The sequence below is a fragment of the Tardiphaga sp. genome, from assembly GCF_041424195.1.
Taxonomy (GTDB): Bacteria; Pseudomonadota; Alphaproteobacteria; order Rhizobiales; family Xanthobacteraceae; genus Tardiphaga.
Genome location: NZ_JBGMOE010000034.1, coordinates 1 through 56455, shown reverse-complemented (window position 1 = coordinate 56455; position 56455 = coordinate 1). Strand labels below are relative to the sequence as shown.

The window sequence follows — 56455 nt, the reverse complement described above, 5'->3', positions numbered from 1 at the left end:
GTCTGACCTGCCGATTCAAGGCCGAAAACGCCGCCCGAAAGCGATGCAAATTCGTCACAGACAAGGGATTTGCCAGAATGTCGCATCCCAAGGCAATTTTAGGCCAGATGAACGAATCAGACACAACATACTGATAATAAATAATAATTCATGAACTTGGAGGCTGGATCCGGTGCTCCAGTCGCGCCGGATCACGTCTTATCACTGCCTTGTGATCGCCTATTTGGAACGTAAAGGCCCAATACTACGTTTCTTGAGCGTGATCAGTTGAACCTGCCGATGCGAGCCCGACACCAACGGACGTAGGCAGCGTAAGACGGCAGGGAGCGTTTCCATGAACCACTCGATTTACAGCGCGGATCGCATGACCCACCTCAAGGTGGTGATCGTTGCTCTCGTCGCCGGTATTTTCGTTGCAGGCTTTGGAATCTCGGCCCGTATGAATGCTGACGAAGGCTACAGCCAGACCGCGAGCGCTCGTGTCGTCAAAGCGGGCCAGCCTGTCGCTGTAACCAATTCGAACGCCAGCATGGTGCGCTAAGGAATTTAGAAATTCGCGTGGCGATGTCCCCCAAGGTCGTCAGGTGAATGTATAGAAGCTCTACTTCCCCCCGAGTGAGCTTCTGAATGGAAAACGCCCGCTCCCCACGGGCGTTTTTCTTTTGTCTGTACTTTGGAAATGTCGCGGCACTTCCGCATGACGAATGAACGGAGGGATCACCGCGGCACCGGCGGCACGGTCTCGATCAGCTTGCCGGTAAACACGATCGGGCCCGTGGCGCTGCCGGTCGGCGAACCGCCTTCCGGCTCGACGGTCACGGCATAGGTGGCCTGATTGACGACATCGGGATCATAGGCCGCGAGCGCAGCGCGCGACGTGAACTCGTTGCTGCCAATCACGCCGAGCGAACGCGGGCGCTGCAGTTTGTCGGACACGATCCAGAGCTCGTAGCTCTTGCCGGCCTGCGGTTCGGCGCCAACCTTGCGTACTGTAAAGTTTTTTGTCGCCGCATCGACAGTGAGGATGAATGCCGGCGACGCAGCGTCGGTCTGCAGCAAAGCCACATACTGAGCCTGCGCGGCAGTTGCAGTCTGCGCGGTCGTTGGCGCGGGCGCCTGCACCACCTGCTGCGTTGCCTTCGGGCGCAAGCTCGCCGGCAGCAATTCGGGGCGATAGGCCTGCACGGCAATCAGCGCAACGAGCATGGCGGCAATCGCAGTCATGCCGGTGGCGATACTGCGCCAGCGCTTCGCCTGTTGCGAGAAGTCGATCACGTTCGAACCATCGAGTGTCGGACGATCAACTGCCGGACTATCGATGACGGATGGTTCAGCGGCAGCTGCAACGGCAGGCTGCGCTGCTTCCGGATGCACGATCGCGTCCTGCGTGCCGGCTAAACCGATTGCCGTGCGGATTTTCTCCCAGACCTCGGGACGCGGTTCGACCAAGCCGACCATCTGATTCAAAACGCCGAGCTTGCGCTCCCACGCCTCGACCACCGCGGCAAAATCCTTGTCGACGGACATCATGGTCTCGACCTGCACGCGCTCCTCGGCACTGAGCGTGCCAAGCGCATATTCTGCGGCAAGCGCGATATGGTCTTCGCTATAGGCCATCATGTCAGTCCCAGACACTCCCGGATGTCCATCATACTGCGGCGCAGCCACGTCTTCACTGTATTGACCGGCGCTTCGAACTTCGTCGCGAGTTGCTCGCGGCTCCAGCCGTTGTAGTAAGCAAGCAGAACCAGTTTCTGCCGGTCCGGCTCAAGCCGGCCCACGCACTCCAGCAGGCGCTTCAATTCCTCGGTCATTTCCCGACGCGCGAGCGGATCAGGTGTATCGGCTGCCACTTCCATTGCAGCCGGCTCTTCCTCGATGGACGTTTCGCTTCTCTTGCGAACCACATCGATGGCCCTGTTGCGAGCAATCGACACCATCCACGTGATCGGCGACGCGACACCGGGATTGAACTGCCCGGCGCTGTTCCAGATCCTGACATAGGCCTCCTGGATGACTTCTTCCGCGAGATCCTGTCTGCGCAAGATACGGAGCACGACTCCAAAGAGTTTCGCGCGCGTCGCTGCATAGAGTCGCTCGAAGGCGACTTCATCCCCTTTGGCAACTGCGGCAAGAAGCCAGACCAGTTCAGCCGGCGTCAGCATTACGTCTCCCCAACCTCAATATACCTTTAGCCTTACGGAGGTGCCGCCCGGCGGTATTCACTGTCGTAACATAGATCACGTTTGACGAGCCATGACCCTGTTTATGCTGTGGACAGACCACAAACAGCAAACCCGGACCTCGCGGCCCGGGCTTGATGACTTCAATCTTGGAAATCTTGGAGGCTTGTGGCTCGCCGCTGTTGCGGATCAGGCCACTGCACCGATGCGGGCACGCATCAGGCCAATGCTGTCGAGGTCGGCCTGTTCGCGTGCGTTCTCTTCGTCGCGCGCGCGGGCCTGGTCGCGCTCGTCGAGCAGTTCGACCTTCTTGAGTTCCTCGAATGCTTCGGAGAGCAGCGCCTTCGCGTCTTCGAGCTGCACGCGCAGCTCATCGGCGGAACGCGTCAGGTTCTCGCGACGCTGGATCGCAGCCTTCGCGTAGGTCGGGTAGGCAAAGTGGGTGGGATCCTGAATACCGGCGCGATCCTGCTCGGTCTGGATCTCACGCTCGAGATCGACCGACATGCGCTGGAAATCCGCGATCATGCCTTCGATCTGATTGACCCGTCGGCGCTTCTCATCGACCTGGAACTTCTTCAGGCGGATCAGGGTGTCACGTGACTTCATCGACTCATACTCCCCAGAAGTCCCAGTCTCAACACGGGACACAACCGGCTGGCCGCAAGGGGCTGGCCGGTCGAAATTCTTCTCTGAGGGGCATGATGGCCTGACAAAGTTAGCGTTCCGTTTCCAAACTACCAACGATTTGTTGCAGTTGCTGATAACCTTGGGCCAGCCCGCAGACTTCGTCCTTACGCTGCCGCAGGAATGCCTCAAGCGGCTCATGCAGCCGGATCGCCTCGTCCACTTCAGGACTGGACCCTGCGCGATAGGCCCCTAAGCGGATCAGCTCCTCCATATCGGAGTAGGTCGCCATGATCTGCCGGGCGCGCGTAATGGTCGGCAGATAGGCGGGATCGCACGACCGCGGCATGGTTCGCGACACCGACTTCAGGATATTGATAGCCGGATAGCGGCCGCGCTCGGCGATACCGCGCTGCATCACGATATGGCCATCGAGAATGCCGCGCACGGCGTCAGCAACGGGTTCGTTGTGATCGTCGCCGTCGACCAGCACCGTGAAAATGCCGGTGATCGAGCCTTCGTCGGTGCCCGGCCCTGCCCGCTCCAGCAGTTTCGGCAGTTCGGTGAACACCGTCGGTGTGTAGCCTTTTGCTGTGGGGGGTTCGCCGACGGACAGGCCGATCTCGCGCTGCGCCATGGCGAAACGCGTGACAGAGTCCATCATGCACATGACGTCCTTGCCCTCGTCGCGGAAGAATTCCGAGATCGACAGCGTCAGATAGGCCGCCTGACGCCGCATCAGCGCCGGCTCGTCCGAAGTCGCGACGACGACCACAGCGCGGGCCAGACCTTCTTCGCCGAGATCCTCCTGAAGGAATTCCTGCACTTCGCGGCCGCGCTCGCCGATCAGCCCGATCACAGAGACGTCGGCGTCGACGTTGCGCGCCAGCATCGACAGCAAGACCGACTTGCCGACGCCCGAGCCCGCAAAGATGCCCATGCGCTGGCCGCGGCAGCAGGTCAGAAAGGTATTGAGCGAGCGCACCCCGAGATCGAGCGGCGCGCCGACGCGTTTGCGGGAATGCGCCGGCGGCGGAGACGCGCGATATGGCATCGGTGCCGGCCCCTGCAACAACGGCCCCTTGCCGTCGATCGGTTCGCCCATGGCGTTCACGACGCGGCCGAGCCAGGCGATCGAGGGTCGCACCTGACTGGCAGCATTGGCGATCACAGCGCGGCAGCCGCGGCGTACACCTTCCAGTCCGGCGAAGGGCATCACCACGGCGTTGTCGCCACTGAAACCGATCACCTCGGCGGGGATGGAGCGGCTGGTACCGGTCTCGATGGTGATGCGGGCGCCGACCGACATCGCGTGGATCGGCCCGGCCACCTCGACCATTAACCCTCGAACACCGACCACCCGGCCGTAGATGTTGACGCCGTCGAGGTCGGTAATCTGTTCTGCAAGGGCTTTCATTGCAAAACCCTTAAGTTTCGCTTCATTGCCGGCCCGGCCTTAACCCCGTGTTTACCCGCATCGTTAATCATTACGTCACTGTCTTGGATGACTGAGAGCATTCGCGCCATCAGAATGAAGGGGCGAGTCGATGGAGTCGGTTAAGTCCGGCTCTTAATGTGGAGCTTGAGCGGGTACGGTTACAAAAAGAGTCTTTGCTGCAACATCTTATGGCGATTCGACAAAAATTGCACGATTAGAGCTTGCGCTGAAGAATCAGGTTTTGTTAACCATATCCAGTCAGGATCCGAATCAGTTGTTCGTAGGCGTTTTTTGGTGCCGCAAGTATGGCGGCCGACCTGACGCCCGGAGCGGCGACTAAAGGGGACTGGCATGCGCGTTTTGCTAATTGAAGATGATAGCGCCGTTGCGCAGTCGATTGAGCTGATGCTCAAATCCGAGAGCTTCAACGTCTATACGACGGATCTCGGTGAAGAGGGCGTCGATCTCGGCAAGCTCTACGACTACGATATCATCCTGCTCGATCTCAATCTGCCGGACATGTCCGGCTACGATGTGCTCAAGCAGCTGCGGGTGTCCAAGATCAAGACACCAATTCTCATTCTCTCGGGCCTCGCCGGCATCGAGGACAAGGTCAAGGGTCTCGGCGTCGGCGCCGACGACTACATGACCAAGCCTTTCCACAAGGACGAACTGGTTGCCCGCATTCATGCGATCGTGCGCCGTTCCAAGGGCCATGCCCAGTCGGTCATCCAGACCGGCGACCTGGTGGTCAATCTCGATACCAAGACGGTGGAAGTCGGCGGTCAGCGCGTCCATCTGACGGGCAAGGAATACCAGATGCTGGAGCTGCTTTCGCTCCGCAAGGGCACGACCCTCACCAAGGAAATGTTCCTCAACCACCTCTATGGCGGTATGGACGAGCCCGAACTGAAGATCATCGACGTATTCATCTGCAAGCTGCGCAAGAAGCTGGCGAATGCTTCCGAAGGCCGCAACTTCATCGAGACCGTCTGGGGCCGTGGCTACGTCCTGCGCGAGCCGCACGAAGAAGAAATCCGCATCCCGGCCTGAGTTCAAGCCGGCCTGATCTCTCCCCGAAAAGTTCTCAGCAAAGCCCCGCCGAAAGGCGGGGTTTTTGTTTGCGTGGATGAACTCTCCCATTGCTCGCCGAGACGAATACAATAAGCGGTATCGAGCGATGTCGCTTGAAGCGCATTCGGGGGCGGAATGGTTCTGCAATCTCTGGTCGGGCTGCCGGCCTTTCTCGTTTACTTCTGCACCGGCATCGTCGCCGTGATGCTCTATCTGTTCGTCTATCTGCGCGTGACCGCACATGACGAATTCGCACTGATCCGCAAGGATTGCGCGCCGGCAGCGATCGCGCTCGGGCTGAGCCTGCTCGGCTTCGTGCTGCCGGTGGCCAGCGCCATCGTCCACTCCGCCAATGTCATCGACTGCCTGATCTGGGCGATGGTCGCGCTGATCGTGCAGATCGCCGTCTATTTCATCTTGCGCATTCCGGTGCCGCAATTGTCGGATCGCATCGCCAATAGCGAGATCGCGCCGGCCCTATGGCTCGGCCTCGCCTCACTTGCCGCTGGCGTGCTCAACGCCGCCTCGATGGTGTATTCGCCATGACAAGCGAGCCGGCGAAGGACTTTGGCAAGCGCCGGCCGGTGCAGCCGATGCATGAGGAAGCTCCCTCGCGCAAACGCTCCAACCATGTGGCGCTCCTGCTCATGGGTACCATGGCCCTGGGCGGCGGCGCCTATGCGCTGATGCCGAGCGAACATTGCGACCCGAACCGCGCCGCCATCGCGGGGCAGCAGCAGGAGTGTCAGCAGCGCAGTTCGTCGTCATCCACCGGCGGCCATGGCTATTCAGGGGGCAGCAGCAGTTCATCTTCCGAACGCAGCAGCTTTGCCAGCAATACGTCCTCGTCAAGCAGCCCTGACGGAAGCTCGTCATCCAGCAGCAGCCATGTCACCCGCAGCGGTTTCGGCTCGTTCGCATCGCATTTTTCCGGCGGCGGCTAGTTTCTCATGCAACGCATCGCATGTTCCGAGCGCGATGATTGGCAGGCCACCGCGGCCGCGACGGGCTTTACGTTTCACACCGAGGCCGGCGACCGCTATTGGGACGAACGCGCCTATTATGCCTTCACGCTGGACGAGATCGAACAGCAGATCGAGGGACCGACAGCCGAGCTCAACGACATGTGCCGCGAGCTGGTGAGCCGCGCGGTCAAGGATGAACGCACCTTGCGGCTGCTGAAGATCCCGCAGACTTACTGGACGCTCATCGCCGCAAGCTGGCAGCGCAGCGATCCCAGTCTCTACGGCCGCTTCGATTTGCAGTTCGACGGCAAAGGCCCGGCCAAGCTGCTCGAATACAATGCGGACACGCCGACCTCACTGTTCGAAGCTGCTGTGTTTCAATGGACCTGGCTCGAACAGGCGATCCAACGCCAGATCATCCCGAAACGCGCGGATCAGTACAATTCGCTGCATGAGCGACTGATCGAAGCCTGGCGCAAGATCGGTGCCGGCAAGGCGCTGCATCTCGCAGCCACCATGGACAATGCCGAGGACCGCGGCACAGTGCAGTATCTCGCCGATGTCGCACAACAAGGCGGCCTCACGCCGACGCTGATCGATATCAGGGAGATCGGCTATACGGACGCCAGGTATTTCGTCGACCTCAAGGACCGGCCGATCGAGCTGATGTTCAAGCTCTATCCCTGGGAGTGGATGTTTCGCGAGGAATTCGGTGGCCGCCTGAAAGGCGCCTCGACGCGCTGGATCGAACCGCCGTGGAAAGCCATTCTGTCCAACAAGGGTATCCTGCCGCTGCTCTGGGCGATGTTTCCGAACCACCCGAATTTGCTTCCGGCCTATTTCGACGATGATGCTGCAGCCGCCGGGCTCGGCACATCCTATGTGCGCAAGCCGCTCTATTCGCGCGAAGGCGCCAATGTCACGCTGGTGAGCGGTGGCAGCGCCATCGAAGCCCAGCCTGGTCCCTATGGCGAGGAAGGCTTCATCCGGCAGATGCTCATGCCGCTGCCGAACTTTGCGGGTCAGTATCCGGTGCTGGGCAGCTGGCTGGTCGATGAGGTGCCGTGCGGACTCTCGATCCGCGAGGATGAGAATCCGATCACCGGCAACATGTCACGGTTCGTTCCGCACGCGATCCTGTGACGGCGCTCAGCGCGCCGACGCAGCGGCGGCCTTGAGACCCACCGGCGTCATGCCAGGCACGATCGACGGTGCGGCACGCAGCATGTTCGGACGGTACAGGCCGCGCTTGTCGGCATGCGGCTTGAACGCGTCGGTCAGCCCGACGACAGTCTCGGCAGCGCCCAGCGCCAGGAAGCCATCGGGCTCCATGCACTTGGCAAGGCGGCCAAAGATCTGCGTCTTCATGTCCTGATCGAAATAGATCAACACGTTGCGGCAGAAGATGATGTCGAACTTGCCCAGGCTGGAGAAGTCCAGCAGCAGGTTCAGCGGGCGATACTGGATCATCGAGCGGATGTCCGGGTTGATCTGCCACATCTCGCCGGTCTGCTTGAAGTATTTCACCAGAAGCTGAATCGGCAGACCGCGCTGCACTTCGAACTGGGTGTAGATGCCCGACTTCGATTTCTCGAGCACCTGCTGCGAGATGTCGGTACCGATGATCTCGATTCTCCATCCGGCGAGCTGGGCGCTCATTTCCTTGATGGTCATCGCGATCGAATATGGCTCCTGCCCCGTGGACGCAGCTGCACACCATATCCGCAGGCTCTTGCGGGCGGCCCGTGCCTGGATCATCTCCGGGAGCACGACATCGCGCAGATGGTCGAATGGAACCTTGTCGCGGAAGAAGAAGGTTTCGTTGGTGGTCATCGCCTCGACCACGTCGGACGCGAGCGCGGACGAGCCGTTCTTGATCTTCTGGACCAGTTCTTCGATGCCCGAGAGGCTGGCCTTGCGTGCGAGCGGCATCAGCCGGCTTTCGACCAGATACTGCTTGTCAGCAGACAGGTCGAGACCCGAACGCTCCTTCAGAAACTTGCGCAGGAAATCGTAGTCTGCCGGTGTCATGACCGATCTCCCGAGAAAAGACGAACCACTTTCGAACCGATTTGATTGAGCGGCAGGATGGCGGAGCAGATGCCCGCATTGGCGGCAGCACCGGGCATACCCCATACCACGCTCGATGCTTCGTCCTGCGCGATGACATTGCCGCCAGCCGCGACGATATCCTTGCCGCCGCGCATGCCGTCCGACCCCATGCCTGTCAGCACGACGGCGAGGATGGCGCCCTGCCAGACGTCGATGGCGGATGTGAACAGCGGATCGACAGCAGGCTTGCAGAAATTCACCGGCGGTCCGTCATCAAGCGCAATGGCGATGTGCGCGCCGTGCTTGACGGCGCGCATATGCTTGCCGCCCGGCGCGAGGTAGATCTGGCCGGCCTTGACGAGCTCGCCATCGATACCTTCGCGAGCCGGACGCTTGCTGGCCCGCGCGAGATGTTCGGCGAGAATGGTCGTGAAGGTCGGCGGCATGTGCTGCGTGATCAGCACTGGCACCTTGTCAATCACAGCACCGATTTCGGCAACCAGCGTCATCAGGGCCTGGGGACCACCCGTGGACGAACCGATCAGCAGCGCGCGCGGCGTCACGGCGCTGAAAGGACGCTTCACGAGCTGCGCCTGCGCAGCGACTGATGTGGCGGACCGGAATGACGGCGCAGCCTCGCGCACCGCGGCAACCGGAACGATCGACGGGGTCGTCGCCGACTTCAGGCGGCGCACCTTGGCGCCGAGATGACGGATCTTCTGCAGCAGATCGTGCTTGAAGACGTCGGCTGCGGACATCTCCCGCGTGCTCTCCGGCTTAGGAATGTAGTCTGCGGCGCCGAGTGACATCGCCTTGAAGCTGATCTCCGCGTTGCGGCGGGTCAGCGTCGACGCCATGATGATAATGAGATTACGCTTCTTCGCCAGCAATTGCGGCAGCGCCGAAATGCCATCAAGTTCCGGCATTTCGATATCGAGAATGGCAATATCGGGATTGATGCGCTCGATCTGGTTGACGGCATCGAGACCAGTGCGGAGCGAAGCTGCGACGGTCATGTCGGGCTCAGCCTCGATCCAGCGCGAGATCAGGCCGCGAATAACGACGGAGTCGTCCACCACCATGACTCGCAGCGGCTCATACCGCGAATCGACAACAGGGGGACTGATCACATCAACACTCATGAACTCACCGGACGCAACACAACGCGACAAATGCACTGAAGAAACAAATGCACAAACAAAACAAAAAAGGCTGGGCGCCGGAAATCAGAGACGGAATTCCGGCGCAGAAATCAGATCAGGCCGACTTCCTGAAACTTCGCCGACACGATTTCCTTGTCGAACGGTTTCATGATGTATTCGTTCGCGCCGGCGTGCAAAGCGCGCGCGATATGGGCCACGTCGTTCTCCGTCGTGCAGAACACGACCTTCGGAACGTCGCCGCCAGGCATGCGGCGCAGGTTACGCAGGAACTCGTAACCATCCATCACCGGCATGTTCCAATCGAGCAGAACTGCGTCCGGCAGGTTCTGCTTGCAGATATCGAGCGCTTTCTCGCCGTCCTCAGCTTCAGTGATCTCGAAATCGAGACCTTCGAGAATCCGACGGGCGACCTTACGGATGACACTGGAGTCATCGACAACCAGACATGTCTTCATGTGAGCCTCATTTCCACCGCGGACAAAATGATCCAAATGCCGGTCTTAGGCAGCTAGCTTGTCAGGCGAGATTTCAAGAATACGATCGACGTCGAGCACGACCATCAGCTGACCATCGAGACGATGGACACCATCGGCCATCTTGGTCATGCGCGGATCCAGATTGACCGGATTCACTTCACGGCTCTCATCGGCGAGCTTGAGGACTTCACCGATCGAATCGATCAGCAAGCCGTAGGATTCACCGCGGAGATCGACGCCTACCGCCATCGGCGGCTTGCCGTCCTCGTTCTTCGGCAGGCCAAGACGCGAACGCATGTCGATCGCAGTGACGATGCGCCCACGCAGATTGAGCACGCCGGCGACATCGCTGGAGGCCAGCGGCACGCGGGTCAGGCGTTCCGGCATGAACACGTCCTGCACGCGCGAGATCGGCATGCCGAACAGCTGTCCACCGATCATGGTGGTCACGTATTCGGTGATCGCGCCGTCAGCGCTCGGAGCCTTGGTGGTGGTGGTGGTGGTGGTCGTGGTGCTGGTCATTGCGATTTCCCTCACGCAGCCTGGCGAACGTCAGCGGTCTGTTCTTTCAGCGCGGCGATCAGGCCGGGGCGATCGAACTTGGCGACATAGTCGTGGAAGCCTGCGAGGCGACCGCGCTCGATGGCCGCCGGGGAGATCATCGCCGAAAGCGCGATAATCGGCGTGTGGCTCAGCCTTTGATCCGCCCGGACGGTTTCGGCGAATTCGAAGCCGTTCATGTCGGGCATTTCGATGTCGGTGAGGATCACGTCGACCTCCTGACCTGAACGCAGGAAGGTCAAACCTTCCTGCGCGTTGGTGGCGACGCGCACCTTGTAACCGGCAGCCTTGAGCACGGGCGAGAGCATGTTGCGGAAGAACGCAGAGTCGTCCACCAGCAGCACCGATTGGGCGGTTGAGGACACGCGCATTTCCTTGCGCGAGAACCAGTCGGCGAACGCCATCGGCAGGAAGTGGCCGACGTCGATCACTTCGGTGGCCAACCCCTTGATGACCGCGGAGCCGAGGATACCTTCGCGACCGCTTGCGACTTCGATGTGCAGGCGCTCTTCGACGATATCGACGATCTCGTCGACGACCAGACCCATCGAGCGGCCGTCGTCTGCGAAAACGAGGATCGGCTGGGTGCCCGACGTACGGACGGTCACGCCTTCCATCTGCACCAGCGGCATCAGCTGATCGCGGTACTGGACCATGTAGCGGCCATTCGACAGTTCGACCTTGTCAACGGTCACTTCTTCGAGACGCGTGACCAGACCGAGCGGCACCGCCTTGGGCTGTGCGGAACCAGCGCGGAACACCAGCAGCGAGGTCAGCTGTTCTGCATTCATCGCGCGCATCGCGGCGTTCTCGTCGGCGATCTCGTGGGCGTTGGATGCCAGGGCACCAAGCTCCTGTGCGATGCCGTTCGGATCGACGATCATGATCACCGCGCCATCGCCCAGGATGGTGTTGCCCGAGAACATGCCGATGTGACGCAGCTTCGTGGACATCGGCTTGACGACGATTTCTTCCGTGTGGAAGACGCCATCGACGACGATACCGAAGGTCTGGTTGCCCACCTGGGTCACGACGATGAAGCCGTTCTCCGGATCGGCCGAGCTGCCGTCATCGATCTGCAGCAGCTTCTTCAGATGCATCAGCGGCAGCAGCTTGTTGCGCAGACGGAGCACCGGGGTGTCCTTGATGCGCTCGATGCGATGTTCGGAATTGGCGCGCGCACGTACCAGTTCAACGACCGCAAGCTGCGGGATGGCGAAGCGATCGCCACCGGCTTCGACGATCAGCGCCGACACGATGGCCAGCGTGAGCGGGATCTTGATGGTGACGCTGGAGCCCTCGCCGGCGACCGACTTGATGTCGATGGTGCCGCCGATCTGATCGATGTTGGTGCGCACCACGTCCATGCCGACGCCGCGGCCGGAGACGCTGGTGACGGCAGCCGCAGTCGAGAAGCCCGGTGCGAAGATGAACTTGTGGATCTGGGCTTCCGACATCTTCTCGATATCGGCTTCGGTGGCCAGACCGTTCGAGATCGCCTTCGCCTTGATCCGCTCGGTGTTGAGACCGCGACCATTGTCGGCGATGCAGATCAGGATGTGGCCGCCTTCGTGATAGGCGGACAGACGGATGGTGCCCTGCTCCGGCTTGCCTTCCTGAGCGCGCTCAGCCGGCGTTTCGAGGCCGTGATCCGCCGAGTTGCGCACCATGTGGGTGAGCGGATCCTTGATAAGGTCGAGCACCTGGCGATCGAGTTCGGTATCGGCGCCGTGCATCTCGAGTTCGATCTGCTTGCCGAGTTCGCCGGCCAGATCGCGCACGATACGCGGCAGCTTCTGCCAGGCATTGCCGATCGGCTGCATGCGGGTCTTCATGACGCCATCCTGCAGTTCGGCGGTCACGGTGGACAGGCGCTGCAGGGGTACCTTGAATTCGGTGTCTTCGTGGCGACGGCTGATTTCCAGCAACTGGTTGCGGGTCAGCACCAGTTCCGAGACCATGGTCATCAGATGTTCGAGCGTGTCGACATTCACGCGGATCGACTGGTTTGCGACCTTGTCGGCTTCTGGCTGTTCGACCTCGACAGCGGTCTTCTTGGCGGCGGGCTTCGGGGCAGCAGCCTTGGGAGCAGCAGCCGTGGGAGCAGCAGGCTTCTCGGCAACCGGAGCCGGCGGCGCGACAGGCGCAGCAGCCACTACAGGCAATACAACTTCGATGGCGGTTTCCTGGAAGGCACGCTCAAGCTCTTCGAGCGAGACTTCGCCGGGACGCAGCTCACGCTCCAGGGTCGGAACGACCAGCGGGGCCGGCTCCGCAGCGACAGGCGCGGCCGGTACGATCGGAGGAGCAGATTCCGTCATCGATTCCATGCCCTTTTCGACCATGTGATGCAGTTCGCCGATCAGATCTTCATCGACGCCTTCAGGCTCCACTTCCGTGGCTTCGAGCTGACTGAGAATTTCCTTGATGCGATCGATCGTCGTGAGGATCAGCGTAACCGCCTCTCCGGTAACCGGCATTCCATCGCGGAATTTGCCCATCAACGTCTCGGCGGCATGGGCCAGGGCTTCGAGACGGGGCAGGCCGAGAAATCCGCACGTGCCCTTGATGGTGTGTACCAGGCGAAAAATATTATCGAGAATTTTCGCGTTATTCGGGTCCTGCTCAAAGCGGACCAGCTGATTGTCAACCGTATCCAGGCTCTCGTTGGTTTCCGTCAAAAACTCGCGGAGAAGATCATCCATGAAAATAGGCCTTCACACTCGAGGCGCGCGACTTTCGCTACACCTTTCGAAGTCTGGCTACTTTCACTGCAAAGCGTTTAATATTAGTTGAGCATTCCCAAAAACAATGAACCCGGCGATTAGCTATACGCATGCGGGGTTGCGGACCCGCCGGGCGGCGGATCCGTAAAGAGTTCATTAAGAGTTGAATGAGTTCGCGATCAGGCCGCGGTGACGACGATGGCGTCGCCTTCGGGCACCAGGGTCACCTTGAGGCCACAAGCCTGTGCCAGCAGACGCGTGTAATACGGCTGCACGGCATGGGCATCGATGCTGCCAACTTGTTCGGAGGCCAGCATGTCAACGATGGCCTGCGGCAGACGCGCGTTGAGGCCTGCAGCGGTGACCTTGAAGCCCTGCGGCTCGCCCTCGCCGATCCCATCGACCTTGAGCACGCCGCCGCGCGGAATCGTCTGCTGTGCGATCACCAGCATATTGAGCAGCAGTTTGACCCTGTTCTTCGGCAGCAGCAGCCGCGGCAGATTCCATTCGATCCTGGTCTTGGCGTCTTCGAGGTGACCGCGCGACATGGTCTGCGCGTCGCCCAGATCGATCTGCGCGCCGGCCGAACCGGCGGCACCAAAGGCGAGCCGGCAGAACTGCAGGCGGGCGGACGCAGTCTTGGCGCTCTTGCGGATCAGATCGAGTGCAAACTCTTTGTCGTCCGGCTTGGGATTGTCATCGAGCACTTCGAGGCCGTTGACGATCGCGCCGACCGGGCTGATCAGGTCGTGGCACACCCGCGAGCAGAGCAATGCCGCGAGTTCGAGGGCATCGGGCGCCAGACTCAAAGTAACCTCGCCGGGAGTGGGGTTGTCAGACATGAAATGCGCTCCTGGGCCACACAGAATGAACGGCGAATCAAGCATTTGCTTTACGGTTAGATACACCGCAGACGGTGGCGCGACCACACCAAGGCTGGCAAAGTCTGCCGGCGCAATGCCCCAAGCGTAGAAATGAACCGGGATGAGATGCAGAGGATGAAGGCTTCTCGATGACGAATGATTCGCTTCCTCGCATGGATGTCGCGCACGCGGCCACTTTGATCGAGCCGTTGACCGAACTGGCCGTTCAGGCCGGTGCCGCCATCCTCAGGGTCAACCGCAAGGTCATGAATGTGGACGGCAAGGCTGACGGCTCGCCGGTGACCGAAGCGGACCTCGCTGCCGACCACGTGATCGGCGAAGGACTGGCGCGGCTGTTTCCGGGCATCCCGTCGCTGTCCGAAGAGCGCCTGCACCTCGCCACGCCGCCCTATGCCGGCACCCTGTTCCTGATCGACCCGCTCGACGGCACCAAGGAATTTGTCGCCGGCCGCCAGGAATTCACCGTCAACATCGCCCTGATCGTCGATGGCGCCCCCTTGCTGGGCATCGTGGGCGCGCCCGCCCTGGGGCTGATCTGGCGCGGGCTGGTCGGCCGCGGCGCCGAACGCGTTGAACTCGCGCCGGACCTGTCCGTCCGCAAGGTCACGCCGATCCGGACGCGACAGGCGCCCGCCTCAGGCGCGCCATGGACAGCCGCCGTAAGTCGCTCCCACGGCGACGACCGTACCGAAGCCTTCATCGCCAGCCGACCCGGCGCGGTGAGACAGGAGTTCGGCTCGGCCCTGAAATTCTGCCGCGTCGCCGAAGGCCAGGCCGACATCTATCCGCGACTGGCGCCGACCTGCGAATGGGATGTGGCCGCCGGCCATGCCGTGGTTGAGGCTGCAGGCGGCAAGGTGACGGACACATTTGGCAAGGCGCTTCGCTTCGGCGGCAACCGGGAAGACTTCATCGTGCCGGAATTCATCGCCTGGGGCGATCGCGCGGCGACCGCGCGCAACTGAGGCATTGCGCTACCTCGCCAGGATGTCCTGCACGCCCGGCCAGCGCTTGTGCGCTTCAGGCAGGTATTTGGCGGGCGCCGCGGCGAAGGCCTCGCGGGTCTCCTCCCGGCCGAACAGATAGAGGCGTTCGCCCGCGACGAGCCACAGACGCGGATTGCCGGCAAAAGCGACGCCGCGGGCGACGTCGACGGGATCGTAGCCGCCGAATTGCGGGCCGTAGATGTCCGGATGCGCAGCGAAGGACGCGCGGTTGCCTTCGTTGCGGAAGCGCCAGACGGTGCCCTCCCCCGACAGTTCGAAATCCGGCTGCCCCAGCGTCGGCCGGCCTTCGGTGAAATAGGCCACCGGATCGAAGCCGCCGATCGCGAGACCCGTATACCGGTCAGTGACAATGCGCTCGCTGGTCGCAGCCATTGATCCCGAGGGGACAACCGCGACCGCCAGCAGCAGAATCAAGGCAATTCCACGGCTCCAGCCTGACAATTCCCGCCGTTGTGCCGTCATAGTTCATACCGATAGTATAGGGAGTCGGGGACAATGACTGCAGAGTTAGACCGTGCTTCTCAGCATCCGGTTAAATTCGCGGTCGCAAATTTGAAATACCAGGGGTTCTTTTCATGACCTTCGCATCACGCCTGGCAGCGCTGGCGCTAGCCACGTTCACGCTCGCCTTCTCGCCGGCCTCTGCGCAGCAAGGGCCGCGCGTCCAGCAGGGCGCACCTGACACCTATCGGTCCGAAGAACTCATGACGGCCGGGCATCGCTTCTTCGGCAACGTCTCGCGCGGCCTCGCCTCGGTGATCGAGAAGGCCGTCAGCCAGTGGGGCCTGCCGAACGGCTATATTCTCGGCGAGGAAGGCAGCGGCGCGATTGTGGCAGGCCTGCGTTACGGCGAAGGCACGCTCTATACGAAGAATGCCGGCGATCTGCGCGTCTACTGGCAGGGTCCTTCGGTCGGCTTCGACTGGGGCGGCGACGGCGCCCGTACCATGACGCTGGTCTATAACCTGCCGGCGACCCAGGCGATCTATCAGCGCTTCGCCGGCATCGACGGCTCCGCCTATATCATCGGCGGCTTCGGCATGACGGCGCTGACCGCCAACAATATCGTGCTGGTCCCGATCCGCTCGGGTCTCGGCCTGCGGCTCGGTGCCAATATCGGCTATCTCAAATATACCCCCACCGCGACCTGGAACCCGTTCTAGACCCGGCGCTCCGGCAGTCCTCGATCAAGCGCTTCTGAGCGGCCGAATAAAGGTTAACGCGGCGTTACGCTGTCTTTGCCCGGCCCGCCATGGCATGGTAACCGCTGCATTTTAATGCGTGGGAGCATTCGTCATGGTTGAGCCGATCATGTATCTGGCGATCGGTTTTCTGGTCTCGATGCTGTGTGGCCTGATGATCATGCCACTGGTGCATAACCGCGCCGTCCGCCTCACCACCCGCCGTCTCGAAGCCGCCACGCCGCTGTCGATGGCGGAAATCCAGGCCGACAAGGACCAGCTGCGCGCGGAATTCGCCATGGCGGCACGTCGGCTGGAAATGAGCGTCGACCAGCTCAAGAACAAGACCACCAGCCAGCTCGCCGAACTCGGCAAGAAGTCCGACGCCATCAACCGCATGAAGCTCGAACTCGGCGAAAAGAACGCGACGATCTTCGCGCTGGAAGCCCGCGAAGCCGCCGTGAAGGAAAAACTCGGCGTCACCGAAGCCGAGTTCACCGCCAAGGCGGCATCGCTGCGCGCCGCCGAACAGGCCTTGAGCGACAAGCAGGCCGAACTCGCCAGGCTCACTCACGAACTCTCCGACCGCTCCATGGTGGCCGACAGCCGACAGGTCGAGCTCATCGCCGTGCGGGCGCAGGTCGAGGAATTGAAGGGCCGCGTCGGCGATGCCGAACAGGAATTCGCCACCACCCAGCACCGGCTGGAGCTGCAGCGCGGTGAATCCGACACCGCGACGCGCGAACTGACCGAAGCCCGCGCCCGGGTCGAGAATCTCAGCCAGCGCGTGACGGATCTCGATCAGCAGCTTACCATCCAGGTCCGCGAAGCCGAACAGCTCGGCGCCCGCGTCACCGACCTCGAGAGCCAGCTCTCGACCCAGACCAAGATCCTGGCAGAGCGCGATTTCGAGAACAGCCAGTTGCGTCAGGCCAATGAGGCCGCCGAACAGATCGCACGCGATCTGCGGGTCGAACTCGCCGCCATGAACGGGGCCAAGGGATCGCCCATTATCGAAAAACTGCGCGCCGAAAAGGCCGCCCTGGAGACCGAGCTCGCCGCTGCCCGCGAGGAGCGCGCCAGGCTGCAGCGCGACCTCAACGGCGTCCACCAGCAGGCCGAAAGCGCATGGGCCACCGAGCGCATGGAAAATGCCCTGCTGCGCGAGCGCATCAACGACATCGCCGCCGAAGTCGCCAAGATGGCGATGACGCTGGAAGGGCCGAATTCGCCGATCGAGGCGATCCTGGCCGCCGAACCGGCGCCCGCCAGCCAGCCGCGCCCGGCCAATGACGCAGGTTTTGCCCCCAACAGCACCCTCGCCGACCGGATCCGGGCGCTGCAGTCCCACGCATCCCGCGCCTCGCAGCCCGGCTAGTACCGCCCCGGGGAACCCGGATCGGTCCAACCGGCCGGATGGGAGACTTATTGTGCGGACTTGCGGCAGGGTTCGCTTGACACCCCCGCCCCCTATTCCCTAAATCGCGCCACTGACGTCAGTCCCGCCGGGCCCTCTCGCCCGGCGTTTTGGTCTTGACGGCATCCCGGGCGCATAGCTCAGCGGGAGAGCGTTCCCTTCACACGGGAGAGGTCCAAGGTTCGATCCCTTGTGCGCCCACCACCTACTACTGATTTTCCTTCACGATTGTCCTCGGCAACTGCCGGCAGAGCGATACGCAAACATCACGCATCCACAACGACCGCTTCGCACCAATCACGTGCCCTTCTTCATCGTATGTCGCGCAGCCCGGCGGGATCATTCATCGCATCGCAACAGAGCGAGCTGAAAAATACAGACTCAAGAAAGACAGCGCCACTATTGGCAAAGGCCGGGCTTTGCGCCACGAGCGGCCGTCCCTCCCGGGCCGGCTTGGGCCCAAAGCAGCCATTGAGACTGGCTTTAGTCATTTCCCACTGTTGTGAACGCGGCTAAAATGGTGAGGGATAGCTGTGTTCCGCCGAACTAGAACAGGTCCCAACAGCATCAAGAGGAGTGGCCGTGAAGGGCTCGGTATCTGATGAATCCTTCCCGTTCGGCGGCGGTGAAAATGGCGCTCTTATTCGTGCGCTCGATTGGCCCAACGCGGGCTTGGGACCAATCTCCGAGTGGCCCGAAAGCTTGAAGACCACGGTTAGCGTACTGCTGCGCTCCCCGGTTCCCATTGTGCTGCTGTGGGGACCGGACGGCATCATGATCTACAATGACGCCTATTCTATTTTTGCCGGAGGACGCCATCCCCTCCTGTTCGGGTCAAAGGTGCGCGAAGGTTGGCCCGAGGTGGCCGACTTCAACGACAACGTGATGAAGGTCGGCTTGAGCGGCGGTACGCTCTCGTACCGCAATAAGGAACTCACCCTTCATCGTTCAGCAGTCCCTGAGCAGGTCTGGATGAACCTCGATTACAGTCCGGTGTTGGGCGACGATGGTCGTCCAGAAGGCGTTCTCGCCATTGTCGTAGAAACAACGCAACAGGTTTTGGCAGAGCGAGCTTTAGCCATCACCGAGGAGCGACTGCGGCAAGCTCTGAACGCTTCCGGGATGGTGGGTACGTTCGCTTGGCATGTACGGTCCGACACTTTCTATTCCGACGCTCGATTTGCTGAAATGTTCTCGGTCGATCCTGCCAAAGGAGATAAGGGTGCCCCGTTGTCGGAGTATCTGGCTGGCATTCATCCCGAGGATGTTCAGCGGATCGCCGATGCTGTGAATCATACCGTCCTCACCCAGGAAAAGTATGTTCAGGAATACCGCCTTCTTCAGAAAGACGGGAGTATCCGCTGGGTCGAGATGCGCGGCGAGTGCCTGTGTGGCGATAATGGCAAGCCGGATCGCTTCGTTGGCGTGGTAATCGACATAACCAATCAGAAGAACGCACAGGAGCGTCAACGGTTGCTCGCTCGCGAAGCGGATCACCGAGTAAAGAACATTTTCGCCAATTTCCACTCCATGATCAGTCTGAGTGCCCGGAGTGCCGGAAGCCCAAAGGAGATGGCTCAAGCCCTTCGTGGCCGACTGGACGCGCTGTTGCGGGCCAAGGATCTTGTCCGTCCGGGTATCATGGGTACCGAGCACGAGAGCGAACAGACAACGATGGACACGCTGGTGCGCACGGTGCTGCAGCCCTATGAAGATGGCTCACCTGACCGCATCGTCATAAGCGGACCCAATGTGCCGGTGGGAGCAAAGGCCGTGACGGGCCTTGCTTTAGTGCTGCACGAGACGGCGACGAATGCGGTCAAATACGGGGCCCTGTCTCGGCCGGATGGTTCGATCCATGTCACATGGGACGCGAACGGTGACTACTTCAGTCTGAACTGGGACGAAACTGGCGGGCCCGAAATCAATATAAAACCGCAGACTCGCGGCTTTGGTAGCACTCTCATCGACCGCAGTGTGACCGGCGAACTGGGAGGCCGGATCGAGCATGACTGGCTGAGAAACGGTCTTAGGCTAAAGCTGAGCATTCCGCTGCAACGCCTTTTAGCTTGAACGTGCATAGCCGATCGCCGCCTGATCGAAGGTCCGCTGACAAAGGCCTCGCGCACCGCCCGCGCCCTGCACGATCCCGGGGCCTTCACATGTAGTCGTTCACGGACCCGGCCGCTCTGCTGCAATCAGGAGCTTACGCAACAGGCGCGTGAGTGTTTGACGCTCGCTGGCTGTCAACACTCCATCGACCGAACGGGATAGATTGAAGTGCCGAGCGATAGCTTTGTCGACCGCGTTCCTGCCCTTGGCCGACAGGGTGATCCTTGCGCCGCGGCCATCGTCAGGATCCTGGCGCCTGATGATGAAACCGTCCTGCTCGGCGCGCCGCAACCGCGCGGTGAGGCCTCCCGACGATAGAAGACATTCCGCATAGAGGTCGGTCGGTCGAACGCCGATGCTGCTGTCGGCCTCGCGACGGTAAATCGTCAGGAGCAGATCGAACAGTTCCCAGTTGAAGCCCTGCTCCTCGAGCGCCGGCTCGATGGCGCTGCGCATATGCACGGACAGCCGGACAATCCGCCCGACAACATCAAGGTGGCCGGCGTCGAGGTCGGGCCGCCTCCGGCCCCAGCCCGCAATGATCTCATCAATCGAATCGGTGGTCATGCCGACCAGCATATAGGCACGGGGCACCGAATAGATGCAAATCCATCTATCTTTCTGAAAAGATATTTTATCTTGACTCAAAGATAGTTTGACCTCACGCTCCATGACGGGGCGGCCGGATGCCACCTCGCGAGAAGGTCACAGTGCGACCAACGTCCGCCATCGAGGAAACGACCATGACAGCCAAGCCGGCCTTTGCGACATCGCCATCCAATCCGCACGTCAAGGAAATCCAGACGATGCCGGAGCGGAAGCCCGATATGCCCTATGCGCCCGCGATCCGCATCGAAGTGCCCTGCGGCATGCTGTTCATCTCCGGGGCGACGCCCTCGCCGCTCTATCACAAGCATCCGCACGTCCTCGAAGAGCACGACCACCCCAATTCGATCGAGGACCAGACCCACCGTGCCATGCAGACGATCCAGTCGATCCTGGACCACGAAGGGCTCGCCTGGACCGACATCGTCAAGGTGACGAAGTACCTGACCGACATCCGGGACCAGGACGGTATGGTGAAGGTGATGAAGGAATATTTCGGCGACTGGACGCCGGCCAGCACCACCATCTGCATCAACCAGCTCTCGACCCAGGGCGCCCGTGTCGAGCTCGACATGATCGCCGCCATTCCCGTGCAGAAATAGACCGGATGCGACCTCCCGCCGGCCCCGGGTCATCGGGCCGAACGAGGCCGACAATGATGCACGGCACTGAAATTCAGAATGAGCAAGGAGGCGGCTCGCTGCACGCCTCAACAGGATTTGCGCCGCTAGCGACCGGAAGCGAAGCCGATGCGCCGCTGCTGCGTCTGGTCGGTATCGATAAGTCCTTTCCCGGTGTGCATGCGCTCAAGAACGTATCGCTCGACGTCTATGCCGGCGAGGTCCATGTCATCCTCGGCCAGAATGGCGCGGGAAAGTCGACGCTGATCAAGACGCTGTACGGCGCCTATGCGGCCGATCGGGGTCACATCGAGATCGAGGGCCGCCGGGTCTCAGTCGCCCGCCCGGCCGATGCCAGCGCGCTTGGCATCGCCGTCATCTTCCAGGAATTCTCGCTGGTCCCGTATCTCGACATCGCCCAGAACATCTTTCTCGGTCGCGAAGCCGCATTCAGCCGTTTCGGCCTCGTCGATTCGGCGGCCATGCATGCGGCCGCGCGCATCATCCTCGACGATCTCGGGCTTGACTACGACACTCGCTCATATGCCGCGGACCTCGGCGTAGCCCAGCAGCAGATGGTGGAGATCGCCAAGGCGCTCTCGCAGAACGCGCGGGTGCTCGTGATGGACGAGCCGACGGCCGCTATCTCCGAGCGTGAATCAGATCGCCTGTTTCAAACCATCGCGCGACTGACGGAAAAGCGCGTCGCCATCGTCTACATCTCCCATCGCATGAAGGAGGTGCAGATGCTCGGCGATCGCATCACCATCCTGCGCGACGGCGCCGTCGTGACCAGCGTGCTGCGCGATCAGAAAAGCCAGGCCGAGATGGTGGGCGCGATGATCGGGAGGGCATCGGGATCGCAGCTTGCACGGACGCCGCGCGCGCCCGGCGAGCCTATCCTGTTCACCAGGGATGTGAGCACGGCCAAACTGTCGGACATCTCCATCGAAATTCTCGCCGGCGAGGTGGTGGGGCTTGCCGGTCTGGTCGGTTCCGGTCGAACCGAAGTGGTTCGCGCCTTGTTCGGCGCGGATCCCATCGCCAGCGGCGAGATCTCTCTGTCGGGATCGCGCGCGCCGGCCACACCGGACAGGCGGGTGCGGGCGGGCATGGCCCTGCTCCCGGAAGATCGCAAGCGGGAGGGATTGGCGCTGCCACTCGATGTCCGCGACAATGCCACGGTCGCTTCGCTGTGGCGCAGCTTCGCCTCCGGCTGGTTCTCGCCAGCCAAGGCAGAGCGGGACACACGCGGGCTGATCGCACAGCTCGGCATTGCCGCGCATGGTACGCGCCAGAGCGTCCACACCCTCAGTGGCGGCAACCAGCAGAAGGTCGTGCTGGCCAAATGGCTGGCCGCGGGAGCCAAGCTGTTCCTGCTGGATGAGCCGACGCGCGGCGTCGATGTCGGCGCCAAGGCCGAGATCTATCGCCTGATCGATCAACTGGTGGAAGGCGGGGCCGGTGTCGTCGTCATCAGTTCGGAGCTGCCGGAGCTCGTCCAGCTCTGCGACCGCGCCTATGTCATGCGCGACCACCGCATCGTCGGGCATCTTGCCGGCGACCAGTTGACCGAACGGGCCATCCTCGAACTGGCGGTGCATCAATGAGCGCCTCGGTCCCACTGCAGCGAAAGTCCGGCATAGCCCAGTTGCTTGGCGCCATCCCCGGCGCCGGCCTCCTGCTAATCCTGATGCTGGCACTGTTCACGCTCGTCAATCCGAGATTCGTGTCCCAGACCAATCTCGTCAATGTCGGCTTGCAAACCTCGCTGCTGCTGATGATCGCGTTGCCGATGACGCTCATCATTCTGACCGAGGGTCTCGACCTGTCGGCCGGAGCCCTGCTCGGGCTGAGCGGCGTCATCGTCGCCGAGGCGCTTCTCGCCGGATGGGGCGTGTTTGCCGCCTGTGCGGCAGCTTTCGCAGTCAGCGCCGTTTTCGGCGCCCTGAATGGCATTCTGATCGCCTATCTCGCGCTGCCCGCTTTCGTCGTCACGCTCGGCACGATGGGGCTGATGCAAGGGATTGCGCTGGTGCTCACCAATGGCGACCCGGTCGGCGGTTTCACGCCGGCCATTGAAACCTTCTATCGCTCGCAGCTCTGGTTCGTCCCGCTGCCGATCGTGATCGCGGTCGCCCTTTATGCCGCGCTGTGGCTGCTGCTGTACCGGACGCGGCTGGGCAACTATGTGATCGCCATCGGCGGCAACAAGGACGCGCTGCGTCTCGCCGGCATTCGCGCCAATCTCGTCCACCTCGCGGTCTATGTGCTCGGCAGCGCGATCATCGGTCTCTCGGCGGTGCTGTTGATCGGACGCACCAATTCGGCGCATCCGACCGTCGGCATTGGCATGGAGTTCGAGGCGATAGCCGCGGTGGTGCTCGGCGGCACATCCTTCGAGAAAGGACAAGGCTGGCTGTTCGGCGCCGTGCTCGGCGCGCTCGCCATCACCGTGCTGCGCAACGGCCTCAACATCCTCTCCATCGACTCGTCGCTGCAGGTCGTGTGCATCGGCCTCCTGCTCATTCTCGCGCTGCTGATCGACCAGGCGCGCAAGCAATTCGTGAGGCGCGCGGCATGACGGTCCCGGCAACGCTCGATATCCGCCCGTCGTCCCTCTCCCCCGACGCTGCGGCCCTGCTCGGCCGGCTCGTGCTGATCGTTCTGATTGCCGGCGCATTGACGGCGGTCGATCCGGGATTCGCTTCGGTGAGCAATCTCCTGAACATGCTGCGGCAGGCGAGCCTGCTGTTTCTCGTCGCGTCCGGTCTCACACTCGTCATCATCGGCGGCGGCCTCGATCTGTCGGTCGGCGCCAATCTGACGCTGTCGGCCTGTCTCGCGGCAGCCGCGATCAAGACCACCGGCAATCCGTGGTATGGCGTCGCCGTTGCCATCGGTGCCGGCACGCTGATCGGTTTCGCCAACGGGCTGATGATCAACCGCCTGCGGCTGCCGCCCTTCCTTGCGACATTCGGCATGCTGTGGGTGGCACAGGGCATCGCCTACTGGTTCATGGCCGGGCAGACCATCTACGGAATGCCCATGTCGTTTCGCTATTTCGGCACCGGCTTCTTCCTCGGCGTTCCGCTGCCGATCTGGATCACGCTTGTGGTCTGTCTCGCCTGCAGCACCCTCCTGCACCGCACGACCTTCGGCCGTGAGGCGTATTTCATGGGCGCCAACCAGACTGCCGCGCTGCTGTCCGGCGTACCGGTCGAGCGTCGCCGGCTGCTGCTCTACGTGCTCAGCGGCCTGACGGCCGGCATCGCGGCGCTGGTCTACCTGGCGCGCCTGAATGCCGCGGAGCCCGGAATCGGCGAACCCTTACTCCTCCCCGCCATCGCGGCCGTGCTTGTGGGCGGCACGTCGCTGTTCGGTGGCAGCGGCAACATTGTCGGTACCGTGCTCGGCGCCATCCTGCTCACCATCATCGTCAACGGTCTTAATCTGCTGAATGTCGCCGCGACCTGGCATCCCTTCGTCAACGGTGCGGTTGTCCTCATCGCCATTCTCGCGGACCTCGCTTTGAGCAGACGCCGACCAGGGAGCTCATAGACCCGGCATCACCCGTTCTCCACACGTCTCGTCATTCACAACCAGAGGGGCCATCATGCGAACCACCAGATCTATCCGATGCGTTCTTGCCGCTGTCATTTGCGGCACCCTGTCTTCTTCGGCCGCGCGCGCCGATGGCGAAACGATTGCGGCCTTCACGAAGAACCAGGTGGACCCGCATTTCGAGGGGGTGCGCGCCGGCGTCGCGCAGATGGCCGAGAAGATGCGCGCGACGGTCAAGTATTATACGCCGACCAAGCCGAACAACATCACCGAGGGCATGTCGCAGCTCGAAGATGTCGGCGTGACCAAGCCCAATCTGATGCTGTTCATGCCGATCGACGCCAAGGCGCAACTGCCGACGATCAAGCGGCTGATCGAATCCGGCCTCCCGATCATCAACTATAACGACCGCGGCGGCGACGCCCCTTACCTCTCCTTTGTCGGCCAGGACGATTACAAGCTCGGCTACGACATCGCCAAGACCCTGTTCGACCACCTCGGCGGCAAGGGCAATGTGGTGATCCTCGAAGGCGTCAAGGGCTCGACCACGGGCGACGAACGCAAGCGCGGCTTCGACGCCGCCGCCAAGGACTATCCGAACATCAAAATACTGGCCTCGCAGCCCACCAACTTCCAGCGCCTGCTCGGCATGCAGACGATGGAAAACCTGATCCAGCAGTTCAGCACCATCGACGGCGTGATCGCCGCTGCCGACGCGTCCGCGCTCGGCGCTATCGAGGCGCTCAATGCCGCCGGCCGCAAGAACGTGGCTGTGGTCTCGATCAACGGCGTGCCGGAGGCAGTTGAAGCCGTGAAGGCGGGTAGCCTGCTGGCGATCGCGGAGTTTGACGGCTTCAAGATCGGCTGCGTCGCCACCGCGGTGGGCCTCAACGCCATTCGCGGCCAGAGCGCGCCGAAGCAGGTCACGATTCCGGGTGCGATTATCACCAAGGCGAACTACGCGCCCTGGCTCGTCCCCTACAAGAACCGCACCTGCCCGACCCCCGACGCCTATATCGCGAAGTAACACCAACAGGCCTGCAGACGCGTCGCGTGCTGCAGGCCTGCCTTCCTACTTGGCCGCCCCGTCGGTCGACATCGCGACGAGCTTGCCATAACGCTCCGCATCGTTGCGCAGCTCCGTTTCAAAAGCTTCCGGTGTCGAGCTCGCGATATCGACGCCCTGTCCGGCGAATTGCTTGATCAGGGCCGGATCGCTGAGCGCCTCTGCGGCGTCGCGCGCGATCTGGTTGACGATCGGCTTGGGTACGGCGGCGGCGGCGAGCAGGCCGAACCAGCTATCATAGGTGAATTCGGGAAGCCCCGCCTCAGCGAAGGTCGGCACATCGGGCAGTTGCGCCATGCGGCTCTTGCCGGTCACTGCCAGTGCACGCAGCTTGCCTGACTGGATGAGATCACCGCCGACGCCGAAATAGGTGAAGGCAACCGAGGTGTCGCCACGCATGATGCTGATCTGGGATTCCGGCAGTCCGCGGTGCGGGATCAGCACCATTTTGGTCTGCGTGAGATTCCTGAACAGCTCGGCCGCGATGCCGGTGGCACTGCCGACCCCCGCCGAGCTGTAGCTCAGCGAATCCGGCTTGGCCTTCGCTGCGGCGATCAGTTCGACCAGCGTCTTGAACGGTGCATCCGGCGGGACGATCAGGATGGACGGCGTCGATCCGACACGGCTGATCGCAGCAAAATCCTTGATCGGATCAAAGTTGAGGTTCTTGTTGACCACGCCGACCACGCTGTGGCCGTTTGAGGTCAGCATGATCTGCGAGCCGTCGGCCGGTCCCTTGGCGACGCTGCTGACGCCCGCGATGCCCGGCCTGTTCTCGACGATGACCTGCTGCTTCCATTTCGCGGTCAGCTTCTCGGCAACCGAACGGGCAAGGATGTCGGTGATGCTGCCACCCGAAAACGGCACGATAAGGCGCACGAGCTGGTTTGGATAAGTCTGCGCAACGGCTCTGCCGCCCATCAGCGCCGTAGTCGCGGCGAGGCCAGAGCCGATTAGGAATTGTCGGCGGTCCATTTGTTTCTCCCTGGAGTATTTGAGTGCCGGGCCTTCAGCCTCTTGCGGTGTTGGGCAGTGGCATTGCGAGCAACACTACCGCCGGTCGTTTCGTCTCGTTGCGCAGGGCGCGCGTCTCGTTCGGCGCGATGCGGCAGGAATCCCAGGTGCCCAGGGTGGCGATGCCGTCCGGCGTCTCGAAGGTCACCTCGCCTTCGAGGACGACGTAGAACTTCTCCTCCGGCGAGGCCGAGGGTGTAATGCCGCCGCCCGGCAGGATCTGGCTCATGCCGAGCCACATCACATCGCCTGGCCCGGCATCGCGGCCCTGCAGGCGGAACATCCGCATGTCATTGTGGCCGGGGGCTTCGTAGCGCGGGGCATCGTTCAGGCGGACGACATGCATGGCTTCACCCGTTCGGCTGAAAAACAAGACGATCGCGCGAGGAGCCGAGCACGGCGACATAGGCCTCTGCAGCGCGCTCCAGCGGGTAGATCGCATCCAGCTTGATCGGAAACGGCTTCAACGCGCCGCTGGCGAAACCCGGCACCAGTTCACGCAGGATCTCGCCGGCTTCCGGCGATGACAGCGACAGCGAGTCGACACCGAAGAAGGTGTGCTTGCCGCGATAGAAGGCGAAGATGTCGAACGGCACGGTGGCCTTGGTAGAGGCAATGAAGATCTGGCGGCCGAGATGCGCGAGCGATTTCGTGCCGGCGTCGTAATAGGGTTCGCCCACGGTGTTGTAGACGATGTCCGCGCCCTTGCCGCCGGTGAGTTCGCGCACCATCGCGGCGACGTCATTGCGGCTGGAATCGATGACGGTCACCTCGCCATGGGCATAGCCGGCATAAAGCTCATCCTTGCGGACGACGCCGATCACGCGGGCGCCCTGCCATGACGCGATCTGTGTCGCGGCCTGACCGACCTTGCCGTTCAGGCCGAGGATCAACACCGTCTCGCCGGGCTTCGGCATACCGCTGCGGCGAAAGCCTTCCTGCGCGGTGACAAAGGGCACGCCGATGCCGGCCGCCTCCGCGAGGCTGACGTTCGCCGGCTTCTCGACCAGCGCAGAGGCTTCGACCACCAGATGCGTGGCATGGGTGCCGTCGCGGCCGATCCCGAGTTGACCGGACGAACCGAACACCTCCTTGCCGATCAGCTCGGCCGGCCCATCGATCACGACGCCGGCAAAGTCGCGGCCGGGCGTGCGGGGAAAGACCGCATGCGGCATCAGACCGAGCGTCGCCTTGGCATCCGACGGGTTGATCGCGGCGGCCTTTATCTCGACCAGCGCATCGTCCGGTCCGGCGCAGGCGAGTGTGCGTTGCTCGATGCCGAGCGCCACATTCTCGATGCGATCAGCCTTGGCGGCAACCCGCAGGCATGTTGCGGTGACGCTGGAGGTAGTCTTGGCGGCAGCAGTCATTTCAATCCTCGAATGCAGTGTTATGCGGCGCCCGGCAAATCAAACAGCGTGCGCGCCTCGGCGGGCGTCGCGATCTGCGCACCGAGTTCCTCGATGATGCGGCGTGCCTTGTCCACCATCACAGCGTTGGACGGCGCCAGCACGCCGCGGCCGAGCATCACCGCATCTTCCAGACCGGTGCGGGCATGACCGCCGGCGAGCACCGATTGTGCCACCATGGGAAATGTGGAGCGGCCGATGCCAATGGCCGTGAAATGCGCATCCCGCGGCAGCAAACCGCGCGCATACAGCACCGTTTCCGGCGACGGCTGGAAGCCGTATTTCACGCCCATCACGAAGGAGGTGAGCGCCGGGCCGCTGAGCGTACCGTCGGCGAGCAGATCGTGCAGCAGCGCGATATCGCCGGAATCGAACAGTTCGATCTCGGGTTTCACGCCGGCCTCACGGATGACTTTCGCCATGCGGCGTACATTGCCGGGCGTGTTGATCACCACCTGCCCGCCGGAATTCATGGTGTTGAGATCGAGCGTGCAGATATCGGGCTTCAGCGCCGTGATATGGGCGACGCGTTCTTCCGGATTCATCAGCGTGGTGCCGGCGGCGGCGACCTTGGGATCGTCCTGCGAGGGCACGAAGCGACCGCCGGGACCAGTCGTGATGTTCAGGATCAGGTTGCGATTGCGGGCGCGAATGCGCGCGACGACGTCCTGATAATATTCGAGCTTCATCGACGGCGCGCCGGTGCCGGGCTCGCGCACATGGATATGCGCGACTGCCGCGCCGGCTTCCGCGGCACCGAGGCAGGCGTCGGCGATTTCTTCCGGCGTGATCGGCAGATGCGGCGTCTGGTCCGGCCGCGTCAGGTTGCCGGTAACGGCGCAGGTGATGACGATCTTGTCGAGCATCGGGCGCATCAGTCTCTCTCCTTACAACGCCCGGCCGCCGTCGACGACGATCAGCGAGCCGGTGGAATAGGTCAGGTGGGTGGCGCAGGCCGCGATCGCGCGGCCGACATCCTCGGCCGTCGCAACACGCTTGAGCGGGATGGTCCCCGCGACCTTTTCCAGTGCGGCCGCATCGCGGCCCGGCACGAAGTCAGTGGCCACGACGCCCGGCGACACTGCCATCACGCGTACCGCCGGCGCCAATGCCCGCGCGAGCGACTTGGTCATGGTATCGATGCCGGCCTTGATCGCCGCATAAGCCAGGTTGGAGCCGACGCCATTCAGCCCCGCGATCGAGGAGACGTTGACGATGAGCCCGTCGCCGCTCGCCTTGAGCAGCGGCGCGAAAGCGCGGATGGCCGCGAACTGGCCGCGCCAGTTCACCTTGAACATGTCGTCGATGAACTCATCGGTCAGCGCGTCGAGATCGCCGATCGGGATCGGCTTGGTGTAGCCCGCGGTGTTGACGAGAATATCGCAGCGACCGAACGCTCGCTCCACCTCGTCGGCAAGCGCCACCAGCGTTGCGCTGTCTTCAACGACCGCGCGTCTGGCCAGATGGCCCGCGCCCGGGAGGCCGGCCAGCAATGCGTTGGCGGCTGCTTCTCCGGAGCGCCAGGTCACGACGACACGGGCGCCTTCAGCGGCCAAGGCTTGCGCGGCCGCGGCGCCAATGCCGCCCGAACCGCCGATCACCACGGCTACCTTGTTTGCGAGAATATCCGGCATCGACAGCTCACTTGATGGGAGGTTGCGGGAGCACGGCTTCGCCGGGCTCCATCACGAAAGTGTAGGATAGGCTGAACCATTCACCGGAGACATCCGGAGCGGGCGGCGCGCCCTCGCCCTTGCGGAAATCGCCGATCAGCGCACGCGTCACGCCGAATACGACGTCGCTCTCCAGATGCTCGTCATCATCGACGAAGATCTGCGTGATCAGCGTTTTGAAACCCGGCCTGAAGGCAAGCACATGCAGATGCGCCGGCCGGAACGGATGCCGGCGCTGCGCGGCCAGCATCTCCCCGGTCGGACCATGAGTCGGCACCGGATAACCAGCGGGCTTGACCGAGCGGAAGGCGAAGCGGCCATTCGCATCGGTCTCGAACACGCCGCGCAGATTCATGTCGGCCTGACCGGCGTCCTGGTTTTCGTACATTCCGGATGGCGACGCCTGCCAGACATCAACGCGGACATCCGAGAGCGGCGCTCCCTGCGCATCGGTGATGCGGCAATCGACGAAAAGCGGCGCACCGGGCGTTGGCGAACGCAAGATCGAGGCACCGTTTTCCACCCGCGGAGCATTCGCCCGCCAGAACGGCCCGAGCAACGCGGCCGCAGTCTCGCTGGCGCCATCCTTGCCGTTGTTCAACAGGCAGACCAAGGTCGAAAGCCCGACTGCGTCGCTGAAGAGTACGCCTTCATTGTGGGTGTCGTTCGTCGCCTGGCCGATGCGATTCAAAAAATCGATGGCGAATTCGAACTCCGCCTCCGTCAGCCGGACCTCGCGCGCAAAGTCGTGCAAGTGGCGAACGAAGGCGGTCATCACGGTGCGCAGCCGCTCATTGGGCGCACCGCCCATCGCGTCGAGCACCACCTGGGTAACGTCTTCCTGGCGGGTAATGATCATCGCCACTCCCTCAATATTTTGCGTTGGCGCCAGCCAAAGGCCTGCGCAATCGATTGCACAGTTAGCGCAATCGATTGCGCACGTCAACAACAACGCGTAATTTGAGGGTCATGGCCGGAATGACGACAATCAAGGATGTTGCGCGCGAGGTGGGAGTGCATCCGTCCACCGTATCGCGCGCGCTTGACCCTGCCCGCCGCGGGCGCATCGGCGAGGCCGTGGTGCGCCGCATTCTGGAAGCCGCGGAGCGGCTGGGTTACCGCCCGGATACGGTCGCTGCGAGCCTGCGCAGCGGCCGGTCGAACATGGTCGGCATCATCGTCCCGGACATCGCGAATCCTGTCTTCTCGCCGATCATCAGCGGCCTTGAAAGCGTGTTATCGGCGCGCGGCTACGCGCTGATCGTTGCGGATCCACAGCCACGACGGTCGGGCGACGAGGACATCGTTCAGCGGCTCGTCGCTCGCCGCGTGGATGGCCTCGTGCTGGCGAATGTCGCCCTCAAGGATGACGCGGTCGAGCGTTGTCTGAGTTGGAAAGTCCCTGTCGTGCTCGTCAATCGCGCGGAAGCGCAAGCGCGTGTGCCTTCGGTGGTCTCGGACGACGTCGCCGGCATGCGGCTCGCAGTCGCTCATCTTGTCGAACTTGGACATCACAGCATTCTTCATCTCGCAGGGCCGCAAACGCTATCGACCGGCTCGCTCCGGCGCCACGGTTTCATGGACGCGATGAGAGCGACGGGCTTTGCACCGACCGAGGACGATATCGAAGAAGCCGAAGCATTCACCCGCGACGCCGGAAAGGCTGCCGCACTCAGACTGCTCGCGCGGCGCCCCGAGGCCACAGCCATCGTCGCGGCAAACGATCTTCTGGCACTGGGCGTCTACGAGGCTCTGCGCGACATCGGCAAGCGATGTCCGGAAGACGTGTCGGTGATCGGCCACAACGACATGCCGCTGGTAGATTTGGTGGACCCGCCGCTATCCACTATCCGCATCAGCCACCGTGAGATGGGAGAACAGACCGGCGAACTCCTGCTCGACCTGATCGAGGGCGTCCGCGGCGATGCGCGTCACGTGGTCACGGCTCCCTTGCTCGTCGCGCGTCGCTCGACTCGACCGCCGCCAGTTCTGCGATAGCCGCGGCGGCAGCGCCAGGAAGAAGCCGCTGTATTGATCTCAGTTGACCGAGACCGATCGTCGGCCACGAGAGCCGCGCCAGCTCGCAGGCGCATGGGGCAACGCTGCGTATGACGACGAGCGCTTGATCGCCGCGGCGCGATGAAGCGCACGATTCTTCAACGCAAGCATCCATGCGATCAGGCCCGACGCATTACTGCAATGTGCCGCCGACCCCGACGGTGGAATCAGCGATGTCGTTCTCAATCCAAATTGCCTGGGCATTCAAACCTCCGTCCGGGAATCACAGGCTACGCCGAGGGGCGCTCCGAATTCCAGCCGAGGTTGAATTTATGCACCACAGTTGGGTGCATTCACTTGCGCTAGGTCAATCAGTGCAGAACGGCGTGCACCATCTGCTCATCCAACGGACGCGCGGCCATCTGCGCACGCAGCTCGGCCAGTTCGGTTTCGAGTTGCTGGTTGACGAGGATGAGCGCAGCAATGGTACCGCGGGTGTCGCCATGGCAGGCGGCGATGAGGTCATCGACTTCCGCGTCTAGCTTGGTCATTGAAAATCTCCTGCCACGCTTTCGGTTGCCTTCAAATATCGGCCAGGCGTTGCATCAATATTAAAGGATACCGGAGTCCTCGGCTTCATCCTGAACGTGCATGAATACCGGTTAAGGTCGCCTTTCCGGGCTCCGAGAATCGACATGCGACTTTCTGCAATCGCCCCAGCCACAAGCTCAATCGCTGCGCTGCAACCGTCCATTGATCGCAAAATCACCAGTTTCTGGCCATGGACCGCCAAGGCGGCTATGGCCGCCATCCGCGGCGACATATCATCCACCGCGCCGGCGAGTTGCTGGTCAAGAACTTACGGACTTGGTTACCATCGAAGTGGACCAGTTCGGCCGTGCCCGCCGCGAGATGACCGCGCGGCCCCTGCCGGCGGCTGCAGCTGACCTGAATACAAAGCCTCTGCGCACCGTATCGGTACGCAGAGGCTTCGTTGTCCTAGCCGAAACCTGCCACGGCATGCGGCACGTATGGCGCCTCAAGCGCAGCGATTTCCTCGCCCGATAGCTTGAGCGAAAGCGCAGCCACCGCATCCGTCAGATGCGCCGGCTTCGAGGCACCGATGATCGGCGACGTGATCCCTTTCTTCTGCAGCAGCCAAGCCATCGCGACCTGCGCCTGCGGCACGCTGCGCGCCTTGGCGACCGCGGCCACCTGCTCGACGATCTTGCGGTCCGACTCCTCGGACTGCACATAGAGCGTCTTCCCGAATTCATCAGTCTGCTGGCGCTCGCTGGTCTGATCCCAGGCGCGCGTCAGGCGGCCACGCGCCAGCGGGCTCCACGGCATCACCGCAATCTTCTGATCCGCGCAGAGCGGCAGCATCTCGCGCTCTTCCTCGCGGTTCAGCAGATTGACATGGTTCTGCATGCTGACGAATTCGGTCCAACCATTGAGGCGCGACGTATAGAGCGCCTTGGAGAACTGCCAGGCATACATGCTCGACGCGCCGATATAGCGGACCTTGCCGGCTTTCACGACGTCGTGCAGCGCCTCCAGCGTCTCCTCGATGGGCGTGTTCTTGTCGAGACGATGGATCTGATAGAGATCGATATAGTCGGTGCCGAGACGGCGCAGGCTGTGATCGACCTCGGTCATGATCGCCTTGCGCGACAGGCCCATGCCGTTCGGACCCTTGCGCATGCGGTTATAGACCTTGGTTGCCAGCACCACGTCGTCGCGCCTGGTAAAATCCTTCAGCGCGCGGCCGACGATTTCCTCCGACGTGCCATCCGAATAGACATTCGCCGTATCGAAAAAATTGATGCCGAGCTCGATCGCCTGCTTGATCAGCGGCCGGCTCTTCTCCTCATCCAGCGTCCACGCATGCGCGCCACGATCCGAGATGCCATAGGTCATGCACCCCAGACACAGACGCGAGACATCCAGACCGGTGTTTCCAAACTTGACGTAGTCCACGGCGCTTCTCCCTTGTTGTTCTCTTTGGTTTCTATTTGCGTTTGACGAAGTCTGCGAAGGCATCGGCATAGTCGGGATGCCAGCGCGACAGCGCCGGCCTGTTCTCGACGACATCGCCGGTCGCCCACAACATGCGGCGTTCATCGAGCGCCCGTGGCACGTCGTTGTCCGGGCAGAGGATGTAGAAGTCGCCAGCTTCAAGCCGTTGCATCATGAAGTCTACCGTTTGCTCGGCTGTCCACGCCGCATCCGGCTTCTCGGTGCGGCCACCGGCCGCGAGCGGCGTAAAGACGAAGCCCGGGATCAGCAGATGCGCAGAGATCTGGCAGCCCCCGGTATTGCGCAGCTCATGCGCCAGCGCTTCCGTATAGGCCTTCACGCCGGCCTTCGAGACATTGTAGGCGGGATTGCCGGGCGGCGTGGTGATGCCCTGCTTGGAGCCGGTATTGACGATCAGGCCCGGACGCTTCCGCGCGATCATGTCCGCAACGAAGGCCTGACAGCCATTGACGATGCCCCAGAGATTGACGCCGAGCAGCCGCTCCCAATTATCGCGTGGTCCGAGCGCAGAAGTCGGCACTTGAATGCCGGCATTGTTCATCAGCACATCGCAGCCACCGAAGCGCGCCTGCACATCGGCGGCGAGCCTCGTCATCGCGCTGACGTCACTGACATCGACCGCGGCCGTCATCACATCGTCACGTCCGCCGCGCGCCACGCTGGCGATCTTGCCGGCCGCGTCCATCAGGCGATCCTCGCCAAGATCGACAATGCAAATACGCAGGCCCAGCCGCGCAAACGCCGTTGCTGCGGCAAGGCCAATGCCCGACGCGCCTCCCGTGATGACGGCAACGGAACCGGGGGACAGAGCGGCGTGGGACATATCGTTCTCCAGATCGAGGCAAGTCCAGGCAACTGCGTATAACATCAACGCGCGTGATCGCATCTCACAACAGCGCTAACGCGTGCACCGGCGCCCGTCCGCGCATGGCCTAAGACTTCTTGCCGTGAAACACCTGATTGATGGTCTTGATCGCACCGGTGTCGGACGCGGCATAGCCGGTAATTTCAGCAGCGCGTCGCGGGTGGCAAATCGGCCAATGTGATCTTCGACGACGCCGATCCGGATTCCGCCACCAAGGCCGCTGCCTCCGGCATCTTCTTCAATTCCGGGCAAGTCTCCCATGCGCGGCGATGGGGTTCCCCGCCTTTACCCGTTTCGCGAAAACGATATATTCGGCGCGCTACAACGACACTTCAATCAAATGTCCGGGAGGATCACATTATGGGCTTGATGCAGCCAATCTCTGCCACCGCGCACCCCTATGCGAACGGCTCCTACAAGCAGATGCTGATCGACGGAAAATGGGTCGATGCCAAGTCGGGCAAGAAGTTCGAGACGCATAACCCCGCCACCGGCGAGTTGCTTGCTACCGTCGCAGAAGGCGACGCTGGGGATATCGACCTCGCGGTCGCCGCCGCCCGCCGTGCCTTCGAAGGTCCGTGGAGCAAGGCCAAGCCCTATGAGCGCCAGGCGCTGCTGCTGAAATTCGCTGAGCTCGTCGAGAAGAATTTCGACGAACTCGCTTTGCTCGATACGCTCGATATGGGCGCGCCGGTCATGCGTACCTTCGCGGGCAAGCAGCGCATCCTCGGCATGCTGCGCTTCTATGCCGGCCAGGCCACGCTGATCTACGGCGAGACCATCGAGAATTCGCTGCCGGGCGAGATCTTCTCCTACACGCTGAAGGAGCCCGTCGGCGTCGTCGGCGCGATCATTCCGTGGAACAGCCCGCTCAGCGCAAGCATCTGGAAGATCGGTCCCGCCATCGCGACCGGCTGCACCATCGTGCTGAAACCTGCGGAAGAAGCACCGCTGACCTCGCTGCGCCTCGGTGAGCTGGCATTGGAAGCCGGCTTCCCGGCTGGCGTCATCAACGTCGTGCCGGGCTATGGCGAAACCGCCGGCGCCGCGCTGGCGTCGCATATGGACGTCAACAAGGTCGCCTTTACCGGTTCCCACTTCACGGGCCAGTCGATCATCCGCGCCTCGGCCGGCAACCTCAAGCGCGTGTCACTTGAGCTCGGCGGCAAGTCGCCGAACATCGTTTTTTCGGATGCCGACCTCGATGCCGCCGTTCCCGGCGCCGCCATGGCGGTGTTCGCGAATTCCGGGCAGATCTGCAGCGCCGGTACGCGTCTGTTCGTCGAGAAGAAAATCTATGACGAATTCGTCGGCCGCGTCGCCGAATTCGCCAAGAAGCTGAAGGTCGGTAATGGCGCCAATCCCGACACCCAGCTCGGACCATTGGTCTCCAAGGAACAGCTCGATCGCGTCACCGGCTACCTCACCACCGGAAGCGGTGAAGGCGCCAAGGCACTTTCCGGCGGTGGCCGCCTGATGGACGGCGAACTGTCGAAGGGCTTCTTCGTGCAGCCGACCGTGTTCGCCAATGTCCAAGACAGCATGAAGATCGCGCAGGAAGAGATCTTCGGGCCTGTGATCTCCGCGATCTCCTTCACCGATATGGACGAACTGGTGCAGCGCGCCAACAACACGACCTTCGGTCTCGGCAGCGGCGTCTGGACCAGGGATGTCAGCAAGGCGCATCGCCTCGCCAAGGCCCTGCAGGCCGGCTCGGTCTGGATCAATTGCTATCAGGCGATGGATCCCGCGGTGCCATTCGGCGGCTACAAGATGAGCGGCTACGGACGCGAGTCCGGCGTCCACCACATCGACGAATATCTCAACATCAAGGCGGTCTGGATCAACACCTGATCGCGACGCGCCAAAACACGGAGGCGCGGGGTGAGGAGCCCCGCGCCTTTTTGCATCTCTCAACCCGCCTCAGGCCGCTGCGGCGGCTCCATACAGATCCCGCAGCTTGCGCTTGAAAATCTTGCCTGTCGATTCACGGGGCAGCGCGTCGTGGAAATGGATTTCCTTCGGCACCTTGAAGTTCGCCAACCGCTGCTTGAGATAGGTCTGGATATCCGCCGGCGAAATCTGCGCACCATCCTCCAGCTCGACGCAGCCTATCAGCCGTTCACCGAACTCGTCGTCGGGCACCCCAAACACCGCGCAATCGCGCACGCCGTCCATGCCGATCAGCGTGTTCTCGATTTCGGCGGGATAGATGTTGACGCCGCCGGAGATCACCATGTCGCGCTTGCGATCGCACATGAAGAGATAGCCGTCCTCGTCGAGATAGCCAACGTCGCCGACGCTGATGAGGCCGTCGCGACCGGCTTCGGCCCGCGCGTCCGGGCGGCCCTGATAATCGAAATCCGGCACCGATGTCTGCCGCATGAAGATTTCGCCGGGCACGTTGACCGGACATTCCTTGCCATCCGCATCGAAGATCTTCACTACACCGCCTTCAATGGCGCGGCCGACAGTGCCGGGCTTCCTCAGCGCCTCCTCCGAGGAATGCCAGATCGGCACGCCGGTCTCGGTCGAGCCGAGATATTCGTTGATCACCGGTCCCCACCACTTGATCATTGCCTGCTTGACATGGATCGGGCATGGCGCCGCGCCGTGGATGATGAAGCGCAGTGACGACAGGTCATAGCGTGCCTTCACCTCGTCAGGCAGCCGCAGCAGCCGCACGAACATGGTCGGCACCATATGCATATTGGTGATGCGATGCTGCTCGGTCAGTTGCAGCAAGTCCTCGGGATCGAAACGCGGTTCGAGGACAATCGTGCTGCCATGCCGGAACGCCATCAGTCCGTACGAACTCGGCGCCGAATGATACATCGGCCCATTCATCAGGATGATCTGGTTCTCGTTCGGCTTTAGCCCATAGGTGATACCGCCGACGCGTTCGGATGCCGCCGCCTGTTCGGGCGTCATCGGCGCACGCGTCACGCCCTTCGGGCGGCCAGTGGTGCCCGACGTGTAGAACATGGTCAGCGCGCGTTTTGGCGGATTATCCATCGGCGCATGCTGCTCGCGCCACGTGTCGAAATCCGTGCAACCGGCGGGTGGTTCAGTCGCCGCACCGGGAACACCATAGGCGGCCGCGATTTCCGGCGGCGTGCGGACGATCAGAATCGGAAATCCTTCGGGCAAGCTCGCGGCGATCTGAGGCAGCAGGTCGGCGTGACAGACGAGCAGCTTTGCACCGCTGTCGGCGAGAATATAGCTGACCTCCTCGCCCTTCAGATGCCAATTGATCGGGACGACGCGCGCGCCCAGCGCACCGGCGCCGAACGCCGTCTCGAACAGCGCGAAATCGTTGCGCAACATCATGCCGACCGGCGCACCGGCGCCCGCACCGAGGAGCTTGAACCCGGTCGCCACCTTGGCGATACGCTGCATGATATCCGGATAGCTGATGGTCCGGTCGCCACTGACGATCATGATGGTGTTCCGATAAAGAAGGACATGGATGGCGGATAGCGCCGCCAGATTATACCCGGCGGCGCATCAAGCACAGGGCTATTGATCGTCGAGAACCTTGCCGAACCCGACCCAGCTCTTGCCGTCAAAACGACGTAGCAACAATTGCTGGAACGGCAAGTAATCATCGGGGCCGGTTGTCACCGTAATACCGGGCAGCAACAGTGGCAGTTCAACGTCCTTGAGCGAAGCCGCCTGACGTTTGATGTTCTCGCTGCTGAAGTCGTCCTTGCAGGCCCTGAGAACGGTCGCCAGCAGCGTGGCATAGTGATAACCGGCGGAGTAGTTGGAATTGTTGAGATCTGCACTGGGCATGTACTGCTTCATGAACGCGAAGAACTCCTTCACGCCGGGATCATTGGCCCACTGAACGTCGTTGACATCTTTCTGGTTGCTGGACGAAATCATGCCGACGGCATTTTCAAGTCCGGCCGGCGCCAGAAACGAGATCGACGCCGCTGACGTGGGCAGGAATGTCAAATCCGGTTTCCAGCCCAGTTCGGCAACTCCCTTGATCAGCTGTGACGTGAACTTCCCGAGCACCACACCGAACAGCACGTTGGCGTTGGACGCCTTCAGTGTCGCAAGCTGCGAACTGATGGTCGGCGCGCTGGTTTCATAGCTTGCTTCGGAAACGATCATCGTTGCGGCCTTGGCGCCGAGTCCGCGCTTGAAGCCATTGACGTAGTCGCGGCCGAAATCATCGTTCTGCGCCAGGATGGCAATCTTCGCATCAGGCTTTGTTTGCAGAATATATTTGGCGTAGATCACGCCCTCGGATTCGTAAGCCGCCATACCGGGCATCGTGTAGGGAAAGTTTTTCGGATCGGCCCATTTGGTTGCGCCTGATAGCACGAAGAGCTGCGGAATTTTCTTGCCGTTGAGATACCTATGCACGGCGTTGTTGGTCGCGGTTCCGAGCGAGCCGAACATGACCTGCACCTCGTCCTGTTCGACCAGCTTACGCGTATGTTCGACGGTCTTCGGCGGTGAATAGGCGTCATCGAGGCTAATGAACTTGATTTTGCGGCCGTTGATGCCGCCTTCCGCATTGATCTTGGCGAAATAGGCCTCCTGGGTGCGACCGATCGCACCAAAGCCTGACAGCGGACCGCTATAGGGCAGCGTCTGCCCTATTCTAATTTCTTGCTTGGTGTCGGCCGTAGCTTGCATCGGCGCATTCACGCAGACGGCAAAGGCGAACAGCCCAAGCGTCCTCAACATGACTGAAGTCACGATCATCTTCTCCCTATTTTTCTTGATCGGGCCGCGCTTATGCGCGCGCCCGTCTCGCAAAGTCTCCGGTCGCCTCGCCATATTCGCGCTTCAGGCGATCGACGAGTTCGGCCACCGGCGGCGCATCGGTAATCTGCCCGATGCCCTGGCCGCAGCCCCAGATGTCCTTCCAAGCCTTGACCTTCATGTTGCCGCCCGAGCCGAAGTTCATCTTGGTCTTGTCGGCCACCGGCAGATTGTCGGGATCGAGACCGGCCGCAGCGATGGACGGGCCGAGATAGTTGCCATGAATGCCGGTGAACAGGTTGGTGTATACCGTGTCATGTGCAGCGAATTCGGTCAGCGCCTTCTTGTAGGCCGGGTCGGCATTGGCTTCTTCGGTCGCAATGAAGCGCGTGCCCATGTAAGCAAGGTCCGCGCCGAGCGCGAGCGCCGATGCGATTCCATAGCCATCGGATATCGCGCCCGATACCAGCACCGTGCCCTTGAACCACTGCTTCACTTCGCGCACAAGCGCGAAGGGCGATAACGTACCGGCATGGCCACCCGCACCGGCGCAGACCAGAATCAGGCCATCGACGCCCTGCTCGGCCGCCTTGCGCGCGTGCTTGACGTTGATGACGTCGTGAAACACCACGCCGCCATAGGAATGAGCGGCCTCGACGATCTCCGAAGGCGGGCGCAATGAGGTGATGATGATCGGAACCTTGTGCTTCACACAGGTCTCCATGTCCTTCATCAGCCGGTCGTTGGAGGCGTGACAGATCTGGTTGACCGCATAGGGTGCGACCTTCTTGCCGGGATTCTTCGCCTTGTAGTCCGCGAGTTCATCCTCGATACGCGTCAGCCACTGATCGAGCATCTCGACGGGCCGCGCATTGAGAGCCGGAAACGAGCCGACGATGCCGGCCTTGCATTGTGCGATGACCAGTTCGGGGCCGGAGACGATGAACAGCGGGGAGCCGAGCACGGGCAGCTCGAGGGTGCCATCGAGGGCTTTGGGGAGCGACATGGGCGTTTCCTTATATTTTTATACCCGAACTATAGGGGTTGACCGGGTGCGCGTGTTGTTCGAATTTGAACAATCGACTTTCCGGATTTGATCACATGGACTGGGACCTCTGCCGCACCTTCAATGCCGTCGTCGACGCCGGGAGCTATCTCGGCGCGTCCAGGCAATTGCGCACCAGCCACCCGACCGTCAGCCGCGAAATTGCGGCTCTGGAGAAGCAGCTCGGCACCAAGTTGTTCGTACGCTCCGACGAAGGGTTGGTGCTGACGGCGCGCGGCCGGCGGTTTCATGAAAACACAAGGGCGATGGCAGAGGCTGCGCTGAAAGCCGAGGCGGTTGCAGGTGCTTCGGGCCAGAGCGCACGCGGCGTGGTCAAGGTATCGATCGGGCCAACGCTGGCGAATTTCTGGCTAATGCCGCATATCGGCGCGTTCATCCGCCAGCATCCCCATATCGAGATCCAGCTGGTGACCCACCCGTTCCCGGTCAGCGTGCGCAAGCGCGAAGCCGATATCGTGCTGCGCCTCTATCAGACCGGCGACGAAAATCTCACGGGACGGAAAATTGCGCGGTTGGGGGTTGGCTTCTACGCCTCGCGCGACTATGCGGCGCGACGCCCGCTGCCCGAGCAGCGCGCGGCCTGGAAAGACCACACGGTCATCGGCTTTGCCGACAAATCCACGAATTCCGAGCTCGGGCGCTGGAGTGACCATATCACCAAGGACGCCACCGTCGCCATCCGCTGCTCCTCGCAAGCCGACATGCTCGCGGCGGTCCGCGCCGGGATCGGCATTTGCGTATTGTCATGCATCGTCGGCGACGCCCATCCGGATCTGGTTCGCGTCGCACCGCAGAAACTCACCAGCCTCTCAGATATCTGGCTGCTGGCCCATCCGGACCTCGTCGATCAGCCGCCGGTGCGCGCGGTGCTGGAATTCATCACCGCCTGCGCGCGCGACGATCGTGCGCTGCTACGCGGCCGTTGATACGGCCCTCGCCGGGACACGGCGGATGACGATCCCGAACGCGGCCATGGCCAAAATTTCTCCGGTGAGTGACATCAGCCACAAGATGCGACAAGCTCAAGCCGTGTCAAATTGCTGCTCGCGTCCGACTGCCACTCAACTGTGCGCCACACGCCTGCAAAACGTGCTTGGGGCAGGAAGCGTGATGGTCCAAAGAGGGGCGAAGGACCGCGACGCGGTTCATAGGCTGATCGATGAAGATTCTCGTTTTTGGCGGCACCGGCTTTGTCGGGCTGAATATCGCGGAAGCCCTGCTCGAGCACGGCCACACAGTCGCTCTGTTCGACCGCGCAGGGCTGCCACCGGCGGCGCAGCGGGCCTTCGCTGATCACGGCGACAGACTTTCGGTGATCGTCGGCGATGTGCTCGACCGAACACTGATCGACGGCGTCATCGCGACCGGCTTCGATGCCGTTGTCCTCGGCGCAGCGATCACCGCAGGCACAGAGCGCGATGCCGCCGATCCCGAGAGCATTCTGCAGGTCAATCTGATAGCGCAGACGCCGATCTTGATCGCCGCGCGGCGCCATGGCGTCAAACGCGTGATCAACCTGTCATCAGCCGGTGCATACGGCGCCTCCGCGTTCAAATATCCTGTTCTCGATGAAGAACTGCCCTGCGATCCCGTCTCGCTCTACGCCATCACCAAATTCGCATCAGAAAAGGTCGCTGCGCGCCTCGCCGCGCTCTGGCAGACCGATTTCATCAGCGTGCGGCTGAGCGCCGTGTTCGGACCGTGGGAGCGCGCAACGGGCGTGCGCGATACGCTCAGTCCGCTGATGCAGATTTTTACGGCGCACACGAAGCAGAGCGCCGCCGTTCTGGTCCGTTCCGGCGTGCGGGACTGGATCTATGCGCCTGATGTCGCCGATGCCATAGCTCTGCTGATCGAGGCACCGCGAACCCAGCATCGCCTCTACAACATCTCGACGAGTTCGCCGTGGTCGGCGCTCGAATGGGGCCAGCAGTTGGCAGAGCACCATCCGGATTTTGTTTGCCGTCTGGCCGGCACCGGCGAAACCCCGACCATCGATCTGCACAGCGACAGCGACCGCGCGCCACTCTCGGTCGCGCGGCTGGAACAGGAATTCGGATGGCGCGCCAAATTCGGCTGCGCCGACTCAGCCGCGGATCTGATCGACTGGTCAGCGCGGCATAGTGAGGGATGATGACATGAGACTTCAGGGACGTACCGCAATCATCACCGGCGGGGGCTCCGGCATTGGCCAGGCCAGTGCCATGCTGTTCGCGCAGGAAGGTGCCTTCGTCGCACTGGTCGATCGTGATGAAGCCGGATTGAAAGAGACATTGGCGGCACTCCCCGATGCGAACAGCGCCTCGGTGCATGTCGGCGATGTCGGCGACGGCGATTTCGCGCAGACCGTCACGCGTGAGATTGTCGCACGCCGTGGTCAGCTCGACGTGCTGATGACATCGGCCGGCTTTTCCTGCAGCGGCACCGTGATTACCACGACTCCCGAAGACTGGGACGCCGTGTTTCGCACCAATGTCGGAGGCACCTGGCTGTGGGCGCGCGCGGCCGTCCCGCAGATGCAGAAACAGGGCAACGGTTCGATCATCACGCTGGCGTCGCAACTCGCCATTGCCGGCGGCAAGGGCAACAGCGCCTATATCGCTGCCAAGGGCGCGATCATCAGCCTGACGCGTACCATGGCCGTGGACTTTGCGACCGACGGCATTCGCGTCAATGCGATTGCACCGGGCGCGATCGACACGCCGCTGCTGCGCCGCAGCTTCGCACGCCATGCGGAACCGGAACCCGTGCGCGACGCCTCGCGCAACCGTCACGCCATGAAGCGGTTCGGCCTCGCCGCAGAAGTCGCGCAGACCGCGCTGCATCTGGCGAGCGATGCATCATCCTTCACCACCGGCACTGTGCTGCCGGTCGATGGCGGATGGCTCGCAGCATGAACGACGCGCTCAAGGCGCTCGAAGCGCAGGTCCGCGACGATCTCCACAAGATCGCGCATCCGAACATGCCATGGCTGCAGCCGAAGTCAGCCCCGGACGGCACGCCCGCCTTTGACGTGCTGATCGTCGGCGCCGGCCAGTGCGGCGTCACAGCGGCCTTTGGCCTGCTGCGCTCGCAGGTCACCAATATCCTCGTTCTCGACAAAAGCGCAGAAGGCCGCGAAGGCCCCTGGCTCACTTACGCCCGCATGCCGACGCTGCGCAGCCCGAAGCACTTCACCGGCCCTGATCTCGATATCCCCGCCCTCACCTATCAATCATGGCACGAAGCCATGTTCGGCAACGAGCATTGGCAGGCGCTCGATCGCATCCCCCGCGGACACTGGGCGGACTATCTCCTGTGGTTCAGGCGCATCACCGGCGTGCCGGTGCGCAATGGCTGCGAAGTGCTCGACATTGGCCCTGCTTCCAATGGCCTGCTTGCAGCCACCGTGCAGAGCACCAACGGCATTGAAGTCATCCACGCGCGCAAGGTCGTTCTGGCGACCGGCCAGGAAGGCATGGGCGACTGGATGATTCCGGAGCAGCTCCAACACCTGCCATCGTCACTCTGCGTCAACGCATCCGCGGATATCGATTTCGAGGCCCTGCGCGGCAAGACCGTTGTCGTCGTCGGCGCCGGCGCATCTGCGTTCGACAATGCAGCGACCGCGCTCGAAGCCGGCGCGGAGGTGCATCTGCTGTGTCGGCGTGCCGAGATCCAGATTGTCCAGCCCTATCATTGGCTGACCTTCCGCGGCCTGCTGCGCCACTTCAGCGAACTCGACGATGGGTGGCGCTGGCGCTTCATGCGGCGTCTCATGGACCTGCGCGAGGGTTTCCCGCAGCCGACCTGGGATCGCTGCGCGCGGCATCAGGGCTTTCACCTGCATGAGAACGCGCCCATTCAATCGGCACAAAAAATGGGCAACCGGGTTTCGCTACAGACACCACAGGGTACCTTCACTGCAGATTTCGTGATCTGCGGCACCGGCATCGACATGGATTTCTCGACTCGCCGAGAATTGCAGAATTGCGCGGGTAATATCGCGACCTGGGACGATCGCTACCAGCCGCCGGAAACCGAGCTCAGCCCACGCCTCGGCCGTTTCCCCTATCTCGCGGACGATTACGCGCTGACGGAACGCGTTCCCGGCGCAACGCCGTGGATCTCCCACATCCATCTCTTCGCAATTGCGTCCACCATGAGCTTCGGGCCGTCGGGGTCATCGATCAACGCCATGACCACGGCAATTCCGAAACTGGTGCATGGCCTGACGCGCGGCTTGTTCCGCGCGGATATCGAGCGATACTGGACCGCGTTCGAGGCCTACGACGTTCCCCAAGTGACCATTGCGAGGGCGGCGGAAGCTGCGGCAAAAAGCTAAAGGACCAAATTATCCCGGACGGGAAAACTCCGCCCGCCCGGCACCTATCGACCGTCGTTTGGCGCGTTCCTTGCTTCAATGGACAGGTCGCTCGACAGGTCAGGCACTGACGAGTCCGTTCAGAGTTTCCGTCGAATTCAGAGGATAGGGTTATGGGACTGATCTATTCCAAGCAGATGCTCGGCGCCGCCGCAGCGCTGGCATTCTTCACCGCCGCCGTTCCTGCCAATGCGCAAACCCGTGTAGAAACCCTGCGCTACGTGACGGGCGCCGCCGTCAACACGCTCGATCCCAATATTCCCGGCTCGACCCGCGAAGCTTTCGCTGTCAGCCTCTCGACCTATGACCGTCTCGTCTCGTTCGGCCGCAAGCAGCTCAATGGCAAATGGGTGTTCGATCTCGATACCATTCGCGGCGAACTCGCCGAGTCCTTCGATGTGAGTCCCGACGGTTTGAAGATCACCTTCAAGCTGCGCAAGGACGCTAAATTCCAGGACGGCTCCCCCGTCACCGCCGAAGACGTGAAGTGGTCGCTCGATCGCGTTGTGACCGCAAAAGTGCTCGGCAAGGCGCAGCTGCTCACGGGCTCCATGACCGATGCGAGCCAGTTCAAGGTCATCGACCCGCTGACCATCGAGGTCACCCTGCCGCAGCCGGACAAGCTGGCGCTGCCGAACCTCGCCACCGTCTATCCGATCATCATCAATTCGAAAGTCGCCAAGGCCCATGCCACAGAGGAAGATCCTTGGGCGCAGGCCTGGCTCAAGGAAAATACTGCGGGATCCGGCGCCTTCATCATCGAGCAGTTCAAGCCCGGCGAGCAGGTAATCCTCAAGCGCAACGATGCCTGGAATCGCGGACCTGACAACAAGCAGGCCTTCTTCAAGCGCCTTATCGTTCAATCCGTGCCGGAACCCGCGACCCGCGCCAATCTTGTCGAGAAGGGCGATGCCGACATCGTCATCGACCTGCAGGCCAACGACGCACAGGCACTTGAGGCCAAGGGCAAGCTGCAGGTGATCTCGACGCCGCAATACAATGCGCTCACTTTCATCTCGATGAACAACCAGATGCCACCTTTCGACAAAGTGGACGTGCGGCGCGCCATTGCCTATGCCCTGCCTTACGACGACATGTTCAAGGCCGCCCTGTTCGGCCGCGGCGCGCCGTTGTTCGGCGCGACCTGGGCCGACGGCAAGCCACCATCAGGTGCGTTCCCGATCCCGCAGCCGGTCAAGCTCGATCTCGACAAGGCCAAGGCTTACCTGAAGGCCGCCGGCTATCCGGACGGTTTCTCGACCACGTTCAGCTTTAATGTCGGACAGGCGGCAACCGCCGAGCCGATGGCTGCGTTGCTGAAGGAATCTCTCGCCAAGATCGGCATCAAGGTCGATATCCAGAAGCTGCCCGATGCCCAGATGTCGACGCAGATCACCGAGAAGAAGCTGCCGTTCTTCACCGAAGGCGTGGTCGCCTGGCTGCCGTCGACCGACTATTTCTACCGCAATTTCTACACCGGCAATCAACGCTGGAACTACTCTTCCATCGACAATGCCGAGCTGACTGCGGTCGCGCAGAAGGCTCGTTTCGAGGCAGACAAGGCCAAGTACGAAGCCGACGGCAAGGTATTGAATGCGATAAACTTCGACGTGATGCCCCAGATTCCGCTGTGGCAGCCGAGCCAGGATGCGGTGATGGCATCGAACCTGACGGGCTACACCTATCAGTTCCATCGCCAGGTCGATTACCGCGACCTCAGCCGGAAGTGATTGTCCGGGCACCATGCGAACAAATCCCGGAGCGCCATTCTGTGGCGCTTCGGATCTACGCAGCTTGCGAAGCTAGCCGTAGCGAGCTGCCCATGACGACGAGTAACCGATCATGACGACACTGGGCGCAACGGCCATCCGTGCCGCGCGACGCTTCGCATCCTCCTTGCCTGCGTTGTTCGGCGTGCTGATTTTCACCTTCCTGCTGATGCGCGTGCTGCCCGGTGACCCCGCCGTGTTCTTTGCCTCCGGACCCAACTCCGGCAAGGAGGAAATCGAGACCATTCGCAAGCAGATGGGTCTCGACAAGCCGGTGCCACAGCAGCTGTTCCTGTATCTCTACGACGTCGGCCGCGGCAATCTCGGCCGTTCGCTGATGACGGGCCAGAATGTCACCAAGGATCTGCGAGAACGCCTGCCAGCCTCCCTCGAATTGACCTTCTCCGCGCTGCTGATCGCGATGGTGCTGGCCATTCCGCTCGGTGTGCTGGCCGCGCTCAAACCAGGATCCCTGATCGATCACGGCGTGCGGTTGTTCTGCGCGCTCGGGGTCTGCGTCCCGACCTTCGTGTCGGGTCTGCTGCTGATCTATATCTTCTATTATCTGTTCGGCGTGTCGCCCGATCCCACTGGGCGCGTCGATATCTTCACGACGCTGCCGCCCGCACATACCGGCTTCCTGCTGATCGACTTTGCGCTCGCCAGCGACTTCGACGGCTGGTGGGCCGCATTCAAGCAATTGATCCTGCCGGCCTGCACCATGGCGCTGTTCGTCATCGCACCATTGGCACGCATTACCCGCGCCTCGATGCTGGCATCGCTGGGCAGCGACTTCGTCCGTACCGCGCGTTCCGTGGGCCTGTCCTGGTGGCGCATCATCGTCACCTATGCACTGCGCAACGCCATCCTGCCCGTCATCACCATTGCCGGTATCGTGTTTTCGACCATGCTCGGCGCCAATGTACTGGTGGAGAAAGTGTTCTCCTGGCCCGGCGTCGCCTCCTACGCGCTCGACGCGCTGCTGTCGTCGGACTATGCGCCGGTGCAGGGCTTCGTGCTGCTGATGGCGTCGGTCTTCGTTATCGTCAATCTCGTCGTCGATGTGCTCTATGGCATCGCCGATCCCAGGATCTCCATCGGATGAGCAGCGCAACACTTCAACACGCCGCCTTCATCCTGCGCGGCAACCCCATCACCGGCATTGCGGCCATCGGCGCATCGCTCTTGATCTTTGTCGGCATTTTCGGCCCGTGGATCGTGCCCTACGATCCCATTGCATCGAATGTCCAGAATGCGCTGATGCCGCCGAGCGCCGCGCATTGGGCCGGCACCGATCAGCTCGGCCGCGACGTGTTCAGCCGCATCATCGTGGCCGCGCAACTCGATCTCGCGATTGCTGTCTCCGCCGTCGGCATCTCCTTCGCGCTGGGCGCCGTCATCGGTGCCCTCTGTGGTTATTCCGGCGGCAAGCTGGATCGCGCCGTCGGCCGCTTCGTCGATGTGCTGATGGCATTCCCGCTCTTCGTGCTCGCCATGGCGATGGTGGCTGCCCTCGGCAACCGGGTCGAGAACATCGTCATCGCCACCGCGATCATTAACCTGCCTTTTTACATCCGCTTTGCGCGCGCCGAAGTGAATGTCCGCCGCAATCTCGGTTGGGTCGAGGCCGCCCGCGCCTGCGGCGACAGCCATGTTTCCGTAGTACTGCGCTTTCTGCTGCCGAACGTGCTGCCCGCGATGGTGGTGCAGATGTCGCTCAATCTCGGCTGGGCCATCATCAACGCCGCCGGCCTCTCCTTCATTGGCCTCGGCGTGAAACCGCCGACGCCGGAATGGGGCATCATGGTCGCGGAAGGCGCGCGCTTCATCTCCACCGGAAAATGGTGGCTGGTCGCGTTCCCCGGGCTGGCGCTGATGCTCGCCGTGCTTTGCTTCAATCTGCTCGGCGATGGACTCCGTGACATCCTCGATCCCAGACAACGTACATGATTGCAGCGAAAGAGATGACGACACCAAAGCCGCTGCTCGATATCGAAAACCTTCAGGTCACCTTCTCGACACGCCGCGGTCCAGTCGAGGCCGTGCGCGGAATCTCGCTGTCGCTTGCCGAGGGCGAGACGCTCGGCATCGTCGGCGAGAGCGGCTCCGGAAAATCTGTCACCGGCTTTGCGATGACGCGCCTGCTGGACGCGTCGGGTAAAATCTCCGGCGGCCGCATCAATTTCCGTGACCGCGATATTACCAGGATGACCAGCGCCGGCCTGCGCGAGATGCACGGCTCGGCGATGGCCATGATCTTCCAGAATCCGCGCGGCGCGCTCAATCCGATCCGCGCCATCGGCCAGCAGATTGCGGACGCCATTCTGGCGCATCGCAAGATCTCTGTATCGGAGGCCCGCACACAATCGCTCGAACTGCTGCGCGCGGTGAAGATCCGTGATCCCGAAAAGCGCATGAACGCCTATCCGCACGAGCTCTCCGGCGGCATGTGCCAGCGCGTGATGATCGCCATGGCGATCTCCAGCAATCCGGCCCTGCTGATTGCCGACGAACCGACCACCGGCCTCGACGTCACCACGCAGAAAGTGGTGATGGATCTTCTCGCCAGCATCGCCGCCGAGCGGGGCATGGCGACGATCCTCATTACCCACGACCTCGGCCTCGCCGCGCGCTATTGCCGCCGTGTTGTGGTGATGGAACAGGGCAAACTGGTCGAGGAAGCCGACGCGCTGACGCTGTTCCGCTCACCGCAGCATCCCTACACCAAGCGTCTCGTCGCAGCGTCGCCGACCGCGACTTCGCGCGTCGAGGATCTCGTGACCGACGACGAGAAGCTGCTGGTGCCAGCCGTTCCGTTGCCAGCGCCTCCCAAGCCGACGTATGGCACGCCGCCGCTGCTGGAAGTTCTCGATCTCGTCAAACGCTTCGACGACGGCACTGTCGGCGTCGAGAATTTCTCGATGGCGATTGCGCCCGGCGAAAGTGTCGGCCTCGTCGGCGAATCCGGCTCGGGCAAGAGTACGACCTCGCGCATGATCTGCCGTTTGCTCGATCAGACCGAAGGCACCATCAATTTCAACGGCCAGTCGATCAGCCATGTTCCCGCGCGCGACTTCCACCGCGCGCCGCAGCGCCGCGAGATCCAGATTGTCTTCCAGGATCCGAACGACAGTCTCAATCCGCGCTTCAACGCCTTCGATTGTATCGCCCATCCCCTGATTCGCCTGCTCGGCATGCGCAATGGGGCGGCGCTGCGCCAGCGCGTCGGCGAATGCGCTCACCGCGTCGGCCTCCCGGCCAATCTTCTGGAGCGGTTTCCGCATCAGCTGTCCGGCGGCCAGAAAGCCCGTATCGGCATCGCCCGCGCAATTGCCTGCCGGCCGAAGCTTCTGGTGCTGGACGAGCCGACGGCCGCGCTCGACGTCTCCGTCCAGGCCGTGGTGCTGCAATTGCTCGAGCGGCTGCGGCGCGAGGACAATCTCGCCTTCCTGTTCGTGAGTCACGATCTCAACGTCGTCCGCATGATGTGCCAGCGGACCATCGTGCTGCGCAACGGCGCCATCGTCGAGCAAGGTGAGAGCCATCAACTGTTCGACAATCCGCAGACTGATTACACCCGCGAACTGGTTGCTGCGGTTCCGCATATCGAGATGATCGCCGCGCAAAGGGTAGCGGCCGACGCCTAGCCCGGGTGCTAGCGGCGAAACGCCGCAACGGACGCCTTGTTCGGTCCCGCCCGCGGGATCATACCGACTATAGTGTGAGTTGGTCCGGCGCCGGATACCTTGCATCGGGGACCCATCTCGCCGAACATAAGATCAAGCGCCGCCAATGGCGCAGCAAAATCGGGAGGATTCCGTGCGGATCAAAGCCGTTCACGTTGCCTTGCTTGCCGTCATGGCCGGCTGTTCTGCCATGACGTCAGGCGCTCACGCCCAGGCATGGCCCCAGAAACAAGTCACCTTCATCGTCCCTTTCGCCGCCGGCGGCGGTACCGATGCCTTTGCGCGGCCACTGGCGGCGCAGCTCGATACCCAGATCGGCAAGCGCGTCATCATCGAGAACCGGGCCGGTGCCGGCGGAACGGTCGGCGCTTCGGCCGCTGCCAAGGCGGCGCCTGACGGCTACACCTTCTTCATGGGCGCCGCGCATCACGCGATCGCGCCGTCGCTCTATCCCACCCTCGATTATGACATCGAGAAAGACTTCATCCCGGTGGCGCTGATCGCACGGCCGCCACAGGTCATCGTAGTCAATCCCGACAAGGTCTCAGCCAAGACGCTCGGTGAATTCATTGCCTATGCGAAGGCCAATCCGGACAAGCTCTCTTATGGTTCGGCCGGCGCCGGCACCACGCACCATCTGGCTGGCGAACTGTTCAAGATCCTGACCCAGACCAAGATCCAGCACGTGCCCTATCGCGGTGCAGGTCCGGCCATGCAGGATCTGATCGCCGGTCACGTGCCAGTGGTGTTCGATGGTCTCGGCTCATCCGCCGCACCGATCCGCGCGGGGCAGCTCCGCGCGCTGGCGATCGCCGCGCCGAAGCGCGTCGCCGCATTCCCCGATCTGCCGACCGCGGCGGAAGCCGGTTTGCCGAATTATGAAGTATCGACCTGGTACGGGCTGTTCGCGCCCAAGGGCACGCCGCCCGACGTGGTCGAGCGCATGGCGAAGGAATTGAAGGCTGCATTGCAGGCGCCGGCGATCAAGGAAGCGTGGGAGCGCAATGGCTCCGACGTGCCCGATGTGGCCGGTGCCGACTTCGGCAAGATGGTGTCGGCGGAAGTTGCGCGCTGGCGCAAGGTCGTGACCGAGGCCAACGTCAAGCTGGACTGACCTGAGCGGATTTACAAAGACACCCCAGATGCGGATAGGCTGCATCTGGGGTGTCTCATTTTATGCGGAAGCAGCTTCCGCCTGCCTGGCGCCCGGACCGGCGAACATCGCGCGGCCGGGGATCGCATCCAGCAGCGCACGCGTATAGGCGTCGCTCGGATTCTGGAAGATCTTCTGCGTTTCGCCCTGCTCGACAATCTCGCCGCGCCGCATCACCACGATTCGGTCGGCGATCTCGGCGGCGACACGCAGGTCATGGGTGATGAAGATCATGGCCAGATTCATCTCCTCGCGCAGTTCCGCGAGAAGCTGCAGCACCTGCGCCTGCACCGAGACGTCGAGTGCCGAAACGGCTTCGTCAGCCACAAGCACCGAAGGCTTCAGGGCCAGCGCACGCGCGATACAGATGCGCTGCCGCTGACCGCCGGAGAATTCATGCGGATAGCGGTTGGCTGCACTCTCCTGCAGGCCGACGCGGGCCAGCAGACGCTTGGCATCGGCCATGGCTTCCTTGGAGGGCGTGCCATAGGCAATCGGGCCGCCGGCAATGGCGTCGCCGACCTTCTGCCGCGGATCGAGCGCCGCGAAGGGATCCTGGAACACGATCTGGATCTTGCGGCGCATCTGGCGCAATTTCTCGCCGCGTTGTGCCAAAAGATCAGCGCCGCTGAAATGAACGGAGCCCGTATCAGGCTCGATCAGCCGCATGATCAACCGCCCGAGCGTGGACTTGCCCGAACCGGACTCGCCGACGATGGCCACAGTTTCGCGCGCCTTCAGGCCGAGCGAAATGTTCTGCACCGCATCGGTCCGGCGCGGCGGCAGGAACATGCCCTGCTTGGTGATGAAGGTCTTGTTCAGGCCGACAGCGTCCAACAAAGGTTCGCCAGTGATCTTGCGATCGGCCCTGGTCAGCGAGCGCGCACCCGGGACGGCGGCGATCAGGCTCTTGGTATAGTCGTCCTTCGGATTGCGTAGCACCTCATCGACGGTGCCCTGCTCGACGACACGGCCATTGCGCATGACGACAACACGATCGGCGACGTCGGCAACGACGCCGAAATCGTGGGTGATCAGGAGGACGCCCATGCCGCGCTCCGACTGGAGCTTCTTCACCAGCGCCAGAATCTGCTTTTGCGTGGTGACGTCGAGCGCCGTGGTCGGTTCGTCGGCCAGGAGCAGCGCCGGATTGTTGGCCATCGCCATGGCGATCATGATGCGCTGACGCTGGCCACCCGAGAGCTGGAACGGAAAGCTGCGCGCCAGCGCCACCGGATCCGGCAGGCCGACGTCTCGGATCAGTTCCTGCACGCGTGCGTCAACCGCCTCCCTGGACGGCGCCGGCTTGGTATGCGTGATGATCGATTCTGCGATCTGCTGACCGACGCGGGCCAGCGGATTGAGCGCACTGAGCGGCTCCTGGAAAATCATCGAAATAGCACCGCCGCGCAGCTTGCGCATTGTCGGCTCGTCGGCCTTCGCGATGTCGTTGCCGTTGAAGCTGATGCTGCCCTGCGCAACACCTGTACGCTCGGGCAGCAGTCGCAGGATCGCATGCGCGGTCATCGACTTGCCGGAGCCGGACTCACCGACCAGGCAGACGATCTCGTTGCGGTTGACGGTAAGCGACACGTCTTCGATGGCGAAAGGACGATCAGCGCCCGGCGGCAGGCTGATGGAGACGTTCTCGATGGCAAGCAGTGTTTTGTCGGTCATGAATACTATCGCTTGCGTGAGATGCGGGGGTTCAGCGTGTCGTTGAGACCTTCACCCACGAGATTGATGGCGAGCACGGTGAGCAGGATGGCGAGACCGGGAAACACGCTCATCCACCACGCCTGACGGATCACGGTACGCGCGGCACCGATCATGAAGCCCCATGACATCAGATTGGGATCGCCGAGGCCCATGAAGCTCAAGGCGCTCTCGATCAGAATGGCGCTGGCAACCGCCAGCGATCCGGTGACGATGATCGGCGAGATCGCGTTCGGCAAAATGCGGCGCAACACCACGGTCAGCGGACGCTGGCCCTGGCACACCGCAGCCTGGACGAATTCACGCCCACGCAGCCGCATGAATTCGGCGCGCGTCAACCGCGCCAGTGGCGGCCAGCTCACGATGCCGATGGCGAAGATCACGTTGGAGATCTTCGGTCCGAGCGTCGCGACCAGAAGAATGGCGAGGATGAAGCCCGGAATGGTCTGGAACAGTTCGGTGATGCGCATCATCACCTCGTCGACCTTGCCACCGAAATAACCGGCGATGGCGCCGATGGTCACGCCAATGATCAGTGCCGTCAGCGTCGAGATGACGCCGATGATCAGCGAAATGCGGGCGCCATGCGCGATGCCGGCAGCCACGTCGCGGCCGAGCATATCGGAGCCGAGCCAGAGCCCCTCACTCAGCGGCGGCTGGAATGGCGCGCCGACCATATCCCAGGGATCGTCGGGGAACAGCCACGGCGCCGACACCGCGAGGAGGACCACCGCGAGGAGGACGAGCAGACCGATCATGCCGGTCGGATGGCGGAGAAACGATTTGAGCGTAGACATCATAAAATCCCGTTCACGATGTCGCACGCACGGAGACGCGCGGATCGATCACCCGATAGATCGCATCAGTGAGAAGATTGAGCGCGATCACGATCACCGACATCACCAGGAACACGCCGAGCAATACCGGATAATCGCGCTGCAGCAGCGCGTCATAGATGAGACGGCCGAGACCAGGCCAGGCAAACACGGTCTCGATCACCACCGCGCCGCCGACCAGCGCACCGGCCTGCATACCGGCGACGGTGACGATCGGCAGCATCGCATTACGCAGGATGTGGCGAATGATAATGCGGCCCTGCTTCAGGCCCTTGGCCTTCGCGGTCTTGATGAAGTCCTGATGGGTAACCTCCAGCACCGAAGAGCGCATCAGACGTGTATAGATCGCGAGATACACGGCTGCGAGCGACACGGCCGGCAGGATCAGATGCATCCCGATATCGCCCATGCGCTCCAGTGTCGTCATCGGCACGCCGATGGTGGCGTAGCCGAAGGCCGGCAGCCAATCGAGCTGAACCGAGAACAGCAGTACCAGCATGAGACCGAGCCAGAACACCGGCGTCGCATAGAGCAGCAACGACACGATGGTCAGGACGGTGTCTGACCATTTGCCGGCACGCACACCGGCCAGCGTGCCGAGGATGATCCCGGACAGCAGCGCGAGAATGAAGGCCGTTGCCGTCAGCAACAGTGTTGCCGGCAAACGCTCGATAATGAGCGACGCCACCGTACGCTGCTGGCGGTAGGAATAACCAAGATCGAGCGTCACGACGCGCTTCAGATAAGTCGCGAGCTGGATCGGAAACGGCTTGTCGAGCCCGTATTCCGCACGCAACTGCTCCAGAAGCTTTTCGTCGGAGGCGCCGCTCTGGCCGGCAATCACCTGTGCTGGATCGCCGGGTGCGGCGTGGACGAGAATGAAGTTGAAGGTCGCAATGACCAGAACGACCGCAACGAATTTGACGAACCATCCCGCGAGCGCGAGGGCGATCGCGAAAACACGACCGCCGTTGTTGATCGAGGCAGAGGTCATCCGAAGCTCACGGAGCTGAAGGACTCATGCACGCCAACGCCGGTTGAGGTGACGTTCTTCAGGCGCTTGTCGATGAAGGTCGGATAGGCCGCCTCGAACATCCAGACCACCGGCACATCCTCGACCAGGATCTTCTGCACCTTGCTGTACAGCTCCTGACGCTTGGCATCGTCAATTGCGGACGCTGCCTCGTCGAACAACCGATCGACCTCCGGGTTGGAATAGCCGGCGGTGTTCGAGAACAGAATGCCCTTCTTGATGTTGGACGAGATATAGGTGCGTGACACGCCGAGCGCGGGATCGCCGTACTGATAGACCAGGTTGCCGGTCATCTCGTAATCCCAGTTGCTGAACTTCTCGGCCCAGCCGCCGACATCGGTGTTCTCGAGCTGGATGTCGATGCCCACACGGCCGAGCGTCTGGCGAATGAATTCGCCGGCACGCTGATAGACCTCGCCATAGGGCGGGATCAGATATTTGAGCGTGACGCGCTTGCCATCCGCACCGGGCTTCAGGCCCATCTCGTCGAGCAGCGCCTTGGCCTTCTCGATCGAGTAGTCATAGCGCTTCACATCCTTCTCGTAGAAGCGGGTCTTCGACGACACCGGCCCGGTCGCGATCTTGGGCATACCGAAATAGACGCGCTGCGCCATCGACTTCAGATCGAGCGCATGCGCAATGGCCTGACGGAAGCGCTTGTCGTCCATCGGCTTGACGCGGTTGTTGAGCTCGAGCCACTGATGCGGGGCGAAATATTCATAACCCTTGGTGGTCATCTCGTAATTCGGCAGCTTCGACAGGCGAGCGACATCATAAAACTCGATGTCGTTCCATTGCGTGAGCTGGATCTTGCCCTGCTCCAGCGCCAGCGAGCGCGACGCGGCGTCCGGAATGATTCGATAGATGACCTCGTCGAGATAAGGCTCATCCTTGCGGTAATAGCCTTCATGGCGGACGAGATGGACGTGGGACCCTTTGACCCACTCCTTCAGCTTGAACGGACCCGAGCCGATCGCCTGCGCATTGGCCGGGTTCTTGCGATAGTCCGAACCATCATAGATGTGCTTCGGCACGATCGGACCGGTGGTGCAATCGAGCGCGGTGAGGAACGGCGCGAACGGCGCTTTCATCTTGAAGATGACCGTGAGCGGGTCGGGCGTCTCGGCCTTGTCGATGCGCGAATAAATTGCACGCGCACGCGCATGCGTCTCCGGCAGCATCTTGGTCATCGAGAACGCGACGTCCTCCGAGGTGAGCGGCTTGCCGTCGTGGAAGGTGATGCCCGGGAACAGCTTGAACGTGTAGGTGAGGCCATCGGGCGAAACCTCCCAGGACTGCGCGATGCCGGGCATCGGCTTGAGGTCGGTACTGTAACGCAGCAGGCTCTCATAAATCTTGCCGCCCAGGGTCAGCGTCGGCTGCTGCTGGT

General features: G+C 62.2%; 54 protein-coding genes, 1 tRNA gene and 1 pseudogene (1 of these 56 cut by a window edge). 28 read left to right on the top strand and 28 right to left on the bottom strand.

All coding sequences use genetic code 11. The features are described 5' to 3' along the window. Both flhA and ACEK02_RS04740 read left to right on the top strand, forming a co-directional pair. Positions 1-6, top strand: partial view of a flagellar biosynthesis protein FlhA gene (gene flhA / locus ACEK02_RS04745; RefSeq protein WP_371420642.1) — the 3' end only. 2232 nt of this gene lie to the left of the window's left edge; only the last 6 of its 2238 coding nucleotides appear in the window; its start codon lies off the left edge, out of view; its stop codon occupies positions 4-6. A gap of 328 nt (positions 7-334) precedes the next feature. After that, positions 335-541, top strand: coding sequence for a hypothetical protein (locus ACEK02_RS04740; RefSeq protein WP_371420641.1), 207 nt, complete (start codon positions 335-337; stop codon positions 539-541). A gap of 176 nt (positions 542-717) precedes the next feature. Here ACEK02_RS04740 and ACEK02_RS04735 read toward each other — a convergent pair whose 3' ends face one another. From ACEK02_RS04735 to fliI, 4 genes are all read right to left on the bottom strand, one after another. Then, the gene (locus tag ACEK02_RS04735) at positions 718-1617 is read right to left on the bottom strand and encodes an anti-sigma factor domain-containing protein (protein ID WP_371420695.1); all 900 of its coding nucleotides are present in this window, start codon (positions 1615-1617) and stop codon (positions 718-720) included. Then, complete coding sequence (locus ACEK02_RS04730; protein ID WP_371420640.1) at positions 1617-2165, bottom strand: sigma-70 family RNA polymerase sigma factor; 549 nt, start codon at positions 2163-2165, stop codon at positions 1617-1619. The genes ACEK02_RS04735 and ACEK02_RS04730 overlap by 1 nt, the downstream gene beginning before the upstream one ends. Positions 2166-2372: 207 nt before the next feature. Beyond that, complete coding sequence (fliJ, locus tag ACEK02_RS04725) at positions 2373-2792, bottom strand: flagellar export protein FliJ (RefSeq protein WP_068737112.1); 420 nt, start codon at positions 2790-2792, stop codon at positions 2373-2375. Positions 2793-2901: 109 nt separating this feature from the next. Next, positions 2902-4227, bottom strand: a complete 1326-nt coding sequence (gene fliI, locus ACEK02_RS04720; protein WP_315841180.1) for a flagellar protein export ATPase FliI — start codon at positions 4225-4227, stop codon at positions 2902-2904. Positions 4228-4599: 372 nt separating this feature from the next. On the opposite strand from fliI, the gene ctrA reads away from it, so the two are divergent. The 4 genes from ctrA (at position 4600) to ACEK02_RS04700 (ending at position 7430) form a co-directional block, all read left to right on the top strand. Then, entirely contained in the window at positions 4600-5301 is a 702-nt protein-coding gene (gene ctrA / locus ACEK02_RS04715; protein WP_068737116.1) for a response regulator transcription factor CtrA, read from the top strand. A gap of 156 nt (positions 5302-5457) precedes the next feature. Then, positions 5458-5868 (top strand): DUF350 domain-containing protein, encoded by a 411-nt coding sequence (locus tag ACEK02_RS04710; protein WP_371420639.1) that lies wholly within the window; start codon positions 5458-5460, stop codon positions 5866-5868. Continuing rightward, on the top strand, positions 5865-6266 hold the full coding sequence (locus tag ACEK02_RS04705; protein ID WP_371420638.1) for a hypothetical protein: 402 nt from the start codon (positions 5865-5867) through the stop codon (positions 6264-6266). The genes ACEK02_RS04710 and ACEK02_RS04705 overlap by 4 nt, the downstream gene beginning before the upstream one ends. Positions 6267-6272: 6 nt before the next feature. Next, complete coding sequence (locus ACEK02_RS04700; protein WP_371420637.1) at positions 6273-7430, top strand: glutathionylspermidine synthase family protein; 1158 nt, start codon at positions 6273-6275, stop codon at positions 7428-7430. A 6-nt stretch (positions 7431-7436) separates the two neighbouring features. Here ACEK02_RS04700 and ACEK02_RS04695 read toward each other — a convergent pair whose 3' ends face one another. The 6 genes from ACEK02_RS04695 to chpT form a co-directional block, all read right to left on the bottom strand. Then, the gene (locus ACEK02_RS04695) at positions 7437-8318 is read right to left on the bottom strand and encodes a protein-glutamate O-methyltransferase CheR (RefSeq protein WP_371420636.1); all 882 of its coding nucleotides are present in this window, start codon (positions 8316-8318) and stop codon (positions 7437-7439) included. Further along, positions 8315-9481 carry a chemotaxis response regulator protein-glutamate methylesterase gene (locus ACEK02_RS04690; RefSeq protein WP_371420635.1) on the bottom strand — a complete coding sequence of 389 codons (1167 nt, stop codon included), beginning with the start codon at positions 9479-9481 and terminating at the stop codon, positions 8315-8317. The genes ACEK02_RS04695 and ACEK02_RS04690 overlap by 4 nt, the downstream gene beginning before the upstream one ends. Before the next feature lie 110 nt (positions 9482-9591). Then, the gene (locus ACEK02_RS04685) at positions 9592-9957 is read right to left on the bottom strand and encodes a PleD family two-component system response regulator (protein ID WP_371420634.1); all 366 of its coding nucleotides are present in this window, start codon (positions 9955-9957) and stop codon (positions 9592-9594) included. Positions 9958-10002: 45 nt separating this feature from the next. Next, positions 10003-10500 (bottom strand): chemotaxis protein CheW, encoded by a 498-nt coding sequence (locus tag ACEK02_RS04680; protein WP_371420633.1) that lies wholly within the window; start codon positions 10498-10500, stop codon positions 10003-10005. A gap of 11 nt (positions 10501-10511) precedes the next feature. Next, entirely contained in the window at positions 10512-13244 is a 2733-nt protein-coding gene (locus ACEK02_RS04675; RefSeq protein ID WP_371420632.1) for a chemotaxis protein CheW, read from the bottom strand. Positions 13245-13444: 200 nt separating this feature from the next. Further along, positions 13445-14107: a histidine phosphotransferase ChpT gene (gene chpT, locus ACEK02_RS04670; protein WP_371420631.1), complete on the bottom strand. Its 663-nt coding sequence runs from the start codon at positions 14105-14107 to the stop codon at positions 13445-13447. A gap of 170 nt (positions 14108-14277) precedes the next feature. Here chpT and cysQ point away from each other — a divergent pair, with 170 nt between their 5' ends. Then, a complete protein-coding gene (gene cysQ / locus ACEK02_RS04665; RefSeq protein ID WP_371420630.1) occupies positions 14278-15114 on the top strand; it encodes a 3'(2'),5'-bisphosphate nucleotidase CysQ in 837 nt (278 codons plus the stop codon). A gap of 9 nt (positions 15115-15123) precedes the next feature. On the opposite strand, the gene ACEK02_RS04660 is transcribed toward cysQ, so the two are convergent. Continuing rightward, positions 15124-15618 (bottom strand): YHS domain-containing (seleno)protein, encoded by a 495-nt coding sequence (locus ACEK02_RS04660; protein WP_371420629.1) that lies wholly within the window; start codon positions 15616-15618, stop codon positions 15124-15126. A gap of 113 nt (positions 15619-15731) precedes the next feature. Between ACEK02_RS04660 and ACEK02_RS04655 the strand changes: the two genes are divergently transcribed. The 4 genes from ACEK02_RS04655 to ACEK02_RS04640 all read left to right on the top strand — a co-directional run bounded on the left by ACEK02_RS04655 (position 15732) and on the right by ACEK02_RS04640 (position 19827). Beyond that, positions 15732-16319 (top strand): DUF1134 domain-containing protein, encoded by a 588-nt coding sequence (locus ACEK02_RS04655; RefSeq protein ID WP_371420628.1) that lies wholly within the window; start codon positions 15732-15734, stop codon positions 16317-16319. 133 nt (positions 16320-16452) lie between these two features. After that, entirely contained in the window at positions 16453-17715 is a 1263-nt protein-coding gene (locus ACEK02_RS04650; protein ID WP_371420627.1) for a hypothetical protein, read from the top strand. Between the two features lie 168 nt (positions 17716-17883). Continuing rightward, positions 17884-17958, top strand: a tRNA-Val gene (locus ACEK02_RS04645). Between the two features lie 378 nt (positions 17959-18336). Beyond that, positions 18337-19827, top strand: coding sequence for a PAS domain-containing protein (locus ACEK02_RS04640; protein ID WP_371420626.1), 1491 nt, complete (start codon positions 18337-18339; stop codon positions 19825-19827). Between the two features lie 99 nt (positions 19828-19926). Here the strand turns inward: ACEK02_RS04640 and ACEK02_RS04635 are convergent, their stop codons facing one another. Further along, entirely contained in the window at positions 19927-20538 is a 612-nt protein-coding gene (locus tag ACEK02_RS04635; protein WP_371420625.1) for a MarR family winged helix-turn-helix transcriptional regulator, read from the bottom strand. 71 nt (positions 20539-20609) lie between these two features. Here ACEK02_RS04635 and ACEK02_RS04630 point away from each other — a divergent pair, with 71 nt between their 5' ends. The 5 genes from ACEK02_RS04630 to ACEK02_RS04610 are packed head-to-tail and all read left to right on the top strand — an operon-like array spanning position 20610 to position 25683. Next, positions 20610-21074, top strand: coding sequence for a RidA family protein (locus tag ACEK02_RS04630; protein WP_371420624.1), 465 nt, complete (start codon positions 20610-20612; stop codon positions 21072-21074). 53 nt (positions 21075-21127) lie between these two features. Next, a complete protein-coding gene (locus tag ACEK02_RS04625; protein ID WP_371420623.1) occupies positions 21128-22702 on the top strand; it encodes a sugar ABC transporter ATP-binding protein in 1575 nt (524 codons plus the stop codon). Next, the gene (locus ACEK02_RS04620) at positions 22699-23676 is read left to right on the top strand and encodes an ABC transporter permease (RefSeq protein WP_371420622.1); all 978 of its coding nucleotides are present in this window, start codon (positions 22699-22701) and stop codon (positions 23674-23676) included. The genes ACEK02_RS04625 and ACEK02_RS04620 overlap by 4 nt, the downstream gene beginning before the upstream one ends. Next, the gene (locus tag ACEK02_RS04615; protein WP_371420621.1) at positions 23673-24653 is read left to right on the top strand and encodes an ABC transporter permease; all 981 of its coding nucleotides are present in this window, start codon (positions 23673-23675) and stop codon (positions 24651-24653) included. The genes ACEK02_RS04620 and ACEK02_RS04615 overlap by 4 nt, the downstream gene beginning before the upstream one ends. 55 nt (positions 24654-24708) lie before the next feature. Next, positions 24709-25683, top strand: a complete 975-nt coding sequence (locus ACEK02_RS04610) for a sugar ABC transporter substrate-binding protein (protein ID WP_371420620.1) — start codon at positions 24709-24711, stop codon at positions 25681-25683. Positions 25684-25728: 45 nt separating this feature from the next. Here the strand turns inward: ACEK02_RS04610 and ACEK02_RS04605 are convergent, their stop codons facing one another. From ACEK02_RS04605 to ACEK02_RS04580, 6 genes are read right to left on the bottom strand one after another with little or no spacing between them, the layout of a single operon-like run. Continuing rightward, the gene (locus ACEK02_RS04605) at positions 25729-26697 is read right to left on the bottom strand and encodes a Bug family tripartite tricarboxylate transporter substrate binding protein (RefSeq protein WP_371420619.1); all 969 of its coding nucleotides are present in this window, start codon (positions 26695-26697) and stop codon (positions 25729-25731) included. 34 nt (positions 26698-26731) lie between these two features. Beyond that, positions 26732-27082 carry a cupin domain-containing protein gene (locus ACEK02_RS04600; RefSeq protein ID WP_371420618.1) on the bottom strand — a complete coding sequence of 117 codons (351 nt, stop codon included), beginning with the start codon at positions 27080-27082 and terminating at the stop codon, positions 26732-26734. Positions 27083-27086: 4 nt separating this feature from the next. Beyond that, positions 27087-28106: a zinc-binding alcohol dehydrogenase family protein gene (locus ACEK02_RS04595; RefSeq protein ID WP_371420617.1), complete on the bottom strand. Its 1020-nt coding sequence runs from the start codon at positions 28104-28106 to the stop codon at positions 27087-27089. 20 nt (positions 28107-28126) lie between these two features. Further along, positions 28127-29011 (bottom strand): 3-keto-5-aminohexanoate cleavage protein, encoded by an 885-nt coding sequence (locus ACEK02_RS04590; RefSeq protein ID WP_371420694.1) that lies wholly within the window; start codon positions 29009-29011, stop codon positions 28127-28129. Positions 29012-29032: 21 nt separating this feature from the next. Beyond that, entirely contained in the window at positions 29033-29749 is a 717-nt protein-coding gene (locus tag ACEK02_RS04585; RefSeq protein WP_371420616.1) for an SDR family NAD(P)-dependent oxidoreductase, read from the bottom strand. Positions 29750-29786: 37 nt separating this feature from the next. Continuing rightward, on the bottom strand, positions 29787-30677 hold the full coding sequence (locus ACEK02_RS04580; RefSeq protein ID WP_371420615.1) for a dioxygenase: 891 nt from the start codon (positions 30675-30677) through the stop codon (positions 29787-29789). Between the two features lie 119 nt (positions 30678-30796). Here ACEK02_RS04580 and ACEK02_RS04575 point away from each other — a divergent pair, with 119 nt between their 5' ends. Then, the gene (locus ACEK02_RS04575; protein WP_371420614.1) at positions 30797-31816 is read left to right on the top strand and encodes a LacI family DNA-binding transcriptional regulator; all 1020 of its coding nucleotides are present in this window, start codon (positions 30797-30799) and stop codon (positions 31814-31816) included. A 371-nt stretch (positions 31817-32187) separates the two neighbouring features. Here ACEK02_RS04575 and ACEK02_RS04570 read toward each other — a convergent pair whose 3' ends face one another. From ACEK02_RS04570 to ACEK02_RS04560, 3 genes are all read right to left on the bottom strand, one after another. After that, a complete protein-coding gene (locus tag ACEK02_RS04570) occupies positions 32188-32367 on the bottom strand; it encodes a hypothetical protein (protein ID WP_371420613.1) in 180 nt (59 codons plus the stop codon). A gap of 448 nt (positions 32368-32815) precedes the next feature. Further along, entirely contained in the window at positions 32816-33796 is a 981-nt protein-coding gene (locus ACEK02_RS04565) for an aldo/keto reductase (protein ID WP_371420612.1), read from the bottom strand. Between the two features lie 31 nt (positions 33797-33827). Then, positions 33828-34679, bottom strand: a complete 852-nt coding sequence (locus ACEK02_RS04560) for an SDR family NAD(P)-dependent oxidoreductase (protein ID WP_371420611.1) — start codon at positions 34677-34679, stop codon at positions 33828-33830. Between the two features lie 157 nt (positions 34680-34836). Here ACEK02_RS04560 and ACEK02_RS04555 point away from each other — a divergent pair. After that, positions 34837-34985: pseudogene (locus ACEK02_RS04555) on the top strand (aldehyde dehydrogenase family protein); the annotation flags it as partial. Positions 34986-35081: 96 nt separating this feature from the next. Then, positions 35082-36575, top strand: a complete 1494-nt coding sequence (locus ACEK02_RS04550) for an aldehyde dehydrogenase family protein (protein ID WP_371420693.1) — start codon at positions 35082-35084, stop codon at positions 36573-36575. A 69-nt stretch (positions 36576-36644) separates the two neighbouring features. On the opposite strand, the gene ACEK02_RS04545 is transcribed toward ACEK02_RS04550, so the two are convergent. From ACEK02_RS04545 to ACEK02_RS04535, 3 genes are all read right to left on the bottom strand, one after another. After that, a complete protein-coding gene (locus tag ACEK02_RS04545) occupies positions 36645-38162 on the bottom strand; it encodes an acyl-CoA synthetase (RefSeq protein ID WP_371420610.1) in 1518 nt (505 codons plus the stop codon). A gap of 78 nt (positions 38163-38240) precedes the next feature. Continuing rightward, positions 38241-39374, bottom strand: a complete 1134-nt coding sequence (locus tag ACEK02_RS04540; protein WP_371420692.1) for an ABC transporter substrate-binding protein — start codon at positions 39372-39374, stop codon at positions 38241-38243. Positions 39375-39474: 100 nt separating this feature from the next. Beyond that, the gene (locus ACEK02_RS04535; RefSeq protein ID WP_371420609.1) at positions 39475-40449 is read right to left on the bottom strand and encodes an NAD(P)H-dependent flavin oxidoreductase; all 975 of its coding nucleotides are present in this window, start codon (positions 40447-40449) and stop codon (positions 39475-39477) included. A 95-nt stretch (positions 40450-40544) separates the two neighbouring features. Between ACEK02_RS04535 and ACEK02_RS04530 the strand changes: the two genes are divergently transcribed. The 9 genes from ACEK02_RS04530 (at position 40545) to ACEK02_RS04490 (ending at position 51441) form a co-directional block, all read left to right on the top strand. Then, complete coding sequence (locus ACEK02_RS04530; protein WP_371420608.1) at positions 40545-41435, top strand: LysR family transcriptional regulator; 891 nt, start codon at positions 40545-40547, stop codon at positions 41433-41435. Between the two features lie 233 nt (positions 41436-41668). After that, positions 41669-42643 (top strand): NAD-dependent epimerase/dehydratase family protein, encoded by a 975-nt coding sequence (locus tag ACEK02_RS04525; RefSeq protein WP_371420607.1) that lies wholly within the window; start codon positions 41669-41671, stop codon positions 42641-42643. Between the two features lie 4 nt (positions 42644-42647). Beyond that, a complete protein-coding gene (locus ACEK02_RS04520; RefSeq protein ID WP_371420606.1) occupies positions 42648-43406 on the top strand; it encodes an SDR family oxidoreductase in 759 nt (252 codons plus the stop codon). Further along, positions 43403-44833, top strand: coding sequence for an NAD(P)-binding domain-containing protein (locus ACEK02_RS04515; protein WP_371420605.1), 1431 nt, complete (start codon positions 43403-43405; stop codon positions 44831-44833). The genes ACEK02_RS04520 and ACEK02_RS04515 overlap by 4 nt, the downstream gene beginning before the upstream one ends. 152 nt (positions 44834-44985) lie before the next feature. Continuing rightward, positions 44986-46602, top strand: a complete 1617-nt coding sequence (locus ACEK02_RS04510) for an ABC transporter substrate-binding protein (protein ID WP_371420604.1) — start codon at positions 44986-44988, stop codon at positions 46600-46602. A gap of 112 nt (positions 46603-46714) precedes the next feature. Continuing rightward, positions 46715-47746, top strand: coding sequence for an ABC transporter permease (locus tag ACEK02_RS04505; RefSeq protein WP_371420603.1), 1032 nt, complete (start codon positions 46715-46717; stop codon positions 47744-47746). Beyond that, the gene (locus ACEK02_RS04500) at positions 47743-48591 is read left to right on the top strand and encodes an ABC transporter permease (protein ID WP_089268018.1); all 849 of its coding nucleotides are present in this window, start codon (positions 47743-47745) and stop codon (positions 48589-48591) included. Before ACEK02_RS04505 ends, ACEK02_RS04500 begins: the two co-directional genes overlap by 4 nt. Beyond that, complete coding sequence (gene nikE, locus ACEK02_RS04495; RefSeq protein WP_371420602.1) at positions 48588-50288, top strand: nickel ABC transporter ATP-binding protein NikE; 1701 nt, start codon at positions 48588-48590, stop codon at positions 50286-50288. The genes ACEK02_RS04500 and nikE overlap by 4 nt, the downstream gene beginning before the upstream one ends. Before the next feature lie 172 nt (positions 50289-50460). Then, positions 50461-51441, top strand: a complete 981-nt coding sequence (locus tag ACEK02_RS04490; protein ID WP_371420601.1) for a Bug family tripartite tricarboxylate transporter substrate binding protein — start codon at positions 50461-50463, stop codon at positions 51439-51441. A gap of 60 nt (positions 51442-51501) precedes the next feature. Here ACEK02_RS04490 and ACEK02_RS04485 read toward each other — a convergent pair whose 3' ends face one another. From ACEK02_RS04485 to ACEK02_RS04470, 4 genes are all read right to left on the bottom strand, one after another. Continuing rightward, positions 51502-53157: a dipeptide ABC transporter ATP-binding protein gene (locus tag ACEK02_RS04485; protein WP_371420600.1), complete on the bottom strand. Its 1656-nt coding sequence runs from the start codon at positions 53155-53157 to the stop codon at positions 51502-51504. Between the two features lie 5 nt (positions 53158-53162). Further along, positions 53163-53993, bottom strand: coding sequence for an ABC transporter permease (locus ACEK02_RS04480; protein WP_371420599.1), 831 nt, complete (start codon positions 53991-53993; stop codon positions 53163-53165). Positions 53994-54006: 13 nt separating this feature from the next. Beyond that, positions 54007-55026 carry an ABC transporter permease gene (locus ACEK02_RS04475; RefSeq protein ID WP_371420598.1) on the bottom strand — a complete coding sequence of 340 codons (1020 nt, stop codon included), beginning with the start codon at positions 55024-55026 and terminating at the stop codon, positions 54007-54009. After that, the coding region (locus ACEK02_RS04470; protein WP_371420597.1) for an ABC transporter substrate-binding protein at positions 55023-56455 on the bottom strand (1433 nt) is incomplete at its 5' end. The genes ACEK02_RS04475 and ACEK02_RS04470, both read right to left, overlap by 4 nt.

What these genes read in the sequence shown, in the direction of transcription:
- ACEK02_RS04560 (WP_371420611.1), bottom strand. Translation starts at nt 34,679, where the DNA reads ATGTCCCACGCCGCTCTGTCCCCCGGTTCCGTTGCCGTCATCACGGGA.
- ACEK02_RS04690 (WP_371420635.1), bottom strand. Translation starts at nt 9,481, where the DNA reads ATGAGTGTTGATGTGATCAGTCCCCCTGTTGTCGATTCGCGGTATGAG.
- nikE (WP_371420602.1), top strand. Translation starts at nt 48,588, where the DNA reads ATGATTGCAGCGAAAGAGATGACGACACCAAAGCCGCTGCTCGATATC.
- ACEK02_RS04685 (WP_371420634.1), bottom strand. Translation starts at nt 9,957, where the DNA reads ATGAAGACATGTCTGGTTGTCGATGACTCCAGTGTCATCCGTAAGGTC.
- ACEK02_RS04550 (WP_371420693.1), top strand. Translation starts at nt 35,082, where the DNA reads ATGGGCTTGATGCAGCCAATCTCTGCCACCGCGCACCCCTATGCGAAC.
- ACEK02_RS04620 (WP_371420622.1), top strand. Translation starts at nt 22,699, where the DNA reads ATGAGCGCCTCGGTCCCACTGCAGCGAAAGTCCGGCATAGCCCAGTTG.
- ACEK02_RS04695 (WP_371420636.1), bottom strand. Translation starts at nt 8,318, where the DNA reads ATGACACCGGCAGACTACGATTTCCTGCGCAAGTTTCTGAAGGAGCGT.
- ACEK02_RS04590 (WP_371420694.1), bottom strand. Translation starts at nt 29,011, where the DNA reads ATGCTCGACAAGATCGTCATCACCTGCGCCGTTACCGGCAACCTGACG.
- ACEK02_RS04615 (WP_371420621.1), top strand. Translation starts at nt 23,673, where the DNA reads ATGACGGTCCCGGCAACGCTCGATATCCGCCCGTCGTCCCTCTCCCCC.
- ACEK02_RS04500 (WP_089268018.1), top strand. Translation starts at nt 47,743, where the DNA reads ATGAGCAGCGCAACACTTCAACACGCCGCCTTCATCCTGCGCGGCAAC.
- ACEK02_RS04625 (WP_371420623.1), top strand. Translation starts at nt 21,128, where the DNA reads ATGATGCACGGCACTGAAATTCAGAATGAGCAAGGAGGCGGCTCGCTG.
- chpT (WP_371420631.1), bottom strand. Translation starts at nt 14,107, where the DNA reads ATGTCTGACAACCCCACTCCCGGCGAGGTTACTTTGAGTCTGGCGCCC.
- ACEK02_RS04655 (WP_371420628.1), top strand. Translation starts at nt 15,732, where the DNA reads ATGACCTTCGCATCACGCCTGGCAGCGCTGGCGCTAGCCACGTTCACG.
- ACEK02_RS04505 (WP_371420603.1), top strand. Translation starts at nt 46,715, where the DNA reads ATGACGACACTGGGCGCAACGGCCATCCGTGCCGCGCGACGCTTCGCA.
- ACEK02_RS04660 (WP_371420629.1), bottom strand. Translation starts at nt 15,618, where the DNA reads ATGACGGCACAACGGCGGGAATTGTCAGGCTGGAGCCGTGGAATTGCC.
- ACEK02_RS04525 (WP_371420607.1), top strand. Translation starts at nt 41,669, where the DNA reads ATGAAGATTCTCGTTTTTGGCGGCACCGGCTTTGTCGGGCTGAATATC.
- ACEK02_RS04575 (WP_371420614.1), top strand. Translation starts at nt 30,797, where the DNA reads ATGACGACAATCAAGGATGTTGCGCGCGAGGTGGGAGTGCATCCGTCC.
- ACEK02_RS04700 (WP_371420637.1), top strand. Translation starts at nt 6,273, where the DNA reads ATGCAACGCATCGCATGTTCCGAGCGCGATGATTGGCAGGCCACCGCG.
- ctrA (WP_068737116.1), top strand. Translation starts at nt 4,600, where the DNA reads ATGCGCGTTTTGCTAATTGAAGATGATAGCGCCGTTGCGCAGTCGATT.
- ACEK02_RS04605 (WP_371420619.1), bottom strand. Translation starts at nt 26,697, where the DNA reads ATGGACCGCCGACAATTCCTAATCGGCTCTGGCCTCGCCGCGACTACG.
- ACEK02_RS04540 (WP_371420692.1), bottom strand. Translation starts at nt 39,374, where the DNA reads ATGCAAGCTACGGCCGACACCAAGCAAGAAATTAGAATAGGGCAGACG.
- ACEK02_RS04650 (WP_371420627.1), top strand. Translation starts at nt 16,453, where the DNA reads ATGGTTGAGCCGATCATGTATCTGGCGATCGGTTTTCTGGTCTCGATG.
- cysQ (WP_371420630.1), top strand. Translation starts at nt 14,278, where the DNA reads ATGACGAATGATTCGCTTCCTCGCATGGATGTCGCGCACGCGGCCACT.
- ACEK02_RS04610 (WP_371420620.1), top strand. Translation starts at nt 24,709, where the DNA reads ATGCGAACCACCAGATCTATCCGATGCGTTCTTGCCGCTGTCATTTGC.
- ACEK02_RS04530 (WP_371420608.1), top strand. Translation starts at nt 40,545, where the DNA reads ATGGACTGGGACCTCTGCCGCACCTTCAATGCCGTCGTCGACGCCGGG.
- ACEK02_RS04515 (WP_371420605.1), top strand. Translation starts at nt 43,403, where the DNA reads ATGAACGACGCGCTCAAGGCGCTCGAAGCGCAGGTCCGCGACGATCTC.
- ACEK02_RS04635 (WP_371420625.1), bottom strand. Translation starts at nt 20,538, where the DNA reads ATGGAGCGTGAGGTCAAACTATCTTTGAGTCAAGATAAAATATCTTTT.
- ACEK02_RS04740 (WP_371420641.1), top strand. Translation starts at nt 335, where the DNA reads ATGAACCACTCGATTTACAGCGCGGATCGCATGACCCACCTCAAGGTG.
- ACEK02_RS04580 (WP_371420615.1), bottom strand. Translation starts at nt 30,677, where the DNA reads ATGATCATTACCCGCCAGGAAGACGTTACCCAGGTGGTGCTCGACGCG.
- ACEK02_RS04705 (WP_371420638.1), top strand. Translation starts at nt 5,865, where the DNA reads ATGACAAGCGAGCCGGCGAAGGACTTTGGCAAGCGCCGGCCGGTGCAG.
- fliI (WP_315841180.1), bottom strand. Translation starts at nt 4,227, where the DNA reads ATGAAAGCCCTTGCAGAACAGATTACCGACCTCGACGGCGTCAACATC.
- ACEK02_RS04735 (WP_371420695.1), bottom strand. Translation starts at nt 1,617, where the DNA reads ATGGCCTATAGCGAAGACCATATCGCGCTTGCCGCAGAATATGCGCTT.
- ACEK02_RS04545 (WP_371420610.1), bottom strand. Translation starts at nt 38,162, where the DNA reads ATGATCGTCAGTGGCGACCGGACCATCAGCTATCCGGATATCATGCAG.
- ACEK02_RS04595 (WP_371420617.1), bottom strand. Translation starts at nt 28,106, where the DNA reads ATGACTGCTGCCGCCAAGACTACCTCCAGCGTCACCGCAACATGCCTG.
- ACEK02_RS04480 (WP_371420599.1), bottom strand. Translation starts at nt 53,993, where the DNA reads ATGTCTACGCTCAAATCGTTTCTCCGCCATCCGACCGGCATGATCGGT.
- fliJ (WP_068737112.1), bottom strand. Translation starts at nt 2,792, where the DNA reads ATGAAGTCACGTGACACCCTGATCCGCCTGAAGAAGTTCCAGGTCGAT.
- ACEK02_RS04510 (WP_371420604.1), top strand. Translation starts at nt 44,986, where the DNA reads ATGGGACTGATCTATTCCAAGCAGATGCTCGGCGCCGCCGCAGCGCTG.
- ACEK02_RS04520 (WP_371420606.1), top strand. Translation starts at nt 42,648, where the DNA reads ATGAGACTTCAGGGACGTACCGCAATCATCACCGGCGGGGGCTCCGGC.
- ACEK02_RS04675 (WP_371420632.1), bottom strand. Translation starts at nt 13,244, where the DNA reads ATGGATGATCTTCTCCGCGAGTTTTTGACGGAAACCAACGAGAGCCTG.
- ACEK02_RS04730 (WP_371420640.1), bottom strand. Translation starts at nt 2,165, where the DNA reads ATGCTGACGCCGGCTGAACTGGTCTGGCTTCTTGCCGCAGTTGCCAAA.
- ACEK02_RS04600 (WP_371420618.1), bottom strand. Translation starts at nt 27,082, where the DNA reads ATGCATGTCGTCCGCCTGAACGATGCCCCGCGCTACGAAGCCCCCGGC.
- ACEK02_RS04535 (WP_371420609.1), bottom strand. Translation starts at nt 40,449, where the DNA reads ATGTCGCTCCCCAAAGCCCTCGATGGCACCCTCGAGCTGCCCGTGCTC.
- ACEK02_RS04710 (WP_371420639.1), top strand. Translation starts at nt 5,458, where the DNA reads ATGGTTCTGCAATCTCTGGTCGGGCTGCCGGCCTTTCTCGTTTACTTC.
- ACEK02_RS04485 (WP_371420600.1), bottom strand. Translation starts at nt 53,157, where the DNA reads ATGACCGACAAAACACTGCTTGCCATCGAGAACGTCTCCATCAGCCTG.
- ACEK02_RS04570 (WP_371420613.1), bottom strand. Translation starts at nt 32,367, where the DNA reads ATGACCAAGCTAGACGCGGAAGTCGATGACCTCATCGCCGCCTGCCAT.
- ACEK02_RS04630 (WP_371420624.1), top strand. Translation starts at nt 20,610, where the DNA reads ATGACAGCCAAGCCGGCCTTTGCGACATCGCCATCCAATCCGCACGTC.
- ACEK02_RS04475 (WP_371420598.1), bottom strand. Translation starts at nt 55,026, where the DNA reads ATGACCTCTGCCTCGATCAACAACGGCGGTCGTGTTTTCGCGATCGCC.
- ACEK02_RS04680 (WP_371420633.1), bottom strand. Translation starts at nt 10,500, where the DNA reads ATGACCAGCACCACGACCACCACCACCACCACCACCAAGGCTCCGAGC.